This window comes from Sphingosinicella microcystinivorans (assembly GCF_027941835.1).
Lineage (GTDB): Bacteria > Pseudomonadota > Alphaproteobacteria > Sphingomonadales > Sphingomonadaceae > Sphingosinicella.
Window position 1 is genome coordinate 1,233,474 of the sequence record NZ_CP116005.1, and the last position, 53,173, is coordinate 1,286,646.

The following is a 53,173-nucleotide window of genomic DNA, read 5'->3' on the forward strand; positions in this document are numbered from 1 at the left end:
CCAGCGACACCATCGGCACGTCGCTCGCCGGGGTCGTCGTGCCGTCATCCGCCTTGTCGCCGAACCGCGTCACGCCGTCCCACATCACCGGCGGCAGGCCGCCGCCGAGCGCCGCGGCAAGCGCCGCGCCGCCGGGGAACTTCGGGTCCCAGCCGTTCCGGCCGAGGCTGTTGCCGAAGATGCGGACGTTGCGGGCGAGCGGGTTGTAGCTCGCATCCTCGAAGGGCCGCGTGTAGGAGACGACCATCACCGCCGCCGTGCGGTTGCCCTCGATGCGGTTGCCCGACACCTCGACGTTCTCGTTCGCCATCACCATGATGCCGAGGCCCTGCGGCACCTCCGCGACGATGTTCCCGGGCGGCGCGAAGTTGGGCGTGTCGTTGTCGACGACCGTGTTCGAGAAGATGCGCGTCGAGTGCCCGCCCATCTTCGGCAGGTTGGGCAGATCGAAGACGAGGATGCCGCCCGTGTTGTGATGCGCGAGGTTGCCGTAGACGTCGGCGTGCTTCGAGTTCTCGATCTCGATACCGGCGACGTTGAAGCTGACGCGGTTGTTCCGGACGACGATGGTCTCGGACTGGCCCACGTAGACGCCCGCGTCCGAGCAGGCGATCACCTCCGAGTTCTGCACCAGCACGTTCGTCGCCTCGACCGGGTAGAGGCCGTAGGCGCCGTTGTCCTTGTGCGGCCCGCGCGTCCAGACGACGCGCAGATTGTCCATCGTGATGCGGTCGACGCCCTTCGCCTTGATGCCGTCGCCTTTCGTGTCCTCGACGGCGAAGCCAGTAAGCAGCACGCGGTCCGACGTGACGAGCAGCCCCTCGCCCGCCCCCGTTTGCCCCTTGAAGCTGAGCACGGTCTTGTCCGGTCCCGCGCCGCGCACCGTCACGCCCGCGACGTCGAGCGACAGGCCGTTCGTCAGCCGGAACGTGCCCGCCGCGAGTTCGATCACGTCGCCCGGCTCAGCCTCGATGAGCGCGGTCTGCAGCGTTTCCTGGTCGTTGTCGCCGGGTGCGACCGCGATGGTCTTCGCCCCCGAGGGCGATGCCGAAACCAGCAGAAAAACCAGCAATGCCTTCGCGTGCATTCCGTCCCTCCTCCCCGTTTTCCGGCCATTATCGTCAGCTTGACGAAGGCGGACAACCCTGCGGAAACTGAGCGGGAACCTTGAGGGAGGTGGACATGCACGACATCGTGATCCGCGGCGGAACGATCGTGGACGGCAGCGGCGGCGCGCCGTTCATCGGCGACATCGCCATCGACGACGGCCGCATCAGCGCAGTCGGCAGCGTGAACGGCGCGGGCCGGGAGGAGATCGACGCGCGCGGGCAGATCGTGACGCCCGGCTTCGTCGACATCCACACGCACTACGACGGGCAGGCGACGTGGGATGACGTCATGGCCCCCTCCGCATGGCACGGCGTGACGACGGTGATCATGGGCAATTGCGGCGTCGGCTTCGCGCCCGCGCACCCGGACCGCCACCAGTGGCTGATCGGCCTGATGGAAGGCGTCGAGGACATTCCCGGCACCGCGCTCGCCGAGGGCATGACGTGGAACTGGGAGAGTTTCCCCGAATATCTCGACGCGCTGGAGGCGCTGCCGCGCACCATCGACGTCGCCTGCCACGTGCCCCACGGCGCCGTGCGCGCTTATGTGATGGGCGATCGCGGCGCGGCGAACGAAGCGCCGACCGCGGACGAGATCGAGGCCATGTCGGGAATCGTCGAGGAGGGCCTGCGCGCCGGCGCGCTCGGCTTCTCGACCTCGCGCACCGTCATCCACAAGTCGGTGGACGGCGAACTGGTGCCCGGCACCACCGCCACCGCCGAGGAGCTGATCGGCATCGGCCGCGCCATGGGCCGCGTCGGCCACGGCGTGTTCGAAATGGCCTCCGACCTGATGCCGGAATGGAACGAGTTCGACTGGATGACGCGCCTGTCGAAGGAAACCGCGATGCCGGTGACCTTCGCCATGCTGCAATCGCCGCTGAAGGCCATGCACTGGACCGACCAGATGGCCGCGACCAAGGCCGCGAACGACGACGGCGCCAACATCCGCGCGCAGATCTCGCTGCGCGGCACCGGCGTGCTGATGGCGTGGCGCGGCACCGTGCACCCCTTCGTGATGCGCCCGTCGTGGCAGGCGATCGCCGGAAAGCCCTGGGCCGAGCAACTCGCCATGCTGCGCGACCCGGCGTTCCGCGCGAAGCTGCTCGCCGAGGACAACCTGCCGCCGCCGCATCCCGATATGGCCGCGCTGTTCATGCTGGTGACGCAGGGCTGGACGATGCAGTTCCCGCTCGGCGAGGAACCGGACTACGAGCCCGCCCCCGAACACAGCCTCGCCGCGCTGGCGAAGGCGAGCGGCAGGAGCCCGGCCGAGATCGCCTATGACGTCATGATGGAGGGGGACGGCGCCAGCTTCATCTACCTGCCGATCCTCAACTACGTCGACGGCAACCTCGATTTCGTGAAGGGGCTGCTGGAGCGCGACGACACCGTCATCTCGCTGTCGGACGGCGGCGCGCATTGCGGCACGATCTGCGACGCCGCCTCGCCCACCTTCCTGCTCACGCACTGGGTGAAAGGCCGCGCGCGCGGGCGCATCCCGCTCGAACTCGCGATCAGGCGGCAATGCCGGGACACCGCCCTGCTTTACGGCCTCGCCGACCGCGGCCTGCTCGCACCCGGCTATCTCGCCGACGTCAACGTCATCGACCTCGACCGTTTGAGGCTCGGCAAGCCGTGGCTCGCCTTCGATCTTCCGGCGGGCGGCAAGCGGCTGCTGCAGACGGCGGAGGGCTACACCGCGACGATCAAGTCCGGCGCCGTCACCTTCCGGGACGGCGCGGTGCAGGCGGCGCGGCCGGGTCGGGTCGTGCGCGGTCCGCAGGCGGAGCCGTTGCTAATGGCCGCGGAATGAGCGAAAAGAGCCCTGTATTAGTTGACTGATACGGAAGGGGTTCGTCCGATGCGCAAGTTCCTGCTCCCGTTTTTCGCCCTGCTGACGCTCACGGCGTGCGGCATCAACACCGTGCCGACCCGCGAGGAGGCCGTGAAGGCGGCGTGGGCCGAGGTGGAAAGCCAGTACCAGCGGCGCGCGGACCTGATCCCGAACCTCGTCGCCACGGTGAAGGGCTTCGCCGCGCAGGAGCGCGAGGTGCTGGAAGCCGTGACGCAGGCGCGCGCCTCCGCGACGCAGACGACGATCAGCGCCGACCAGCTCACCGACCCCGCCGCCGTCGAGCGTTTCCAGGCCGCGCAGGACCAGCTTTCCGGCGCGCTTTCCCGCCTGCTCGTCACCGTCGAGCGCTACCCGGACCTGAAATCGAACGAGAATTTCCTCGCGCTGCAATCGCAGCTCGAAGGCACCGAGAACCGCATCACCGTCGCGCGGCGCGACTACAACCAGGCGGTGCAGGCCTACAACACCGAGATCCGCACCTTCCCGAGCCTGATCGCGGCGAAGTTCATCTACGGCGCCGAGCCCATCACGCCGTTCAAGGCCACGACGCAGGGAGCCGAAACCGCGCCGACCGTGTCGTTCGAATAAAGATGCACCGGCTGCTCGCGTGCCTCGCCGCGCTGCTGCTGGCGTTCCCGGCGGCAGCGCAGCAGTTCCCCAAGCTTTCGGGGCGCGTCGTCGATGCCGCGGACCTGCTGTCGCCGGAAACCGAGGCCGCGCTCGCCGAGAAGCTGCAAACGCTGGAGGATACGACGACGCGCCAGCTCGTCGTCGCCACCATCCCCGACCTTCAGGGCTATGACATCGCCGACTACGGCTACCGGCTCGGCCGCGCATGGGGAATCGGGCAGGGCGAGGCGGACAACGGCGCGCTGCTGATCGTCGCGCCCAACGAGCGCAAGGTGCGCATCGAGGTCGGCTACGGGCTCGAGGGCTATCTGACCGACGCCCTCTCCTCCGTCATCATCAACCGCCAGATCGTGCCGCGCTTCCGCGACGGCGACATGGAAGGCGGTGTCGTCGCGGGCGCCGACGCCATCGTCGCCCAGCTCTCGCTGCCGCCCGAGGAAGCCCGCGCCAACCTGATCGCCGCACGCGAGCGGCGGCAGGAGGAAACCCGGCACGGCCTCGGACTCATCCCGACCATCCTCGTCATCTGGTTCGTGTTCTGGATGCTGCGCGGCGTGCTCGGCGGCAAGCGGCGGCGCGGGCGCGGCGGTCCCATCATCATCTGGGGGCCGGGAAGCGGTGGCCGGAGCAGCGGCTGGGGCGGTAGCGGCTGGGGCGGCGGTTCCTCCGGAGGCTTCGGCGGTGGCGGATTTTCAGGGGGCGGCGGCAGCTTCGGCGGCGGCGGCGCGAGCGGGAGCTGGTGATGCGGCTGACGAACGACGAGCACGCGCGCGTCAGTGACGCCATTACGTCAGCGGAACGGACCACCTCCGGAGAGATATTCTGCGTCGTCACGCGGCGGACGGACGACTACCGCGCCGTCCCCTTCGCCTGGGCCGCGCTTGCCGCGATCGTGCTGCCGCCGATGCTGCTTTGGCTCGGCGTCCCCGACCCGCTGTGGTTCACCAGCGGCGGCTGGAGCGACGGCGGACACCCCGCGCCGCGTCTCGTCATCGCGCTCTACGCCTCGCTCTCGGTGCTGCTGTTCGTCGCGGCCTTCCTCATCGTGCGCTTGCCGCCCGTCCTGCGCCTGCTGACGCCGCGCTCGCTGAAACGCAGCGCCGTGCACCGTGCGGCAGTGGAAAGCTTCCTCTCGCACGGCATCCATGTGACCGAAGACCGCACGGGCGTGCTCATCTTTCTGTCGCTCGACGATCATGTCGCTGAAATCGTTGCCGACGAAGGCATCTATGATAGGGTCGAGCACGAGGTCTGGGGCGATGCGCTGGATGCGTTGCTCGCCGAGGTTCGGGACGGCAGGATTGCGGACGGTTTCGTCAAGGCGATCGGAATGTGCGGGGCCGTGCTGTCGGCCCACTTCCCGCCGTGCGCGCGCAATCCCAACGAACTTCCGGACAGGCTGATCGAGATCTAGCGTGCAAGGGGACTGAAAATGCTGAATGAATTCAAGGCTTTCATTGCAAAGGGCAACGTGCTCGACCTCGCCGTCGCCGTCATCATCGGCGGCGCCTTCGGCACCATCGTCAGTTCGCTGACCGAAGACGTCATCATGCCCGTCGTGGGCGCGATCTTCGGCGGTCTCGACTTTTCGGCGCTGTTCGTGCGTCTGGGTTCCGTGCCGGAAGGCTATGCCGGTTCGCTCACCGACTATGCCGCGCTCAAGGAAGCCGGCGTGCCGATGCTCGGCTACGGCGCGTTCATCACCGCCGCGATCAACTTCCTGATCCTCGCCTTCATCATCTTCCTGCTGGTGCGCACGGCGAACAAGCTGATCGCGAAGAAGGAAGAGGCGCCGGCCGGTCCGAGCGAGGAGGTGGTGCTGCTCCGCGAGATCCGCGATTCGCTGAAGAAGTAACTCACCGGCAATTGAAGGGGCCCGCACGACAGGTTTCGTGCGGCCCCTTCCGTATCCTGTTCGCCTAGAAGCGCTCGCCCGAAAGCCGCTGGCAGAGCATGTCGAGCTGGTCGAGATCGCTGTAGAACAGCGTCAGGCGGCCGCCTTCCCCATCGAATTCGAGACGCACCCGGAGGCCGAGCTGCTCGGCGAGCTGGCCTTCCAGCGATTCGAGATCGGCGCTGCGGGCCGTCTCCCGCGGCGCGGACTTGCGGGGCGCGCGCGGCTTTTTCGCCCGCGCCTCGACCTCGCGCACCGAAAGGCCCATCTGCACAACGTCGCGCGCCAACGCCGACGGATCGGGCGCCGTGAGCAGCGCGCGCGCATGGCCCATCGTCAGCCGCCCCTCGATCAGCAGCTCGCGGACATCGTCTGGAAGATCGAGCAGGCGGACCATGTTCGCGACATGGCTGCGCGACTTGCCGACGATGCGGGCGATGTCCTCCTGCGTGTGGCCGTAGTCGTCGATCAGCCGCTTGTAGCCTTCCGCCTCTTCGATCGCGTTCAGGTCCTGGCGCTGCACGTTCTCGACGAGCGCGACCTCGAACGCTTCCTCGTCGGTGAGGCGGCGGACGAGCACGGGCACGTCGTGAAGCTGCGCCGCCTGCGCCGCGCGCCAGCGGCGTTCGCCCGCCACGATCTCGAAGCGGCCGCCGTCCACGGGGCGCACGAGGATCGGCTGCAGAAGGCCCTGCCGCTTCACCGATGCGATGAGCTCGGCCTGCGCCGTCTCGTCGAAGCGGCGGCGCGGCTGCTTCGGGTTCGGCGAGATCATCGCCATCGGGAGCATCTGCGCGCCCATGCTGCTGCCCGCGTCGCCCGCGGGAACCGCCGGAGCGGTTCCCGGCTCGCTGCGCGGCGGCGCGACGGCGCTGCCCATCTCCTCAAGCAGGGCGGACAGGCCGCGGCCGAGGCCGGTGGGACGCTTAGGCTGGGACATGAACGAATGCTTTCAAAGGATTAGGCGGCGCGGGCGTGCGGTTCCGTCCGCCCCAGAAGCTCGCGGGACAGGTCGATATAGGCTTCGGATCCCGCGCAGCGGTGATCGTAGACGAGCGCCGGCAGCCCGTGGCTCGGCGCCTCGGACAGGCGGACGTTGCGCGGAATGATCGTCTCGAACACGATCTTGCCGAGCACGGCGCGCACGTCGGCGGCGACCTGTTCCGACAGGCGGTTGCGCTTGTCGTACATGGTGAGCACCACGCCGATGATGTTGAGCCGCTGGTTGTAGCCCGCGCGCACGCGCTCCACCGTGTTCAGAAGCTGGCTGAGGCCTTCGAGCGCGAAAAACTCGCACTGGAGCGGCACGAGCAGCGACTGCGCGGCGACCATGGCGTTCATGGTGAGGATACCGAGCGACGGCGGACAGTCGATGATGATGTAGTCGTAGACCTGCATCGCGGGCGCCTGCAGCGCGGTGTCGAGGCGGTGGATGCGCCCCTCCATTTCGACGAGCTCGACCTCGGCGCCCGACAGGTCGACCGTCGAGGGGATCAGCGACAGGCGCGGGATCGCGGTGGCGACCACCGCGTCGGCCGCGCTGCACGCGCCGATGAGCATGTCGTAGCTCGTGCGCTGGCGCGCATTCTGGTCGACGCCGACGCCGGTCGAGCTGTTGCCCTGCGGATCGAGATCGACGATCAGCACGCGCCGCCCGGTCGCGGCGATCGCCGTCGCGACGTTAATGGCGGTCGTGGTCTTGCCGACGCCGCCCTTCTGATTTGCCACCGCGATCCTGATCACCGACGCCTCCGCACACTTCGCGCCCGCACGATCCGCCCGCGCGGATCGGTAAGGCTGGGTATCAACTCATGTTCGAAAACGAAGCGGCGCCGGGCTTCGGCAAGCTCGTCCTCGACCGCCGCGCCTTTGAGCAGCAGCCATGTGCAGGACTTTGCCGCATAGGGTTCGCCCCAGTCAAACAGCTTCGCGAGCGGGGCGCAGGCGCGGGCGGTGATGTAGTCGAACTTGACGGCGGCGAGCGATTCCACGCGTTGATTCAATATCTTGACACCTGGGCCGAGTCCGAGCTCATCGCGCACGGTTTCGAGGAACAATGTCTTCTTGCGAATCGAATCGACGAGCGTGACCGAATCACCCGTGAGCAGCGCGATGACCATGCCGGGAAAGCCCGCGCCGCTCCCGATGTCGAGCCATGTCGGCCGATGCGCCGCGCCTTCGCGGTCGGCGAGGCGGAGGAGCTGCGCCGAATCGGCGAAATGGCGGACCCAGACGTGGGGCAGCGTCGCCGGGCCGACGAGGTTGAACTTCGCCTGCCATGCCGCGAGCAGCGCGGCATAGGTATCGAGCTTCGCCAATGTTTCACGTGAAACATCGAACGTCGCCGCGAACCAGTCGCGCCCGTCCTCCGGGCGCTCAGGCGGCGCGTTTGACATGGCGGAGAAGCGCGGTGAGGGCCGCGGGGGTGACACCGGCGACCCGCGCGGCCGCCCCGAGACTGTCGGGCCGGGCGCGGTTCAGCCGGTCGATCATCTCATTGGAAAGACCCCCGACACCGGAATAGTCGAGGTCGCGCGGCAAACGCAGCGCCTCGTCGCGGCGGAACGCGTCGATCTCGACCGACTGCCGTTCGAGATAGACCGCGTAGCGCGCGTCGGTATGAAGCTGCTCGGCGTATCCGGGCGCGATGTCGGCCAGCTCCGGCCAAACCGCCGCGGCGTCGGCCCATGCGACTTCGGGAAACCGCAGCCATTCGAACGCCGAGCGCGCGACGCCGTCTTGCCGGACGGCGAGGCCCTGACGCTGCAACCGGGCGGGCGAAGCGCGCGCCGTGTCGAGCAGCGCCTTTCCCTTCGCGAGCGCTTCCGCCCGTTCCCGATAGAGGCGCGCGCGCGCTCCCCCGAGGAGCCCGAGCGCGATCGCCTTCTCCGAAAGCCGCTGGTCGGCGTTGTCGGCGCGGAGGTGGAGACGATACTCGGCACGCGAGGTGAACATGCGATAGGGCTCGGTCACGCCCTGCGTGACGAGGTCGTCGATCATCACGCCGATATAGGATTCTGCGCGGTCGAACCCGGCCGGCTCCAGACCGAGCGCGGTCCGCGCGGCGTTCAGCCCCGCCACCAGCCCCTGCCCCGCGGCTTCCTCGTAGCCGGTCGTCCCGTTGATCTGCCCGGCGAAAAACAGGCGCGGGATCGCATGGAGTTCGAGCGTCCGCGACAGCGCGCGCGGGTCGATATAGTCGTACTCGATCGCATAGCCCGGCCGCGCGATCTCGACATGCTCCAGTCCGGCGAGCGTGCGAAGAAACGCCAGCTGCACATCGGCGGGAAGCGACGTGGAAAGGCCGTTGGGATAGACGAGCGGATCGTCGAGGCCTTCCGGCTCGAGGAAGACCTGGTGCCCGTCCCGGTCCCCGAAACGCATCACCTTGTCCTCGATCGACGGGCAGTAGCGCGGGCCGGTGCCCTCGATGCGGCCGCTGTACACCGCGCTGTCGTGGATGTTCTCGCGGATGATGTCGTGCGTCGCGACATTGGTGCGCGTGATGCCGCAACTCAGCTGCGGGTTCACCGCCCTGCGCGTCGTCGCGGCGAAGAAGGACGGCGTCTCGTCGCCCGCCTGCCAGCCCACCCGGGTCCAGTCGATGGTGCGGCCGTCGAGGCGCGCGGGCGTGCCCGTCTTCAGACGCGCCATCGGCAATCCGAGAGCGCGAAGGCGGCGGGCGAGCGCGACGGACGACGCCTCGCCGACCCTGCCGCCCGCGCGGACATCGCCGCCCACGTGAATGACGCCGCCGAGAAAAGTCCCGGTCGCCAGCACGACCGTGCGCGCCGCGATCGTCACGCCGTCGGACAGCACGACGCCGGAAACCCCGCCGGTGTCCACGAGCAGGTCGTCGACGCGCGCGTCCAGAACGGCGAGACCCGCCTGCGCGTCGATCGCCCGCTGCATCGCCCGGCGGTAGAGCTTGCGGTCGGCCTGCGCGCGCGGGCCCTGCACGGCGGGCCCCTTGCGGCGATTCAGCAGACGGTACTGGATGGCGGCCGCGTCGGCGACTTCCGACATCGCGCCGCCCAGCGCGTCGATTTCCCGAACGATATGGCCTTTGCCGAGACCGCCGATGGCCGGGTTACACGACATGACGCCGATGGTGTCGCGTCCGGGCGTCACGAGCAAAGTGTGCGCGCCGACCCGCGCGGCGGCAGTCGCCGCCTCGCAGCCGGCATGTCCGGCCCCGATCACGAGTACGTCGAATCGTTCCATGATGCGAGACGACCTATCCGAATCGGCGCTTCGTGTCGACGTGGTGTTTCACGTGAAACACTGAGAGCGAAAATTGCGCCCGATGTTTCACGTGAAACATCATTTGCCGATGCAGAAGCGCCCGAACACAATATCCAGTATGTCCTCGACCCCGACACGGCCTGTCAGGCGGCCCAGCGAACGCATCGCCGTCCGCAAGGATTCCGCCCGAAGCACCACGTCATTCTCTCCGGCGGCCGTGCCCAGCGCATCCCTGCATTCCGCCAGCGCGGCCCTCTGACGCTCGTGCGTCACCAGCGCGTCCTGCCCCGACCCCGCCAGCCTTCGGGCGTGATCGACGAGCAGTGCCTCGAGCGACGCAAGGCCCTCGCCGGTGATCGCCGACACGCGAAGCCGCTGCTCCTGCTCGTGCCCCTGTTCTGGCGGATCGGGCCGAAGGTCCGCCTTCGACTCCACGACCACCGCTCCCGTGGGCACATCCCCGTCACGCCCTTCGGGACCGACGAGAAAGAGAACGAGGTCCGCTTCCTCGGCGCGGGCACGGGCACGCCGGACGCCTTCCGCTTCGATGACGCCTTCCGTTTCGCGCAGGCCCGCCGTGTCGACAAGCGTCGCGGGAACGCCCCCGAGGTCGAGATGCACTTCTATGAGGTCGCGCGTCGTCCCCGCCTCCGGCGAAACGATCGCGACATCGCGCCTTGCCAGCGCGTTGATCAGGCTCGACTTCCCCGCGTTCGGCGCGCCGAGCAAAACAATCGTGAGTCCCCGCCGCAGCCGTTCGGCGAACCGGTAACGGGCCAGATGCCGGTCGATCTCCGCGCCGAGCGCCGCGATCCCCGGTCCCTGATCGTCAACGAGCCGCGCGCTGACATCCTCCTCGTCCTCCCCGAAATCGAGCGCCGCCTCGGTTTCGGCAAGGATCGAAAGCAGCCGGGCGTGCCAGGCTTCGGCAAGCGCCTTCAATCCGCCCGACGCCTGCCGCAGCGCCTGCCGCCGCTGCGCCTCCGTCTCCGCGTCGATCAGGTCCGCGAGCCCCTCCGCCTGCGTCAGATCGAGCTTGCCGTTGTCGAACGCGCGGCGCGCGAATTCGCCGGGCTCCGCGGGGCGCAGGCCGTCCATCCCGCCGAGCGCTCCCAGCAGCGCGGCGACCACCGCCGGACCCCCCGTGACGTGCAACTCGGCGACGTCCTCGCCCGTGAAGCTGGCGGGCGCCGGGAACCACAGCACGAGCGCATCGTCGATCGCGTCTCCGTCCGGCGCCCGCAAGCGCACGAGCGCCGCCCGCCGCGGCGACGGCAGTCGCCGCGCAAGCGCCCGAAGCGCCGCGCCCGCTGCCGGGCCGGAGACACGCACGACCGCGACACCGGCGGGCGGTCGCCCCGACGACAGCGAGAATATCGTTTTCTTTTCAATCATTTGAGTGTGACGTCATGGCGTCTTCGCGGCGTCTCTAGCCCTTCTTGCCGCCCGTGACGCCCCCGGTCATGGCGTTCCACATCGCCTTCTGCACCTCGCCGATGCCGCTCGCCGCGCTCGGCAGCCAGTTCGACATCAGGCGCTCGACGTCGCCCGCCGTGATGCCGTCCTTCATCAGGCCGGTCATGCGGTCGATATAGAGGTCGTGCAGCGGCCGGACATCCGGAAGCCCCATGAAGGCGCGCGCCTCCTCGGGCGTGCAGTCGATCTCGATATTCACCTTCATGGCGCCCCTCCTCTTGTGAAAGCCGCACGGCGGCGGATAGGGTTCGACGCTAGAGCCTGATCGCTCGAGATGGAAGCGAAGCGGCGACGAAAGATCACAAGCGGCAAGCGAAAGGTCAGAGACATGGGAGAAACGATCCGAATCGAAACGCTGGACGGCGACGGCAGCTTCAGCGCCTATCTCGCGAAGCCCGAGGGCGCCGGCCCCTTCCCCGGTATCGTCGTCATCCAGGAGATCTTCGGCGTCAACGCCGGAATCCGCGCGATGTGCGACGACTGGGCGAAGGCCGGCTTCATCGCGCTCGCGCCCGACATGTTCTGGCGGCTGCAGCCCGGCGTCGAACTCACCGACAAGACCAAGGCCGAGTGGGACGAAGCCATCGGCCTGATGACGCGCTTCGACATCGACCCCGGTATCCGCGACATCGAGGCGGCGCTTCGCGCGCTGAGGGCACGTCCCGATTCGAACGGCAAGGCCGGCACCGTCGGCTTCTGCCTCGGCGGGCGCATGGCCTATCTTTCGGGAACGCGCACCGACACCGACGCTTCGGTCGCCTACTACGGCGGCGGCATCGACCAGTATCTCGGCGAATCCCACGCCATCGCCCGGCCGATGCTGCTCCATTTCGCCGAGGAGGACGGCTTCATCGACAAGGTGGCGCAGGCGAAGATCCGCGAGGCGCTTTCCGGCCACCCGCGCGTGACGCTGCACTTCTACCCCGGCGTCGACCATGCCTTCGCGCGCGTCGACGGCACGCACCGGGACGAGGCCGCCGCCGGACTCGCCAACGGCCGCACGCTCGACTTCTTCCGGGCGCACCTTGGCTGACCCCATTGTCATCAGGGCCGTTCAAGCCGCCGACGCGCGCGGCATTCTCGACATCGTCAATGACGCCATCCTCAACACGACCGCGTGGTACGATCATGTGCCGTGGACCCCGGAACGCGTTACCGAATGGCAGACTGCAAAGGCAGCGGATGGGTGGCCGGTGATCGTCGCGGAAGCGCCGGGCGGGAGCGTCGCCGGTTTCGGCAGCTTCGGTCCCTTCCGTGCCCGGCAGGCCTACGCGAAAACGGCGGAGCATTCCGTCTACGTTGCCAAAGCATACCGTGGTCAGGGTTGTGGCCGCCGACTCCTCGAAGCGCTCGTCGAAGAGGCGCGCGCCCGCAGCCTGCATACGCTCATCGGCGGGGTCGATTCCGAAAATGGCGGCAGTCTTGCCTTTCACCGCGCACTCGGCTTCGAGGAAGCCGGGCGGCTACGCGAGGTCGGGCGCAAGTTTGATCGCTGGCTGACGCTCGTGTTCATGCAGAAGCTGCTGTGAAGGAGTCTCCGATGGCGTATCGAATGGCGTTTCAGAAAACCGGCGGGCCGGAGGTGATCACGCGGCAGGACTTTGCGCCCGCCCCGCCCGGCCCCGGCGAACTCGCGGTCCGCCATACCGCGATCGGGGTCAACTTCATCGACACCTATCACCGCAGCGGGCTCTATCCGGTGACGCTTCCCGCCGCGCCCGGCATCGAGGCCGCGGGCGTCGTCGAGGCGGTCGGCGAGGGCGTCGGCGGCTTCGCGCCCGGCGACCGTATCGGCTACTTCACCGGAAAGCCCGGTGCCTATGCCACGCACCGCAACATCCCGGCCGCGCAGGCGCTGAAGCTTCCGGACGGCCTTGCCGATGACGCGGCGGCGGCGGTGATGCTGAAGGCGGCGACCACCGAGTATCTCGTCGAGCGCTGCGCGCGCCTGAAGGCGGGGGACACCGCGCTCGTCCACGCCGCGGCAGGCGGTGTCGGGCTGCTGCTGGTGCAGTGGCTGAAGGCGATCGGCGTCCGCGTCGCCGCGACGGCCGGATCGGCCGACAAGCAGGCGCTTGCCAAGTCGGCGGGCGCGGACATCGCCTGCGGCTATGCCGAGGCGGCCGAGGCGGCGCGCGAGATAACGGGCGGCGCCGGCGTCGACGCGGTGTTCGACGGCGTCGGCAAGGCGACGTGGGACGTGTCGCTGGCGGCGCTCCGCACGCGCGGGCTCCTCGCCAGCTTCGGCAACGCCTCCGGGCCGGTGACGGGCGTCGACCTCGGCATCCTCGCCGCCAGGGGCTCGCTGTTCGTCACGCGGCCCACGGTCGTGCATTACTATGGAACGCCGGAGGAATTCCGCGCCGGTTCGGAGCGCTTCCTCGGGATGCTCGCATCGGGCAGGCTGAAAGCCGACATCCACCAGCGCCGTGCGCTCGCGGATGCCGCCCAGGTGCACCGCGACCTCGAGGCGCGCAGGACCACGGGCGCGACGATCATGCTTCCGGAGGCGTGACCTTCTCGATCCTGAGCACGCGTTCCGTGCCGCTCCGGTCCGGCCAGCGGATCGTCTGCCCTTCGCCGAGCCCGATGAGCCCGGCGCCGACCAGCGAGAGGATCGAGAGCCTGCCCGCGGCGACATCCGCATCCGGCGGATAGACGAGCTCCACCGTGCGGCGCGCGCCGCTGCCCTCGTCGACGAAATCGACGCGCGCGCCCATGCGCACGATTCCCTCCGGAAAGGCCTCGCGGCTGTGCACGGTGGCCCGCTCGATCTCGGTCAGGAGCAGCTCCGCGACCTCGGGAAGGCGCGCTTCGGCGGCGAGGGCGAGGTCTCCGAGCCTTTCGGCCTCGGAATCAATGAGATGAATCGGCGGACGCGCGGCGTCGGTCATGGAACGGATCTTTCTGACGGCATTGGGGGAAAACGGCTGAACCCGCCCCGAACCCGTCGGGGCACGCCGTCAGGGTCCGGGGCTAGATGCCCGCCAGAAGCTGGCCTCCGCGACAGAGGCGGCGTGAGAGGCTGCGCGTATCCATGATCCGGATGCTGTCCGCACTGCCGTGCCGTGTCAACCGCCGAACACGCCGAGCGTCATCACGCCCACCGCGGGATCGACGATGCCCTCGTAGATCATCTTGAACGCGACATAGATGATGACGAGAAGACCGATGTAGGCGATCCAGCGGAAACGCTCGATGTACTTGGCGATGATGTTCGCCGCGACGCCCATCAGCGCCACGGAGAGGATGAGGCCGACGATCAGGATGCCCGGGTGGTCGCGCGCCGCGCCGGCGACCGCGAGCACGTTGTCGAGGCTCATCGAAACATCGGCGACCGCGACGGCCCAGGCCGCGCCGACGAAGCTCTTCGCCGGGCGGATGCCGGAATCCTCGTCGCCGGCGATCTCGGGCGAGCCCGGGGACTGGCCCTCGGCGCTTGCCGGATGAAGCTCGCGGTACATCTTCCACGACACCCAGAGCAGGAGGAGCCCGCCCGCGAGGATGAGGCCGACGATCTGCATGAGCTGGGTGACGACGAGCGCGAAGGCGATGCGCAGCACGAGCGCGGCAAGCACGCCGATCGCGATCACCTTGCGGCGCTGGTCGGGCGGCAGGCCCGCCGCGAGCGCGCCGACGACGATGGCGTTGTCGCCGGCGAGAACGATGTCGATCAGCAGCACCTGCGTGAACGCGGCAAGCGCTGCGGGCGACCCGATGTTCGAGAAGTCGTTGACGATGGCGGCCCAGATGTCGGCGGGGCCTCCGAAGCTCGTCGCCGCGCTTGCGGCGCCTGCCGCGGAGAGGAGAAGGCTGATGTCCATCGGCCGCTAACGCTCCTTCGGCTTACTGGTTCATCGCCGCGAAGAAATCGTCGTTGGTCTTGGAATCCTTCATCTTGTCGAGCAGGAATTCCATCGCGTCGACGGTGCCCATCTGCATGAGGATGCGGCGCAGCACCCACATCTTCGAGAGCTTGTCCTTTTCGACGAGCAGCTCCTCCTTGCGAGTGCCCGACTTGCCGACGTCGATCGACGGGAAGATGCGCTTGTCGGCGACCTTGCGGTCGAGCACGATCTCGGAGTTGCCGGTGCCCTTGAACTCCTCGAAGATCACCTCGTCCATGCGGCTGCCGGTGTCGATGAGCGCGGTGGCGATGATCGAGAGCGAGCCGCCCTCCTCGATGTTGCGCGCGGCGCCGAAGAAGCGCTTCGGCCGCTGGAGCGCGTTCGCGTCGACGCCGCCCGTGAGCACCTTGCCCGACGACGGCACGACGGTGTTGTAGGCGCGCCCGAGACGCGTGATCGAGTCGAGCAGGATCACCACGTCCTTCTTGTGCTCGACGAGGCGTTTCGCCTTTTCGATAACCATTTCAGCGACTTGCACGTGACGCGTCGCGGGCTCGTCGAAGGTCGAGGAGACGACCTCGCCCTTCACGCTGCGCTGCATGTCGGTGACTTCCTCGGGCCGCTCGTCGATCAGCAGCACGATCAGGAACACCTCGGGATGATTGTCGGTGATCGCCTTGGCGATGTTCTGGAGCAGAACCGTCTTGCCGGTGCGGGGCGGCGCGACGATCAGCGCGCGCTGGCCCTTGCCCTGCGGCGCGATGATGTCGATGACGCGCGCCGACTTGTCCTTCAGCGTCGGGTCGAGCGTGTCGAGCCGCAGCTTCTCGTCGGGATAGAGCGGCGTCAGGTTGTCGAAATTGACCCGGTGGCGGACCTGCTCGGGATCGTCGAAGTTGATGAGCGAGAGCTTGGTGAGCGCGAAATAGCGCTCGCCGTCCTTCGGGCCGCGGATCTCGCCCTCGACGGTGTCGCCGGTGCGAAGCCCGAACTTGCGGACCTGGTTGGGCGACACGTAGATGTCGTCCGGCCCGGCGAGATAGTTCGCTTCCGGAGAGCGCAGGAAGCCGAAGCCGTCGGGCAGCACCTCGATGGTGCCGCCGCCCATGATCTGCTCGTCGTTGTCGGCGAGGGCTTTCAGGATCGAGAACAGCAGGTCCTGCTTGCGCATGGTGGACGCGCCTTCGACGCCGAGTTCTTCGGCCATGGCGACGAGGTCGGCGGGGGTTTTCTTCTTGAGGTCTTTGAGGTGCATGACCATCGGGCGGAGCCTTCGGTGAATCGTGTGAGTATCGGCGCGAGGGAGAGACGTGGGGAAATCGAAACAATGCCCTGCGCGGGCGCCTCAGGACGAGGACTTGACCCTCGACTTAGGAAGCGTCCTTCCGGAAGTCAAGCGGATCAGAACGGCCGCACGACCGCGAGCAGCACGACGACGATGACGACGAGGCTCGGGAGTTCGTTCAGCATACGCAGGCCGCGCTCGCTCACCGGGCGCTCGCCGCGCGCCATCTTCTTCGAAACGCCGACGAGCCAGCCGTGGAAGCCCGAGAACAGGAACACGACCGCGAGCTTCACCCACAGCCAGAGGTTGCCCGCAAAGCCGATGTTGAAGGCAAGCGCGAGGCCGAGCGCCCACACCATCACCATCGCCGGGCCGACGATGATCTTCCTGAGCCGCTCGATGCGCGTGTTCCACAGCGCTTCCTCGGATGAACCCGGCGTAGTCGGATGCTGATAGACGAGATAGCGCGGCAGCATGAACATGCCCGCCATCCAGAAGATCACGAAGACGACGTGGAAGGCCCGCACCCAGAGGTGGGCGCCGCCGAGCCAGCCGACCCAGCTTTCCATCTAGAGCGGGCTCCTAATCGCGGCGAGCGCGGCCTCGACGTGCGCGATCGGCGTTTCCTTGTCGATGCCGTGGCCGAGGTTGAAGACGTGCGGCCGCCGGCCGAGGGCGCGGCGGATGCGCCGGACGGCCCCGGCAAGCGCATCGCCGCCCGCGAGCAGCAGCAGCGGATCGAGATTGCCCTGCACCGGCAGGCCTTCCGGCAGCGCCTCGTCCGCCCACGCCGGATCGACGGTCTCATCGAGCCCGACCGCATCGACGCGGGTCTCGCGCGCGTAGCGGGCGAGGTTGCCGCCCGCGCCCTTCGGGAAGCCGATGACCGGCACGCCCGGGCAGCGCGCCTTCAGCCGCTCCACGATCGCGCGTGTCGGGGCGATCACCCAGCGGTCGAATTCGTCCGGCGCGAGGCTGCCCGCCCAGCTATCGAAAAGCTGCACGGCATGGACGCCCGCCGCGACCTGCCCGGCGAGGTAATCGACGGTCACGCCCGCGACCGCATCAATGAGCGCGGCGAAGCGCGCGGGCTCGCGATAGGCCATCAGCCGCGCCGCGGCCTGATCGCGGCTGCCCTCGCCCGCGACCATGTAGGTCGCGACCGTCCACGGCGCGCCCGCGAAGCCGAGGAAGGCGGTTTCGCCCGGCAGCGCCGCCGCGACCTTGCGGACGGTCCCGTAAACGGCAGCCAGATGCTGCGGCGCCGCGTGCAGGTCCTCGAGCCGGGCTTCCACGAGCGGCGGCGCAAGCTGCGGCCCCTCGCCCGGCGTGAAGGTCAGCGTCTGGCCCATCGCGTGCGGCACGATCAATATGTCCGAGAACAGGATCGCGCCGTCGAAGCCGAAGCGCCGGATCGGTTGCAGCGTGATCTCCGCCGCGGCGTCGTTGTCGTAAACGAGTTCGAGAAACCCGCCCTTCTCGGCACGCAGCGCGCGATACTCCGGGAGATAACGCCCCGCCTGCCGCATGAACCACACCGGCGGCACGGCTTGCCGTTCTCCGTTCAGCACTGCGAGCAAGGACCGGGCCCCCATATCTCTCCCTTAATATATAGATAAATGGATTTGGATGATTGTTGGGCTGGGGATAACGGGGTTTCCCGTGAAGTCCACAGGCAAGCATGACGCAGGCGTGGGGCGCGGCCTGCCGGTTTGCGGCGCGCGGCGCGACTTATCCACCGGATTCACAAGACGATGCGGGAACTGTCCACCTGGGGATGATCTGCTTATGGCGACCCGCGGAAGGATGCGCGACCGCCCGCTTGCCCGTTATCCCGCGAGTCCTTAAGCGAGTCGTCCGGGGGCTTATCCACAACCGCGCCGGGAAGGAGGCGACACATGCGGCTGCACTTGCATCTCGTCTCCGATTCGACCGGCGAAACGCTTGAATCGGTTGCGAAAGCCGGACTCGCGCAGTTCGAGGACGTCGAGACGATCAAGCATTTCTGGCCGCTCGTCCGATCGAAGGGCCACCTCGACCGCGTGCTGATGGACATCGCCAAGCGCCCCGGCCTCGTGCTGTTCACGCTGGTGAGCGGCGAGATGCGGACCCACCTCGAGGCGCGCTGCCGTGCGATGGGGCTGCCGGCGGTCGGCGTGCTCGATCCCGTGATCGAGGGCCTGCAAACCGTGCTCGGCCAGCGCGCCGCCGCCCGGCCAGGCCGCCAGCACCAGATGGACGAGGCCTATTTCCGCCGCGTTGCCGCCATCGACTACACGATGAACCACGACGACGGGCAGGGCGCCGACAACTGGGAGGAAGCCGACATCCTGCTGATCGGCGTCTCGCGCACCTCGAAGACGCCGACCTCGATCTACCTCGCCAACCGGGGCTTCAAAACCGCGAACCTGCCGCTGGTGCCGACGAGCCGCCCGCCCGAGCAGCTCTTCCGCCTGTCGAAGCCGATGGTCGTCGGGCTCACCACCAATCCCGACCGGCTCGTGCAGGTGCGCCGCAACCGCCTGCTCAGCCTCGCGCAGGCGCCGGAGACCGCCTATGTCGACATGGACGTGGTGACGAAGGAGGTCGCGGCGGCGCGGCGGCTCTGCGCCGACAACAACTGGCCGGTGATCGACGTGTCGCGCCGCTCGATCGAGGAGACGGCGGCGGCGATCATCAACCTCTACAACGAGCGCGCCGAGACGCACGCCAACGGTTCGGCGGCATGACGTCACTCGTTCTTGCGTCGACGAGCGCCTCGCGGCAGGCGATGCTGACCGCGGCGGCAGTGCCCTTCGAGGCCTTGCCGCCGATGGTCGACGAGGCCGAGCTGAAGCGCGGGCTCGCCGCCGAAGGCGCGGACGCGCGGCGGATCGCGGACGCGCTCGCCGAGGCGAAGGCGGTGAAGGTGTCGCGGAGGCTGCCGGGCGCGCTAGTGCTCGGCAGCGACTCCGTGGTGGCGCTCGACGACGGCACGCTGATCGACAAGGCGCCCGACCGGCAAACGCTCGCCGCCCAGCTCCGGATGCTGCGCGGCCGCGCGCACCGGCTGGTGTCGGCCGCGGTGATCGCGGAGAACGGAACGGCCGTCTGGCGTTTCGTCGGTGTCGCGAGGCTCACCATGCGCGACTTTTCGGATGCGTTCCTCGACGCCTATCTCGACGCCTGCGGCGATGTGCTGCTCGGCTCGGTCGGCGGCTATCATATCGAGGGGCGCGGCGCGCAGCTCTTCGCGCGCATCGACGGCGACCAGTTCACGATCCGCGGCCTGCCGCTTCTGGCCGTGCTCGATTACCTGAGGACCCGCAGCGTGATGCCGACATGAGCCTGCCCTACGCGGAGGTGATCGGGGATCCGATCAGCCATTCCAAGTCTCCCCTCATCCACAAATTCTGGCTGGACCGGCTCGGCATCGCCGCCGACTACCGCCGCGCCCACGTGAAGGCGGAAGGCCTTGCCGCCTATATCGAAAGCCGCCGCAGCGATCCCGACTGGCGCGGCTGCAACGTCACGATTCCGCACAAGATCGCAGTGATGGACCATGTCGCCGACCCAGGCGGCGTCCGCGCGAGCATCGGCGCGATGAACACGATCGCGCGCGGCGAGGACGGCGCGCTGTTCGGCACCAACACTGATGCGGGCGGCTTCTTCGCCCCGATTGCGGGGCTCGACCTCGAAGGCCGGCCGGTGGCCGTGGTGGGCGCGGGCGGCGCGGCACGCGCCGTTCTGTTCGCCCTGTCGAAGGCGAATGTCGGCCCGGTGACGGTGCTGAACCGCAGCCCGCTGAAGGCGATGGGCCTCCTCGCCGCGTTCGGCCTCGAGGGATCGGCGAAGCCGCTCGATGCGCCGCTTCCCGAGGCGGCGCTGCTGGTGAACGCGAGCGCGCTCGGCATGACCGGACAGCCGCCGCTCGACCTCGACCTCTCGCCGCTTGCCGAGGACGCCGTCGTCTACGACATCGTCTACAGCCCGCTCGAAACGGGCCTTTTGAAAGCGGCGGCGGCGCGCGGCCTCGAAACTGTCGATGGGCTCGAAATGCTGATCGGCCAGGCCGCGATCGCCTTCTCGCTGTTCTTCGGCACCGCCCCGCCCGAAGGCTGCGAGGACGAACTGAAGGCGCTGCTCGCGCGATGATCGTCCTCGGCCTCACCGGCTCGATCGGCATGGGCAAGTCGACCGTCGCGGCGATGCTGCGGCGCGCGGGCGTACCCGTGTTCGACGCCGATGCGGAGGTGCACCGGCTGCAAGGGCCCGGCGGCGCGGCGCTGGCGCCGATCGAGGCGGCGTTTCCGGGGACGACCGGGCCGAACGGCGTCGACCGCGCGAAGCTCGGCGCGGCGGTGTTCGGGAACGCCGAGGCGCGCCGCCGCCTCGAGGCGATCGTGCACCCGATGGTGCGGCAGGCGCAGCAGGCGTTCCTAGCGGCGGCGCGGCAAAACCGCGCGGCGATCGTCGCGCTCGACGTTCCGCTGCTCTTCGAGGGCGGCGGCCATGCCCATGTCGACGCCACCGTCGTCGTGTCCGCGCCCGCGCACGTGCAGCGCCGCCGCGTGCTCGCGCGGCCGGGGATGACGCACGAGAAGTTCCGCGCCATCCTCGCCACGCAGATGCGCGACCGGGAAAAGCGCCGCCGCGCCGATTTCGTGATCGACACGGGGCAGGGCCTGCGCGAGACGCGGGCCGAAATCCGTCATCTCGTCTCTTGTCTCCGGCGTCATGGAGTCCGATATTGCAAGACATGCGTGAGGTCATCTTCGACACCGAGACCACGGGTCTCGACCCGTCGGACGGGCATCGCATCTGCGAGATCGGCTGCGTCGAACTCGTCAACCGCATCGAGACGGGGCGCACGTTCCACGCGTACATAAACCCGTGCCGCCCGATGCCCGCCGAGGCCGAGACGGTGCACGGGCTTTCCGACGCGTTCCTTGCCGACAAGCCGACGTTCGCGGCGATCGCGGCCGAGTTCGTGGCCTTCGTGGGCGACGCGCGGCTCATCGCGCACAACGCCGAGTTCGACCGCCGCTTCGTGAACTGGGAGCTCCGCAACACGGGGCACGACCAGATCCCGATCGAGCGCGTGGGCGACACGCTCGTCATGGCGCGCAAGAAATTCCCCGGCGCCAAGCATTCGCTCGACGCGCTGTGCACCCGGTTCAGCATAGATCTCACCGCGCGCGACAAGCACGGCGCGCTGCTCGACGCGCAGCTTCTGGCGCGCGTTTACGTGGAGCTGATGGGCGGCCGGCAGATCGGCCTGTCGCTCGGCCAGGCGTCGGCGCGCGAGGAAACGGTTGCGGTCCGCGTCGAACGCCGCTACGTGGCGCCCCGCCCGCACGCCGCGACGCCTGAGGAGTTGGCGCGGCACGCTGCCTTCCTCAAGCTCTTGAAGACTCCGCTCTGGGAGCAGACGGGCACGGATTGAGTCCTGTTGGGGTCGGATGCGCGCCTGCGCGCGCGTCCGGTGACGAGTTTTACCGCCATCGCCCGGCATCCGGCGGGCGAGGCCAAGAAGAAAGGATGGGCCGAGATGGATATCCGCGTTTCCGGTCAACAGATTGATGTCGGCTCCTCGCTGACCGCGCATGTCGACAGCAGTCTCGATGCGATGGTGCAGAAGTACGGCGTGCGCGCCACCGGCGCGAACGTCACGCTGAAGCCGGGTCCGCACGATGCCGGCTTCGTCTGCGATATCCTGTTGCAGCTGACGCAGGGCCTGGTGCTGAAGGCCTCGGACCGGTCGATGAACGCCGCGCAGTTCGCCTTCGACGGCGCCGCCCAGAAGATCGACAAGCAGATCCGCCGCTACAAGCGCAGGCTGGAGGATCACCACCGGCTGAACGGCGTGAAGGACGTCGCGTTCGATGCCGAATACCGCGTGCTGCGCGCGGCGGGCGAGGACGCGGAACAGGCGGACGAGAGCGCCGACAACCCGCTCATCGTCGCCGAGACCCGCGTCGACATTCCCGAGGCGAGCGTGTCCGACGCCGTGATGATGCTCGACCTCCGGCACACGGGCGCGCTGATGTTCCGCAACAGCAGCACGGGCGCCTACAACATGGTGTACCGCCGCGAGGACGGGCACATCGGCTGGGTGGAACCGCCCGCCGCCTGAGCGGCGGCGCGTTAACGGCCCCTCCAGACGGCCCGGAGTAGAAGCGCAAGCATGTTCGACCTGGTCACACCGCGAACCGTCCACACGGGACTGCGCGCCGGCAGCAAGAAGGCGCTGCTCCAGCAGCTCGCCGCGCTTGCCGCGGCCGTGGTGAACGTGCCCGAGGCGCGGATCATGGAGGTGCTGCTCGAGCGCGAGCGACTCGGCTCCACCGGGCTCGGCGGCGGCGTCGCGGTGCCGCACGCGCGGCTTCCGGAGCTGAAGACCGTGCAGGGCCTGTTCGCGAAGCTCGACCCGCCGATCGACTTCGACGCGATCGACCGCCAGCCCGTCGATCTCGTGTTCATGCTGCTCGCGCCCGAGGACGCCGGCGCCGACCATCTGAAGGCGCTCGCGCAGATCAGCCGCATGTTCCGCGACCGCCGCCTCGTCGACAAGCTGCGCGGCACCAACAATAGTGATGCTCTTTACGCGCTTTTAAGCGGAGTCGGGCATAGCGAAGCAGCATGAGCATCGAAGACACCCAGGCTGAAGGCAAGACGGCGCGCCTCGCGGGCCGCCGTCAGGTCGTATTCAAGGGCGAGGTTCGCCTGATCGACCGGCAGTTCGGGTGCATCGTGCGCGACATATCGACGAGCGGCGCGCGCATCGCCTGCAAGCAGATGCTGCCGAAAGGCACCGCGCTCCACCTGTTCCTGCCGAAGTTCGGCACGTTTCCGTGCCTCGTCGCGTGGGCGGACCAGGGGCTGATGGGCCTCGTCTTCGTCGACGGCGACTCGGGCGGGCTGCAGCGGCTTGGCGACAAGGCGCGTATGCTCGGGCTGCTCGATGCCAAGCCGGATCAGCCGGGACACGCCGCCGCCGCCAGCGCCTGACCGGCGCGATGCGAATCAGGACCGACATCTGGCTCGGCGCGCTTCGCCGCCGCGTCGAGGCCGCGGGCGGATTCGCCACCGTCATCGCCAAGGGCGAGCCCGATTCGGGTGCCGTCCTGCTGCTGCTGCGCGATTCGTCCGGCACGCTGACGGCGCTTTCCCGCGTCAACATGGGCGACGGCAAGGTCTCGTGGCAGCCGATCTTCGAAAATCGCGAGGAGCGCGACCCGGCGGCGCAGGACGCGCTCGAAAAACGCAGGAAATTCGATCCCGATCTGTGGATTATCGAACTGGATGTCGATGATCCGCAACGTTTTGTCGATAAAGATTAACGGAATATGTTGACTCCCGACTGTTCGGGAGGCAATTCCCACCGCGAATTTGTTGGGCGCCATTCCCGGTGGGCAGGCGCTGATGTTGAACTCCCGGCGCTGGCGGCCTGACTTTCGGCCCCGCTCGCCCCTTCGGGCGGCCCCGGACAACGAGCGGACCCTTCCATGTCTAGATCCATACGGGGCATCGGCCTCGTCGCGTCGTGCGCGGCGATGATCGCGATGGTGTGGCCGAGCGCGGCCCCGGTGGCGGGCGACGTCATCGTCTCCAACCTGAAGCCGGCCTCGATCGCGCTCGACGTGCCGATGGCCGCGCCGCAGGGCCTGCCCTTCTCGCCGATCCGCATCCAAAACGAACTGGATGTCGACCAGACGCCGCGCGTCAGCCCGATCGCCGCCGCGCACGAGGCCGAAGCGGCATCCGCACCGTCATCCGCACCGGCGCTCGATCTCGCCGCGCTTGTCGGCGATGTTGCCGACATGCACCGCAGCGAACTCGACGGCGACATGCGCTGCCTCGCCAGCGCGATCTATTTCGAGGCGCGCGGCGAATCGCTCGAAGGCCAGCTTGCCGTCGCGCAGGTCATCCTCAACCGCGCGGCGCACGACCGCTGGCCCGACGACATCTGCGGCGTCGTCTACCAGAGCGGGCAGTTCTCCTTCACCTTCGACGGCAAGCCCGACGTTCCCGCCGTGAAGGGCCCGGCGTGGAGGCGCGCCGAGGCCATCGCGATCATCGCCGCGGCGCAGGGCTGGCAGGACGTGACCGACAAGGCGACCTTCTTCCACGCCACCTACGTGAAGCCGGGCTGGCGCCGCGTGAAGGAAGAGACCCGTCGCATCGGCGGGCACGTCTTCTACCGCTAGACGTCTTTCGTTCCCGCCTTGTTCTGCTAAAGTAGGGCGATGAGCTCCGCCGCGCTGCCTGCCGAAACCCCGATGATCGCGTGCGACGTGGTGCGCGGCGTTTGCCGCATGTTCCATCATCTGGGCCTCGCCGCGCTCGCCGAGGTGCCGCTGCGCAACGGCCGCCGCGCGGACGTCTATGCGGTGGACGCGAAGGGCGAAATCGTCATCTGCGAGGTGAAGGTGTCGCTCGCCGATCTGCGCGGCGACATGAAGTGGCCGGACTATCTCGATTTCTGCGACCGCTTCTTCTGGGCGGTGCCGCCGCACATTCCCGCCGCGATCCTCGATGAAGCGGCGTTCCGGCCGGAGATCAGCGGCGTCATCGTCGCCGACCGCTTCGACGCGGCGATCCTGCGGACGGCGCCGGCGAGCCCGCTCCCCGCAGCGCGGCGGCGCACGGAAATCCTGCGCTTCGGGCGGCTCGCCGCGAGCCGCTTGCAGCGGTCGGAGGACCCGTTCTTCGGAGAACTTTCCTAACGCGGCGAGCGCTTGGAGAGGATGCGTTGCAGCGTCCGCCGGTGCATCTTCAGACGCCGCGCGGTTTCGGAGACGTTGCGGTCGCAAAGTTCGTAGACGCGCTGGATGTGCTCCCATTTCACGCGGTCGGCGGACATCGGCTCGTCGGGCGGCGCGGGCTTCGCCTCGCCGGGGGCGAGCAGCGCGTTCAGTATGTCGTCGGGATCGGCGGGCTTCGGCAGGTAGTCGACCGCGCCGGCCTTCACCGCCGCGACGGCGGTGGCGAGGTTGCCGTAGCCGGTGAGCATCACGATGCGGATGCCCGGCCGCAGCGCGCGCAGCTCGCCGACGAGGTCGAGCCCGTTGCCGTCGGCGAGCCGCATGTCGAGCACGGCGTAGGCCGGTTTCAGCTCGGCGGCGATGCCGCGCGCCTCGGCGATGCCGGAGGCGGCCGCGACCGTGTAGCCGCGGCGTTCGAGCGTCAGGCCGAGCCGCTGGCGAAAGGCGTTGTCGTCGTCCACGAGCAGCAGCGTGCGGTCTGCGGCGGCGCGCGGCGCGCCGGTTTCGGTTTCGTCGGTCCGGGTTTCGCCGGTTGTGGTATCGGGGGTCATGCCTGTCCTTCCGTTCCTGCCGCGATATAGGCGATCGGCCAGACGATTTCGACCACCGCGCCGCCGCCTGCGGCATTTCGAAACGCAACCCGGCCGCCGGTGCGCTCGATGAGCGTGGTGGCGATGAAGATGCCGAGCCCCGTGCCGCCGCGCGCCGAGCGCGACGGGCCGAGGTACGGCTCGCCGAGCTGCGGCAGCAGCTCGGGCGGGAAACCGGCGCCGTCGTCGGCGATTTCGAGCGCCACGCTGTCGTCATCCGTGGTCGCCGTGATCCGCACGTCGTGCGCCGCGTGGCGCACGGCGTTGTCGACGAGGTTCAGCAGGCCGTGCAGCAGCTCGGGCGTGCGCGCCACCACGGTCGCGGGAGCCTCGACGTGCACGCGCTTGCCGCTCGCCTCGAAGGGCTGCGCGACCTCGTGCAGCAGCACGCGGAGCGGCACGTGGGGAAACGGCGCATCCACCTCCGCGCGCCGCGCGAGATCGGCCATGATCTCGCGACAGCGCCTCGCCTCCCGGTCGAGCAGGGCGACGTCCTCGCCGAAGTCGGGGTCGCCTTCCAATGTCTCGGCGAGGTCGCGCGCGACGAGGCTGATCGTGCCGAGCGGGCCGCCGAGTTCGTGCGCCGACGCCGCGGCGAGCGCGCCGAGCGCCGACATCTTCGTCTCGCGCTCCAGCACCGCCTGCGTGATGACGAGCGCCTGCTGCCAGCGCCGCGCGTCGAGCGACACGCGCAGCACGTAGATGGCGAGGAAGACCACGGTGAAGCCGAGCGCGACGAGGCTGGCGAGCACGTAGATCGGCGGCAGTGCCGGCGGCGGCCCCGCCCACGGCAGCGGCAGCGACCACTTCCAGAGCACGCCGAGGATCGCCGTCGCGATGAGGATCAGCGCCACCGTGGCGCGCGCGCTGAGCAGCGTCGCGGAGATCGTCACCGGCACGACGAGCAGCACGCTGAACGGGTTGGCGAGCCCGCCGGTGAGGTAGAGGAGGACGCCGAGCTGGAGCAGGTCGAAGGCGAGGTGCAGCAGCGCCTCCACGCCGACGAGGCGCGCGGTCGGCGCATAGAGCGTCGAAAGCCCGATGTTGAGCACCGCAGAGGCGAGGATCGCCGCGCCCGCCGCCGCAAGCGGCACCTGGAAGCCGAGCAGCAGGTGCACGACGAGGAACGCGATCGACTGGCCGGCGATCGCCATCCAGCGGATGGTGACGAGCGTGCGGACGCGGACGCCCGCCGTGCCGAGCGCCGTCGGCAGCGGGGCCTGCTGGAGCGGCGCCTGCGGAAGCGATTGCGGCTGCGGCACGCCGCGGCCCGTCAGTTTCCGGGGTTCGGAAGCGGCAGGACGGTGACCGGCTTCGCCTCGTCGGCCTTGCTCTCGTCCGCCTTCGCCTTGTCGTCGTTGTCCTTGAACATGCGCACGATCGCGGTGGCGCGGCGGTCGCGCTCGGCGTATTCGCGCGCTGACATGCCCGCGACATGGTCGGCGAGATCGGGGTTCGCGCCCGCATTCAGCAGCTCGCGCACCACCATGGCGTTCCTCTGCTGCACAGCGACGATCAGCGGGTTCTCGCCCCGGCTGTTCGCGGCGTTCACGTCGGCCTTGCGGCGCACGAGCGTCTGGATGCCGTCGATGAAGCCGAGCTGCGCGGCGACGTGCAGCGGCGTGTTGCCGTCCTTGTCGCGCACGTTCACGCTGGCGCCGTTGGCGATCAGGAAGTTCATCCACGGCACGTCGCGGCGCCGCGTCACGATGTGCAGCGCCATCTCGCCGGATTCGCTCTCGCGCATGTCGATCAGCGTCGATCCCGGCTGGTCGATCAGCGATTTCACCTTCAGCACGTCGCCGTCCTTCACCGCCTTGAAGAAGTTGTAGCGGTCCGAGAATTGCGCGGCGGCCGGCGCGGCGAGCGACAGCGCGGCGAACATCGTGAGGAAGGCGGCAAGGTTACGCAGGCTGGCCATAGTGGTGCGGATCCGATTTGTCCCCGGGAGCAAAGCTGGTCTATAGGCCGGACAGGCTGAATATGAAACAACCGCGTCGCCTTCCCTTCCTTCGCATCGCGCTGCTGCTCGCGGCCGCCGTCGCGCTCGTGGCGGCCTTCATCTGGCTCGCCGCGCCGAAGCCCGCGGCGCAGGGCGTGGAAGCGCCGCCGCTGGCGGGCGCGCCGATCGGCGGCGACTTCGCGCTCACCGACCAGGACGGGGGCCGCGTCACCAACGACAGCCTGAAGGGCCGCTACCGCCTCGTCTATTTCGGCTACAGCTTCTGCCCGGACGTGTGCCCGGTGGACGTGCAGCGCATGGCGCAGGGCCTGCAACGCTTCGAGGCCGCGAACCCCGCCGCCGCGGCGCGCGTGCAGCCGGTGTTCGTCACCGTCGATCCGGCGCGCGACACGCCCGCCGTGCTCAAGGACTTCGTGGCGGCGTTCCACCCGCGCCTCGTCGGCCTCACCGGGACCGAGGCCGAGGTCGACACGGCGAAGCGCGCCTACCGCGTCTATGCCGCGAAGGGCGAGGGCACGGACGCGGAGAACTACCTGATGGATCACAGCGCGTTCATCTACCTGATGGACCCGGACGGGAAACCGATGCTGTATTTCGAGCGCGGCGACGATGCGGCGGCGATCGCCGCGGGCCTTGCGAAATGGGTGCGCTGACGCCGCCCTTCTGGGAAACGAAGCGGCTCGAGGACATGTCGCGCACGGAGTGGGAAGCGCTCTGCGACGGCTGCGGCAAGTGCTGCCTGCACAAGCTGGAGGACGAGGAGACCGGCGAGCTCGTCGCCACCAACGTCGCCTGCCGCCTGCTCGACCGGCGCACCGGCCGCTGCTCCGACTATCGCAACCGCCGCGCGCACATCCCGGACTGCGTGCGGCTGACCCCCGCGAAGGTGCGCAGCATCGACTGGCTTCCCTCCACCTGCGCCTACCGCCTGCTGGACCTCGGCGAGCCGCTGCCCGACTGGCACCCGCTCATCACCGGAGACCCGGAAAGCGTGAAGCGCGCCGGCGAGTCGGTGAGCGGATGGACGGTTTCGGAGGACGAGGCGGGTCCCCTCGAACATCACATGCTGGACCGTGCGCTATGAGCCTCGCGTTCCTGCGGCGCACCCTGTCGCGGCAGCCGGCGCTGCCCGACGTGGTCGAGGTCGACGGCCGCACCGTGCCGCTTCGGGTCCGCGTCAGCCCGCGCGCCCGGCGCATGACGCTTCGCGCCGACGCCGCGCTCGGCTGCATCGGCCTCACCCTGCCGCACGGCGTCTCGCACCGCCGCGCCGCCGCGTTCCTCGAAAGCCAGAGGCCGTGGATCGCGGCGTGCACGCGGAAATGGCCGTCGCCGCAGCCGTTCGAACCCGGCGCCTGCATTCCTTACGGCGACACTGCGCTCAGGATCGAATGGCGGGCCGACCTACCGCGCACGGCGCGGCTGGAGGACGGCGTGCTCTACGTCGGCGGACCGGCGGAGATGATCCCGCGCCGGGTCGAGACCTGGCTGCGGCGCGAGGCGCTGCGCCTGCTCGCCGAGGATTGCGCCGCGCTTGCCGCCGCCATCGGGCGTCCGCCGCCGCCGATCCGGCTCGGCGACACCACCGGCCGCTGGGGCAGTTGCAGCAGCCGCGGCGCGCTCGCCTTCAGCTGGCGGCTGGTGATGGCGCCGGAGTTCGTGCGCCACGCCGTCGCCGCGCACGAGGTGGCGCACATCGTCCACCACAACCACGGGCCGGAGTTCCATGCGCTGTGCAGCCGCCTGTCGGGCGCCACCGCGCGCAAGGCGACGCGCTGGCTCGCCGCGCACGGCGCCGCGCTACATTGGATCGGGCGTCGCTGACGGTTCCACGGGCGGCGCGGCCTCTTCCAGCCACGCATTGTCGAGCGCCTGCCGGCGCACGCGCGGCAGCGGATTGCCGTCGCCGTCCACCGGCACCTCGATCGCGCCCTGATAGTCGGGCCCGCCGCGGTAATATTCGTCCGGATAGCCCGCGATCGTGCCGTCGAGGCCGTAGACCTCCGCGTCGGGCTCGCTCAGCGTGTCGTCGATCTGGATGTTGCTGTTCAGCTCGACGACCGGCATTCCCTTGGTCGCGACGCGCATGAACGCCGCGAAGGCGCGCGCCGGGGCCGTGCCGCCCTGGAGCCCGCCGACGCGCTTGTTGTCGTCGCGGCCCATCCACACGCCCGCGGTGAGATCGCCGGTGAAGCCGACGAAATAGCCGTCCTTGTTGGAGCTGGTCGTGCCGGTCTTGCCCGCCAGAGGTCGCCCGATCTGCGCCTGACGCCCGGTGCCGGTCTCGACCGCCGCCTGCAAGAGGTTGGTCATGTTGGCGGCGACCCACGGCGCCACGAGCACGCGCGGGTTCTCCGCCTCGCGCTCGTAGAGCTTGCGGCCGCGCGCGGTCTCGATCGACGTCACCGCATAGGGCCTCACCTCGATGCCGCCGCGCGCCACGGCCGCGTAGGCGGAGGTCATGTCGATGAGGCGGACCGTCGAGGCGCCGAGCGCCGTCGCGGGCTGGCGGCTGACCGGCGTCGTGATGCCGAAGCGCCGCGCCATGTCGGCGACGGCGTCGAAGCCGACGCGCGCGCCGAGCTGGACCGCGACCGTGTTGACGGAGAGCGCGAACGCCTGCCGCACCGTTATCTCGCCTGTAAAACGCCCGTTCGCGTTGCGCGGGCTCCAGCCGTCGATCCGCACGGGCTCGTCGACGACGATGTCGTCGGGAAGCACGCCGCTTTCGATGGCGGCGAGATAGACGAACAGCTTGAACGCCGATCCCGGCTGCCGCTCCGCGACCGTCGCGCGGTTGTAGAGCGATTCGACATAGTCCTTGCCGCCCACCATCGCACGCACCGCGCCGTCGTGTGACAGCGCGACGAGCGCGCCCTGCGTGTCTGCAGGCGTCTCGGTGCGGACGGCGTCCTCCGCCGCCTTCTGCATCGAGGACAGCAGCGTCGTGCGCACGACGAGCGGCTCGACCGTCTCGTCGGTGAGGATGTCGAGCTGCGACATCACCCAGTCCGTGAAATAGCGCACGTTGTTCTGCCGGGCCTGCGGCGCGAACGTGATCTCCTTCAGCTCCGCCTGCGCGGCGGCGAGGTCGGGCAGCGGCTTCGTTTCGTGGATCACCGACAGCACGACCGCGGCGCGCTGGCGCGCCCGCTCGGGATCGGACGAGGGCGCGTAGCGCGACGGCGCCTTGACGAGACCCGCGATGATCGCGGCTTCGGGCAGGCTCAGCGTTTTCGCGCTGTGGCCGTAGAAGCGGCGGCTCGCCGCGTCGATGCCGTAGGCGCCGCCGCCGAAATAGACGCGGTTCAGGTACAGCTCGAGGATCTGCTCCTTGCTGAACTTGCGCTCGATGGCGAGCGCGAGCAGGCCTTCCTTCGCCTTTCGCGTCCACGTGCGGTTGTTGTTGAGGAAGATGTTGCGCGCGAGCTGCTGCGTGATCGTGGAGGTCGCCTTCAGCCGCTCGCCGGTCTTCACGCTCACGAAGACGGCGCGCGCGATGCCGAGCGGGTCGATGCCCGGATGCCAGCGGAAGCGGCGGTCCTCCACCGCCATCATCGCATCCGCCATCACTTCGGGAATCTCGTCGTAGGTCAGCCACTGGCCGTAGGACGGGCCCACCGACACGAGCACCGCCCCGTCCGCCGAAAGCACGCGGATCGACTGGCCGTTCGGCGAGCGCATCATGTCGTCGAACGAAGGCAGCGACGACATCTGGATGCCGACCGCCACCACCAGGATGACGAGCAGGAGGGTTCCGAAGGCGAGCGAGATTTTCAGCGCTGATTTCAGAAATCGGCCCAAGGCGTGCGTATCCGTTACCGTCCCCGTGTGCGCCGTGTATGCGCCAATCGCGGCGGCAACAAGGCTCGTTCGACGAAGAGATTGCCCGCGCCGACCTTTCGCCAGCCTGAAGCACGCGCCCGCGCCGGGGCCGCGCGGCAATAGTTAATACATGGTTAATTACTTCATGTGCGGAACATGTTCATTTCGAACATGCAAGAACCATAAGTAAAAAATGAATTAATCTGTTCGACAATGAAATAATTCACCATGATGTCTCCATTATCGACTAGATTGCCGGTCGCTCATGAAACCGGAAGTCATCACCGTGCCATCCGTTCCGGGCGCCGCGACATTCGCGCGGCAGGAACGCTGGCTTCTGGCCGCGCTGCTCACGGCGGCGGCGGCGGTGTTCATGCTGACCTTCTTCGCGATGCAGCCGTTCGTCGCCGAGCGCGTGGCGGGCGAGCTTCGGGACGACGCGGCACGCTCGGCCGCGCCCGCCTTCGATATTGATGCCGAACTCTCCGATCTGATGGAAACCGATCCGGCGGACTTGTCGGCGGGCGCCAATCTGCCGCCCGCCGATGTCTTCGCCGACGCGAAGGGGCCGCCGCTCAACCTCCTCGCGCAGGTCGAACGGCCGCACGTCGAACTGGCCGCCGCAGCGCCCGCCCCTGTCTCCACCGCCGTCCCCGCTGGCCCCGTGCTCACCGAGGACGAAAAGATGATCGTCGAGGCGAACGCCGAACGCCGCGCGGTGAAGCTGGCGCTCGAACGGCTGTTCGCGCGCACCGAGCACGGCGAGACCAGCCTTGCCGCGGCGGTCATCGTGCAGCCGCTGCTGCGCCGCGCCGAGCAGGCGGCCGGACAGCTCGACGTCTACGGCGACGCGCTGCTGCTTTCGGAAGGCCCGCTGATGAAGCAGGTCGCGTTCGCGGGCTTCCACGCGAGCCGGGCCGCCGCGCTGATGGACATCGAACGCGCCGAGGCGATCCTGGGCTGAGGCCATTCCGGGCCGAGGCGAGCGCCTCCGCAAATCCGCTCACACTTTGGCGCGCGATCCTCTAAAGCGGTGCCATGAGGACGAACCGCCCGGTGCGCCGGGTTTGACCGAAAAGACGGAAGACGGGACGCGCGGCGCGGATACCGCGGCGCTCGCCAAGGGCGGGCGCACGAATTTCTTCGGCTTCGTGCTGCGGCTGCTGGCGCGTCTCCCCTTCCTGTTCATCGCCGGACAGCTCTACGGCGCCGAGGCGCTCGGCCGCTTCGCCTACGCGACGATGATCGTCGAGCTGATGGCGGCGCTCGCCACCATCGGCCTCAAGCGCGGCCTCGCCAGGGAGCTGAGCAAGGGCGACCGGCCGGAAAGCCACGTCATCGGCGACGGGCTGGTGCTGGCGTGGATGCTGTCGCTCTTGGGCGCGCTCATCATGGTCGCGGTGCCGCAGATCGTCTTCCCGAACAGCAAGATCTCGGGGCTCGACCGCATCTTCCCGCTCACGGCGATCTTCATCGTCGGCTCGGACGTCGCGCTTGCCGCGCTCGCCTACCGGCACCGCGTCGGCGCGACCGTGACCGCGCGCTCGATCGTCGAGCCGTGGGTGCTGACGATCTTCGCCGCGGCGCTCGCCTTCATCCCGGAATGGAAGCCGGACGCGATGATCATCGCCTACGCCGTGTCGCTCGGCGCGGCGTTCGTCGCGTCGATCGTGCCGTGCGTGCGCCTGTTCGGCCTGCCGCACGGCTGGCGTCCGCATCCCGTCCGTCTGTTCCGCATGATGCGGGAGAACCTGCCGATCGCGGGCGCCGACGCCATCGAATGGGCGTCGCGCCGCATCGACCTGCTGATCCTCGGCCAGTTCGCCACGCCCACGGTGCTCGGCATCTATTATGTCGCGCAGCAGGTGGTGACGCTGCCGCAGAAGCTGAAGGTGACGTTCGACCCGATCCTTGCGCCGGTCATCACGAACGGGCTGAAGCAGGCCAACAACGCCGTCATCGCCGGGCACCTCCGGCAGGTCGGCTTCTGGATCCTCGCCGCGCAGATCGGCATCGCGCTGTCGCTCGGCATGACCGGGGAGGCCGTGCTCGATCTCGTCGGCGAAGGCTTCGGCAGCGGCACCATGATCCTCAACCTGCTGCTGCTCGCCGAGATCGCCTACGTGACGGGCGCGGTCGCGGAGACCTGCCTCGTCTACACGGCGCGGCACCGCAACCTGATGCTGTCGGTCGCGACGCTCGGCGTGCAGGTCGGCCTCACGCTCGCCTTCATTCCGCTGTTCCGTGTGCTGTTCCCGGCGGAGTCCCCGAACGCGGCGGTGAACGGCGTCGCGCCCGCCGCCGCGCTGCTCGCCTCGGCGCTGTTCGCGACGGTCGTGAAATCGCGGCTGCTGCGCGCCACGCTCGGCGAGCCCGTCTCCGGCTGGCGCTGGCCGATGCTGCTCGCGGCGGGCGCGGCCTTCGCCGTGGGCATCCTCGTGCAGCGCTACCTGCCCGCGTACTGGGAACTCGTGCTCGGGCTTCCGGCCATCCTCGCCACCTACGGCATCGTGCTCTGGTATCGCGGCTTCCGGGAAGAGGACCGTTTGCTGTTCGCCGGGCGCGAGAAGCTGCTGAAGGAACGCTCCTAGAGTGATTTCGAGGCAGGTGGACTCACCTGCCGACTCGGAAATCACGAAAAATAAACAGGAAACTCATTCCGATTCAGATCGAACCGGAACGAGTCTAGAGCGTGTGGCGCGGCGTGCGCCGCGTGCCCCACGGGCCGCTGAGATCGTGCAGCTCGACGTCGATGCACTCGGCCTCGGCGCGCAGCGCGGCGCCGCCCGCGAAATCGAGCTCGATGCCGCCGTCCGCCCAGCGCAGCGCGAGCAGGTCGAGCACCGTGTCCGGCGACGGCCAGCCCCGCCGCCTGAGTCCGGTCAGCGAATCGAGGCGCAGCGCGCAGCGCGCGCGGGAAGGCTGCCGCGTCTCCCAGCGGTAGCGGTTGGCGATGAGAACGAGCCGCCGCGCCTTTACGTCGTAGGCGACGTCCCCGGCCTTCACGGCGGCGTCCTGCATCAGCGCGGAGAGCGTTTCGAGGTCCGCCTCGTCCGCGGCGAGGAGCCGCAGCCGCTCAGTCACTGGGAACCCGCGCGATGTCGGCGCCCGCGCCGGAGAGCTTCTCCTCGAGATGCTCGTAGCCGCGATCGAGGTGATAGACGCGGTTCACCACCGTCTCGCCCTCCGCGGCGAGGCCCGCGAGCACGAGGCTCATCGAGGCGCGAAGGTCGGTGGCCATCACCTGCGCGCCGGTCAGCTTCGCGACGCCGTGCACCTCGGCGGTGCGGCCGGAAACGCGGATGTCCGCGCCCATGCGCGCGAGTTCCGGCACGTGCATGTAGCGGTTCTCGAAGATCGTCTCGGTGAGATGGCTGGTGCCTTCAGCAAGCGCCAGCATCGCCATGAACTGCGCCTGCATGTCGGTGGGGAAGCCGGGAAACGGCTGCGTCTCGATGTCGATGGCGCGGATGCGGCCGGTGTGTTTCACGCGCACGCCCGCCTCGGTGGCCTCCACCTCCAGCCCCGCGTCGCGCAGCCGGTCCGCGACGACGCCGAGCGTGGCGAGATCGGCGCCAACGAGCTCCACCTCGCCGCCCGCCGTGCCGACCGCGCAGGCGTAGCTGCCCGCCTCGATCCGGTCCGGCATCACCGCGTAGGTGGCGCCGTGCAGGCTGGTGCGGCCCTGCACGCGGATCGTGGGCGTGCCGTGGCCCTCGATCTTCGCGCCCATCGCGTTCAGGCAGTTGGCGAGGTCGACGATCTCCGGCTCGCGCGCCGCGTTCTCGATCACCGTCTCGCCGTTCGCGAGCACGGCGGCCATCAGCGCGTTCTCGGTCGCGCCCACCGAGACGATCGGGAAGGCGATGCGTCCGCCGACGAGGCCCTTCGCCGTCGTCGCCTTCACGTAGCCCGACGTCACCTCGATCTCGGCGCCGAGCGCCTCCATCGCCTTCAGGTGCAGGTCGACCGGCCGGTTGCCGATCGCGCAGCCGCCGGGCAGCGACACGGTGGCCTCGCCCGCGCGCGCCAGCAGCGGCCCCAAGACGAGCACCGAGGCGCGCATCTTGCGCACGATGTCGTAGGGCGCGAGCGTCGAGGTGAGCCGCGCCGCCTTGATGGTCATCACGCGCCCGAACTCGCCGCGTCGGTGGCCCTCGATCAGCGTCGAGACGCCGTGCTGGTTCAGCAGGTGGCCGAAGGTGTCGACGTCGGCGAGGCGCGGCAGGTTGCGCAGCGTCAGCGGCTCTTCGGTGAGGATCGCCGCGGGCATCAGCGTCAGCGCCGCGTTCTTCGCGCCCGAGATGGCGATGCGCCCGGAAAGCGGCCTGCCGCCGCGAATGATGATCTTGTCCATGCGCTTATCGTCTAGCGGGAATTGCGGCGGCGCGTAAACCGCCGATGGAGAAGACGACGAGCCCGGCCCAGATGCAGGCGAAGGCGGCGAGCCGCCAGATGTCGAGCGGTTCGCCGAACACGAAGACGGCGACGAGGAACACCATCGACGGCCCGATGTACTGCAACATGCCGAGCGTCGAGAGCGACAGCCGCCGCGCGGCGAAACCGAACAGGCCGAGTGGAATGATGCTGACGAGGCCGGCGCCGACCAGCGCCGCGTCGGTGATGAGGTCATGCCGGAACAGCCCGCCCGGCGCCAGCGCCAGCCAGCCGGCCGCCAGCGGCGCGACGAAGCCCGTCTCCACGATGAGCGCGGTCACGGGATCGACGGCGGTGTATTTCCGGATGAAGCCGTAGAAGCCGAACGAAAGGGCGAGGCCGACCGAAACCCAGGGAAGCGCGCCGTGCGCGACGGTGACGATGGCGACGCCGATCACTGCGAGCGCGACCGCAATGCGCTTCGCCGGCGGAAACGCCTCCTTCAGCAGCAGCACGCCGAGCGCGACGTTGAGCAGCGGCTGCATGAAATAGCCGAGGCTGGTGTCGAGCGTGCGCCCGTTCAGCACCGCCCACGTGTAGATCAGCCAGTTGGTCGCGATCAGGAGCCCGCTCGCCGCGAGCATCGCCAGCAGGCGCGGCCTCCCGAGCGCCGCGCGCAGCCGCGGCCAGCCCCGGATCGCCGCGGCGGCGACCGCCAGCAGCACGAACGACCAGAGCACGCGGTGCGCCAGCACGTCGCCCGCCGAAATCCCGTCGAACAGGCGCAGATAGAGGGGCATTAGCCCCCAGATCAGGAAAGCGCCGACCCCCGCCGCGAGGCCGCGGCGCGCCTGTTCGTTGCTCACCGCCTCAAAGCCGCGGCAGCGTCACGCCGCGCTGGCCCATGTACTTGCCCGCGCGGTCGGCATAGCTCGTCTCGCACGGCTCGTTGCCCTGCAGGAACAGGAACTGGCAGGCGCCCTCGTTCGCATAGATGCGCGCGGGCAGCGGCGTCGTGTTCGAGAATTCCAGCGTCACGTGGCCTTCCCAGCCCGGCTCCAGCGGCGTCACGTTCACGATGATGCCGCAGCGCGCGTAGGTGGACTTGCCGAGGCAGATGACGAGCACGTCGCGCGGCACGCGGAAATACTCGACCGTGCGGGCGAGCGCGAAGGAATTGGGCGGGATGATGCACACGTCGGTCTTGCGGTCGACGAAGCTGTTCGACGCGAAGTTCTTCGGGTCGACGATCGCCGAATCGACGTTGGTGAAGATCTTGAACTCGTCGGCGACGCGCGCGTCGTAGCCGTAGGAGGAAAGCCCGTAGCTGATCGTGCCCTCGCGGCGCTGGCCGTCCACGAACGGCTCGATCATGCCGCTCGCCTGCGCCTGCGCGCGAATCCACTTGTCGGACATCACCGCCATGAAGGCCCGCCCTTCTTCGAAAATGCGTCAGCCGCGGATGTGCAGCACGCAGATCAGCGTGAATAGCCGCCGCGCCGTGTCGAAATCCACTTCGATCTTGCCGCCGAAGCGCTCGATCAGCGTTTCGGCGGCGGCGTTGTGGATGCCGCGCCGTGCCATGTCGACGGTTTCGATCTGGCCCGCCGTCGATTGCCGGATCGCCTGGTAATAGCTTTCGCAGATCGCGAAATACTCGCGGATCACGCGGCGGAACGGCGACAGCGCCAGCACGATCGTCTCGATATGCGCGCCGTCGCTGCCGGAGATGTCGATGGCGAGCCGCCCGTCCTCGACGCGCAGGCGGATCCGGTACGGCCCCTCGTGGTCGCCGCCGCGCGGCGTCACGAGCCGGAAGCTGTTGCCTTCGAGGAGATCGAAGATGGCGACCCGGCGCTCCTGCTCGATATCGGCGCTGCGCCACAGGATGGTGCGGTCGTCGAGCTGGACATCAATGATGCGGTAGTCGCCCATGCCGCTGCTTTATCGGCGCGTGCGCCGGGACGATAGCCCCGAAAGCGGCTGCGGCGAACGGCGGGGGAAGAAGAAATGGCGCGCCGCGCCGGGTGAAGATGACAACTACGTTTACTCCATAGCCCTATAACTCAGAGTTGGACAACTGATCTAAACCAATGATATTACAATGGGTTTCCGGTCGATACGTTTTCATTATGCATTTCTGCTGACCCGGCGCCAAAGCGCCGGGATATCGTTGCTGTCGGCTCATCGGGCATTCTCCCGCGCTTCACGCAGGGCACGGTTAAAGAAGTGGCGAGTCGCCTTCTCCCGAGCTTGGGCGTCCGTCAGCACGATATTGCGCATCTCGTTGTCGCGCTGAAACATGCGGATCGCCCCCTGAAAGAAAGCTTGGGCGAATGCCGTGTAAACGACATCCGGGGGGTTGTTTCGGAGCATCTCGGTCAGGTCTTCATCGAGAATTTCACGATTTACTTGCTCGAAGCGGATCATGTCCGCTTCTGAAAACTCCGTGCCGTGACGATCATTAAATGCCCGTACGATCTCGGACAGCTCTTTGCGCTCATCTTCCGTGTATTCCTTCGCGCCGAATTCGCTGATTGCTTTCAACGCTTGAGTATCACCGGGGGAAAGCGAGGCGCTGCCCTGCTCTTTCTGATCCACTTTGAACGCCTGAAGACGGAGCATGTCTTCGGTCAGTTCAATTTCCGGCGGCACCTCACGGTTTGGCAGCAGACGTGACAGCCAAGCGCCATAGCTCGCGAGCTTTTCGAGGCCAGTATCTTCAAGTCGGATCACCTGTGCGATGAAGCTATAGAAGCGATTGTAGCTTTTCAGGAGCTGGCGGAATTCTTCCTGCCGACCTTCATCGTCATCGGCCTCGAACCGGGCTACGGCGTGGCGAACTAGCCCCTCAAGACGGGCGCGGTCACCGCCGCCCAATGGCCCTTTGAAATAAACCTGCGCAAAACGTTCAATTTCGTCTCTGTCGAGGTAGCCGAATTTGTACAAGCGTCCTTCAAGATCATAGACCTGATTAGGGTCGGACATGGCCTCAACGGTCGTGTCCTCATAGTATGGTCGAAACGCATTCTGGATGTCTTCGATGGTGTTTTGAAAGTCGAGGATAAAAGTTCGTTCTTTACCGGGTCTTGTGCGATTCAAACGGGACAGCGTCTGGACGGCCTGAAGGCTCGCCAGCTTCCGATCAACATACATCGCGCAGAGCTTCGGCTGGTCGAAGCCAGTCTGATATTTCTCTGCGACAATGAGAATACGATACGTCTCAGAGTACGGCGAGCCATCAGGCTTGAATCCATCGAAACGGCCCGGCAACTCGGTTTCGGAAAAACCGTTCACGTCGGCTTCCGTATAGGTCTCACCGTCCAGCTCAAGATCGCCGGAGAAGGCGACAAGCGCTTTCAGGTCGGCATAGCCTTCGGTCTCCATATAATTGCGTACGCCGAAATAGTAACGCAGCGCGTGTTCGCGGCTTTGCGTGACGATCATCGCCTTGGCCTGTCCATTCAGCTCACCCATGATGTGCCGCCGAAAGTGTTCTACGATAATCTCGACCTTCTGACCGATGGCTGTCGCGTGGAGCGTCGCATAGCGTGCGACCTTGCGCTGTCCCCTCCGCCCGCTGAGCTGAGGATCGTCTTCGATGGTTTTTTCGAGTTGGTAATAGGCTTTGTAGGTCATGTAATTCTGGAGTACGTCCAGAATAAAGCCTTCTTCGATGGCTTGGCGCATCGAGTAGAGGTGAAACGGGTGCGGCAACCCGTCCGTCCCTTTAATGCCAAAACGCTCCAGCGTGACGTTGCGGGGCGTAGCCGTAAACGCAAAGAAGCTGATATTGGCCTGTGGACCGCGCGCCCGCTGATACTCGGCAATCAAATCCTCGATGTCCTCGCTTGAGGACGCCTCTCGGGTGAGCGCGTCCGTCATGGCCTGCGCCGATTTTCCAGACTGACTCGAATGGGCCTCATCAACGATGACGGCAAAGCTGCGATTGCCCTGTCCTGAGATTTCACGAAGGTGGTCTGTCGAGAATTTCTGGATGGTCGTAACGATGATCCGCGCACCCTTGGCAATAGCATCCTTCAGCTGTCGGGACGTACCGTCGATCTTTTTCACAACGCCGCTGGTCTGCTCGAATTGTGATACGGTGCCTTGTAGCTGCCGATCGAGAACGACGCGGTCAGTCACAATGATCGCGGTATTGAAAACCTGCTTATCGGCGGCATCGTGCAGGTTGATAGCATGATGAGCGAGCCAGCCGATTGTGTTGGACTTTCCCGATCCGGCCGAATGCTGGATCAGATAGTTGCTGCCGGGGCCGTTCGCCTTGGCATGCCCTATCAGCCTGCGCACAGCATCAAGCTGCTGGAACCGGGGGAAGATCATGGCTTCCGATTTGCCGGCCGCCTCAAGATGCATGAACTGCCCGATCACATCGAGCAGGACGGAGCGGGAGAAAATAGCATCACCCCACTCTCCCGAACGATAGAGGTAAGCCACCCGGAATTCGTCATCAACATCCGGGTTTCCGGCTCCGCCATCGCGTCCCCGGTTGAACGGAAGGAAACGGGTTTTTCCGTTCTGGAGGTGCGTCGTCATGGAGACATTGTCTTCATCGACGGCAAAGTGAACCAGTGCACCCCGCTTAAACGTCAGCAGCGGTTCACCGGCTGGCGAACGATCCTGCCGATACTGCCTCTCGGCGTGCCGGAAAGTCGATCCCGTCAAGAGGTTCTTGGTTTCCAGAGTGGCAACGGGCAGGCCGTTCAGAAACAGCACCACGTCCAGCCGACCGCCGTGCTTCTGGCTGTATTCGACTTCGTCCATCACGCTAAAGATATTGGCGTGGTATTCCTCCAGCCGCTTCGGTTCGAGGCCGCTGGCGGGCCTGAAATAGCAAATGCTGAAATGAATGCCGGGAACGATCTTAATCCCCTTGCGCAGCACGTCCAGCAAGCCGCGATCCTTCAGCGCCTTAGCCAGCTGTGTGAAAAGAGTATCCTCTGCCGAGGCTGCATAGTGCTGGACGAGCTTATCCCATGCCTCCGGCTGGCTGTGCTGGATAAAGCGCACGACAAGGGCGCGATCCATTGCAAGCGATCGATCAAAATCAGTGGTAGCGAAGCGCTGTTCATAGCCTTCGCCCGCAACCAGTCGTTCGATCAGGTGATTTTGGAGTACTCGCTCCCGGTGCACGGTTTGTGATGAATATGCCGTCATGCCGGTCTCTTGGAATTCGTAATGTAACGCTGACCGGTCAGTGGCGCTTCATAGAGTCCGTCATCGAGGAACCGCAGCAACTTCTTAATGTCGGCACGATCATCTGGCATGACCAGCCTGCCGTTGTTGACCGTCACGGCCACGCCGACCGCACCGCAGGCGGTTTCGATCTGCGGAACGGTGTAGGTGCCGAGGGTGCCGCTGCGACCAATGGCGTGGACAAGTTTTCGAATAGTCTGATCGGCGGCGGCCAGAAAGCTGGCAGCATTCGTGACCTCGAAATGTGCATGCGCAGCAAAATCTTGCACCTCCTGATCCGTGGCGGCGCGATAGACATCGATCAGGTTTATGATTGCGCGCAGCTTATGAAAGCTGCGGAATTTGACCTTGCCGCCTTCGATGACGCAGGTAAGTCCCGTGTCCAGAGAGAATGCCGGGTCCGAGAGACGGCGGAAAGCGTTGCCATCCTGCAAGAGGGAGAAGCGGCGACTTAGAAGCTGCTGGGGAGAGAACCGCTGGACTAGGACTTTTGTGGCACCATTTGCGGAAACGCCCGTGAATATCGCCTTGATGCCCTCAGATGCGATGTTCGCCGTATTGATATCGGGAATGCTGACTGGATTTGCGTTGATGGCGCTCACGAAAATCGCGGCTTCCTGCGGAGTGTCGATGGTGAGGAATTCGTCCTCGTCAGGCGTCCAACTGCCGTCGAACGCTACCTCCGATGTGATACCGTCGCGGAAATCGGCTTCCTGCTGATTGAAGATACCCTCGACCTGCTGCTGCACCGCTTGGTCGAGCCGGACGCGTTTGGCAACAAGCCCCGCTGCAGTCCTGCAGGCAACAAAAAGGTTTTGCGGCATTCTATTCCTCCCCCAAGTCCAATACGATATATTCCGTTAATTGGCCGATCTCGACCGTGTCCGTCGCGTTTCGAAGCTGCTTCTTGGTGATAAGGACGTATGTAACGCCCTCGGCTGTGCCGACCTTATAAAAATGCCAGCCCATCAAACCGAGCAGCGGATTGAAATGATAGCTGTATCCCGTAGCAACGACGCCCGCGAATATCAGGATGGCTGGAATCCAGACATTCCAATTCAGCGCGTCAAACTGCGCCGTGAACAGCGGCAGCAGGTAGAGCAGGAGAAAGCCCATGTTCTCCCGGTCGGCGGCTTCTATTGAGACCGGCTTGAACGACATGCGTTCAAGATTGTTCTTCGCGTAGCGCAACAGGAGCCAGCAAACAAAGACAAGGGCAACACACGCGGCGGCGAGAACGAGCGCCACGCAGGAATCACCAGACTGGAACGCGACCCATGCATAGGTCAGCAGCACCGGCGCAATGGCGGTGCTGGTCAACATCAGCTTGGCGACCCTGCTCAGCATGGGGTTAACCCGTTGCCCGAGCGGCGGCAGGTGGCGGCATTTCGTCCTCCAACCGGTCGAGGCGACTTCCGGTAATGTCCCCGCTTTGCCAAGTGGCAATGTCGATCTGGCCGGTAACAGCGGCTGTGATGAGCGCGACACGGAATTCAGCCAACTTGGCAATAGAAATTTCGATGTCGGCGCGCAGCCTATCGATCTTCTTAAATTCAGATTCTAGATAAACATTAATACACTTCTGATGATCAAGTGGCGGCAATGGCAACCAAATGTTGGCCATACGGCTCAATCCGAGATCGTTGTTGGTTGCTCCGCGCGTGAAAAGTTGAGACTGTTCATAACATCCCCGGCTATTCAGCGCGTTTGCGATATATTCTGGATTTGCAACTTTGCGTCTTATTTTTAATAGCGCAACGTGAACCCAGATTTGAAAATCAAAATTCAAATCCACATAGCGCGCTACTCCTGTAGTTCCGCCTTTGGTATAGAGAACGTCGCCCACCCGTGGCCGTAATTTTTTGGATAGCTCCAGAAATAGGTCATCAGATATATATTTCGCATCGTCCAGCGCCCACCGGTCGACTTTGATATTGCGCGCAGAAATGAAAGGGACCCCAGCGTCAACATACTCTGGCGAAATGTGAGGACCGTCAGAAATTTGACTGACAACGTTCTTAAGGCGCGCGAGCTGCCAACCATTTGGTATTGTGGGGAACCAGAGGTTTCCAGTATCTCTAGTGGCGGGGTTGCCAAGCAAGTTCCCGCAAATCGCATGATTGATCCGACTAGCCCTCAGCTCGTCGGCGATCCTCAGCAACCGCTGTTTCTTCTCGATCAGTTGATCGATGCGCGCTGTCTCGCGGTCGAGGAAATCCCCAATCAACTTTTGTGCATTGGCATCCGGAGCGGCTACCCAGTCATTCGGAAAGTCAGCAAACTTAATAGATTGGCGAACCCCGCCACCGAGAGAGTAGTAGTATTTAGCGAGATCAAGTGCCAGCAAAGCGTATGCCCAGAAGCGCGGATCGTGCCCTTCTGCAATGTCTAGTGCATCGTAGGCGGACGTGATAATGCCGCGCTCTTTGACTAAGCCTTGGCGGAGGCTGCGCTTATCATTTTGCAGATCGGTAAGCCGCATCACAATATTGTCCGGCTCCACGATCTGATAGGTTTCAAAGCTCTCGGGGAGGAGTCCTTCGGTGGTGTCGATGTCTTTCCGTACAATCCGCCCATAGCTTAGAGACAGCAGGTTTTCTTCCTGCATGCCGACATTCTTGTAGCCCTTTCGCACACGGAGGACTCTGTGAAGCTTGTTCAAGCTCCAACCATCGGGGCGCGGCGCGGAATGAACCCTTTCCTGCAAAGTGATCACGCCGCCACCTCTTTCAGGAGTCCGGCGATCTCAGCCTCAAGTATCCTCAACTCAGCGTCGATTTCCTCCAGCGGGCGGGGCGGGACATAGCGATAGAAGTACCGGTTGAAGTTGATCTCGTATCCCACGCGGCCGACTTCGCCGTCGCGCGCGTCACAATAGCTTTCATCCACCCAAGCATCAGGAACGAACGGCTTGACCTCCCGCTCGACATAGTCGCGCCAGTCGTCTTTCAACGGCACCAGCTCATGGTTGCGCAGTTCTGTATCCGGCTCCGGATTGCCGTTCTTATCCGTGCAGATGTCGGCATCCTCGTCCCGTTCCGATAGGGCAGAGAGGATAGCCTTCCTCACCGGCGTGCCGATCTTCACGCCTTCGGCCTTCAGCGTCTCGCTTAATGCCTTCTCGAACGCATCGCGGCTGGTGAATATTTGATCCGGCAGCGCCATCAGCACGTCGAGAATTTCTTCCTTCTCTTGATCTTCCAGCTTCTCGAACGGCTTTTCCGATCCGAGCCGGGCAATGCGTTCCTGACTCACCAGAAAATTCAGGCGCAAGGGCCGCTCGACGCGAATCTCGCGATAGCCGAAATCGGCGACATCAAAGATTTTTGCCACATCGGATTCGCCGCTCTCCCCATTCAGGAACCCGGCATATATGCGCACGATATCGGCTCGGGCCTCGTCCGGAATTTCCCGCCGTTTCGAGCCGAGAGATTTGCGCATGGATTTCCAGAAGCGCTCCCCGGAGGCATCAATCAGCTGGACTCTGCCCTGCCGGTTGACGGGCTTACGGTTGGTCAGGAGCCAGACATAGGTCTGGATACCGGTGTTGTAGAACAGATCGGTTGGCAGGGCGACGATTGCCTCAACCCAGTCTTTCTCCAGCATCCAGCGGCGGATTTCGCTTTCGCCGGAAGCCGCACCGCCGGTGAACAGGGGCGATCCGTTCATAACGATACCAATGCGCGATCCGGCCTCGTCATCGCGCATCTTGGAAATCATATGTTGCAGGAACAGGAGCTGGCCGTCCGATATGCGGGGCGTGCCCGCCCCGAAACGACCGTCAAAGCCCATCGTGTCCGCTTCGGCCTTGATCTTGTCTTGATATTTCTTCCAGTCCACCCCGTAGGGCGGATTGGACAGCATGTAGTGGAATTTCTTGTCCTTGTGAGCATCGTGGCTAAGCGTGTTGCCGAAGGCGATCTGCTCCGGGTCATGCCCCGTCACCAGCATGTCGGATTTGCAGATGCCGAAGGATTCGCCGTTCAGCTCCTGCCCGAACAACTCAACGCGGATAGAGGAATTGAAGTCCTTGAGCGCGCCTTCCGTCAGGGCTAACATGCCGCCCGTGCCGCAGGCTGGATCGTATACTTGGCGTATTATCCCGCGCCCGGTGAGTTTGGTATCGTCATTGGCGATCAGAAGATCAACGATCAGTCGGATGACCTCTCGCGGCGTGAAATGTTCACCGGCGGTTTCGTTCGAGATTTCCGAGAAGCGGCGGATCAGTTCCTCAAACAAATAACCCATCTCCAGATTACTGATGGAATCGGGATGAAGGTCGATTTCGCAGAACCGCTCAAACACGTTCCAGAGAATGCCGCCATCCTTCAGGCGCTTCAGCTGGTCGGTGAACAGGAACTTGTCGAGGAAAATGTCGCGGACATTGCCTGAGAACTTTGTGATGTAGTCGACTAGATTGTCGTGCAGTTGGCGCGCGTCCTGACCACGCAGGCGGTCGAAGGTGAAACGCGAAAGATTATAGACCTTCACGTTGCCGCCAATCGCGCCAAACAGGATCATGTCGCGCGTTGCGTCGTCCACGCCATCCGGCAGGGTTTCGGCAGCGGCGAGGACGGCATCTTTCGATGCTTCGAGAATACAGTCCAAACGCCGCATGACAACGAAGGGCAGAATGACCTTGCCATATTCGGATTGCTTGAAATCACCGCGCAGGATTTCCGCGATTGACCACACAAAGCCGCCAAGGCCCTGAATTCTGCTGCTTGCCCCCTTCACGTCCATTGCTCCTTCATTCGCTAGTCGAACCGGATTCCGGTCCTTCGATATTCCGTAGTTCCTGTTTCACCAGCGTCGCATGGCTACGCGCGGCCCGCACCAAGGCAACCGATGGCTCAGACGGCGAGCGCAGCGCCTCGACAAGACGGCGCTGGCCGTCAGGAGACAAAACAATGACATGCTCGGCAGATGGCAGATTCATTCTGGGTCCCTATCGTGGCTGGTGTTCGGCCATCGTGGGCACACCTGAACGAACCGGCAGCCGCGCGATCGCCTGTCCCGCCTTTTCCTCCGCAACACGGATTTCGTAGGCGCTTTGCAGGTTCAGCCAGAACTGCGGTTCGGTGCCGAACCAGTGCCCGAAGCGCAGTGCGGTATCGCCGGTCACAGCGCGCTTACCAGCGATGATCTGGCTGATCCGGTTTGGCGGCACGTCGATCTGCCGCGCGAACTCGGTCGGCGAAACATCCAGTCCGTCCAGCTCATCCTTGAGGATTTCGCCGGGATGAACAGCTCTCATAAACATGGCCTGATCTCCTTTCCTCAGTGATAGTCCACGATTTCAACATTGCCCGGCCCAATTTGGCCGGGGAGCCACTCGAAACAGATGCGCCATTGCTGGTTAATGCGAATGGAGTACTGTCCTGCACGATCCCCTTTGAGCGCTTCAAGCCGGTTGCCCGGCAGGGCGCGGAGCGTATCGAGCGACAGCGCCGCATTCAGGATGGACAGCCGCCGCGCGGCCTGTTCTTCAAACCCTTGAAAGGCTTTAACGAACTCGCCCCTTGCAAAACGCTCTGTGTTTTTATCCCGATAGCTCAGAATCATGATCTTCCAACTATAGCGATATTGACGATGTACGTCAAACGTCAATTGAGGGGCGATGGTGCGGGACTCAGATATGAGCGGCAACTTGTTCACCATTGAGACGGCGCACGGCGAGGTGCATGTGTTTTCTAGCAGATGAGAACATGACTGCCTGTCCGTGCTCACACGGGCAGACCTCGCAGAATCTCTGGCTGTCGCCAAGCCAAAAACACCAAAAACGAACGGGTTAGCCGCTTAATGTATCTGCTTTGAGCGGCTTCTATATTTCCAGTGAATCCTCAAAACCACGCTCGCGCTTTGGCCGCACATTCTTGTGACCTCTGCACAGCGAACAGGAACACGGACGGCAACGACCGTCTACCGCCGCGTGATCCTCAACAGGTTTGCTAAGGGCCTTGCCCTCGCGCCAGCAAGGTAAGTGGAACCGTCCGGAGTGGTATCCCCAACCTTCCGCGCCCCCAAGGGGCTTGTGCAGGCCGGGTGATCCCTCCACCCCGGTCGCCCTTGCTCGTTGCTACCCCAGTCTCGGCGACGGCCAGAAGGTCAGGCGCGGCGTTCCGCTTCGCTGACCTTCAGACCCGAGGATCAGAGACATGACCAACCTTTCCGACAGCAATCCCCGCATCTATGTCGCCTGCCTTGCTGCCTACAATAACGGCTATCTGCATGGGGCTTGGATCGACGCGGATCAGGATGCGGACGAAATCAGGGACGAGATTGCGGCTATGCTCGCACGATCCCCCATCGAGCACGCGGAGGAATATGCCATCCATGATTATGAGGGCTTCGAGGGCATCACGATCAGCGAATATGCCGGCATCGAAACCGTGGCACGCATGGGCGCTTTCATCGCCGAGTATGGCGCGCTAGGCGCTGGCCTGCTGGATCAGTGCGACGATGACATGGACCAAGCCGAAACCGCCTTGCGGGACTGCTATCACGGCCAGTTCGCCAGCCTTGCCGACTTCATGGAGGATTTGACCGCTGAAAGCGGCACTACAATCCCCGAGGCGCTGCGCTACTACATTGATTGGAAAGCAATGGCCCGTGACGCTGAAATGAACGGCGAGTTTTTCACAGTCGAAACCGCACATGACGAGGTGCATGTGTTTTCCAGCCAATGAAAGCCGGAGCGCCTTGCCCGCGCTTTTGCGGGCGGGCGTCTCGCGGAATCATCAAAATAGTGTTAATCAGAAGACAACCGAGAATGATCGGGTTGGCCGCTCAACGTATCTGCTTTGCGCGGCTTCCATATTTCCAGCGATCTTTGAACCTCTGGGGGCTGGGCGCTGCCTTGCGCGCCCCGGCTTTGGGAGGTGACGCCATGCTTAGCATCGACTGGCGTTTGCCGGCGGCATACAGACACGCGAAGCATATTCCGGCCGCCGGTTTCGCTTGGGAATATCTGCGCCGGAATGACGATTATCGTCAGGCGTTCCAGACCATCGCACTGACCGGGGGACCGTCCGGCCGCGACCTTGAAGCGTTCGCGGATCGCTGGGGGTTGCGATTTCCCGTGCGATCCCGACGCGCCGTATGACCGGCCGCCACCAATCTGGAGTCCTAGCCTTCATCCGCAAGCGGTGATGCTCTCGCCGGTCGAGCATAAGAACGGTGACACCGAACCAATATTGACGCTGGCTCATCTCGCCGCCCTCGACCTGCGCCGCGCTGCCGATGGCTGGCATGGTATCTGGCAGGTGGATGGCGTGGCACATCAATTCTGGCTGCCCGAGGCGGTGCCCGACGCAGCCGCTTTCTATGCCGTCACCCTGCCGATGGATTCCTTTCTGGAGCTGCGCGCCCACGCTGCGCGCCGTCTTTGGCGGTCCCTCAATGGCCGCGCGCCCGGTCCCGACTTCCGGGCCGTTCCTGCCCAACTCCGGCAATGGCATATCCTGTCCCTGCGCGCGCTCGACGCCCGACTACGCGGAGAAAGCTATCGCACCATCGCCGAAGTCCTGCTCGGCTTTCGCGGCTCCAAGGAGGATTTCGAGAACGACCCGCGCAAGAACAAGGCTCGCCGTCTGGTTGCGCACGGCATAAAGATGATGTGCGGCGGCTATCGCCTGTTGCTCCACTACCCTATCAAGCCCGGCAAGCGTTGATCGTTAGCGAGCACCGTCTTGTTGCAAGTCGCAAACTTACTGCCAGTTGCAACAAAGAGGTGCGATACGAAAAGAGCCGGAAAGCCAGCCCTCGGGGAAATGTTGCGGACTTTAGAATTCCTACGAGAATTTCAGCAAGAATGGAGTGGAGCTAACAGACTGCTTCATGTGTCAAGAACGGCAAGGCGGCTGCTCAACTGAATAACTCGTTGCGCAATCCATGGTTTCGCACGACCATGCCGTAAATTTATTTTGAGGAATTTTCCATGACCTTACTAAAGACGCTGCGTTTGATTCTCAGTCCTTGCGCCCCGGTGGATCGTGTTAACTTCATCCAGCTAGAGCTTGACCCAGAAGTGATGCGGTTTCTTAACAATGGTGCGGTTGATCATGACAGGATCGATTCGACGACCGCGCCATTTCTCATGCCACGAGGAACCGAGCCGAACGTCTGGACAGCGCGACGCAATGCGGATGACGAGTTCGTCGGCTGGTTCTGCTTGTTGCCGAAAGGGAGGGCGTTAGCTGAGATCGGATATCGACTGCGCCGGGAAGCTTGGGGGCAGGGGCTGGCAACTGAAGGAGCTTTGGCTCTTATCGGTTGGGGCTTCGAGGTCGCGGGATATGACAAGATTGTGGCCAATACAATGGCGGTCAACCAAGGGTCGCGCCGTGTAATGGAGAAGGTTGGTATGAAACACACGCGGACGGATTTCTTGGATTTTCCCGACCCCATACCCGGCACGGAGCACGGCGAGGTAACGTATGAGTTGACCTGTTCAGAATGGGCCAACAATTGAGGGGCATATCAGCTTTTAGGACGCGACAAAGCCACTCGAAACGTCAGCGATTAGGTCGATTCCTGTCGGTCAGATATCGTAAAATTCCTAAGCCTGCGAGGTGAAGTAAGCTGAAAACCGCCGATGCTCACGCCTTGTTAGCTGCCGCCTGTTCCAGAATCTTCCTATAGCCCTCATGCGAAAGCCATTGCGCGCGTTCGAGATGGCTTTGCCAGCAACGATAGGTCCGAAGTTCCTCGGCAGCCGGATCGCGGTGAAGCACGATCCGCGCGACTTCTTTCCAGTCCGCGCCCTCGGCCTTGGCATCCAGCAAGCGTAGATAGGTCACGAAATGCCGTTCGTCATAGACGGTTATGGTGTCGCCGGTCGGCGCTTCGTCGTCCACATCGGGATCGAGTTCGACAGGAACCCGCATAGTCATTCCCCGTATCTGAGAGAGCTTGTCTGCGGTGCGCCCCCGCAAACGATTCTCTCTGACTCTTGGTGATCGGGGAGTTAGTAACCGTCACGAAACGGCCCCATGGCCTTTAGCTCGGAAAGCCTGTTGTATACGCCACAGGCTCCCCGACCATAGGTCAAGGAGTTGGTGCCGTTCTGGCTGGCACCGGCCATTCGTGAGGGGTTACTACGCCCCAGAGCAGCGCGTCTGCTCCACTCACAATCTTAGCCGAGCCGCGCGCGAATGTCTTTGCCTTTTCGGCGCGACACCGCGACGGGCGGCTGAAATCCCTCGACCGCGCAGCGCCCCGAAGGGGGGTGCCGTCAACGCATAGGCGCAAATGCGGCACGCTACGCGCCGCCGATCCCCCGCCATGGTTCGCCACAGTCCGCTGCCGCCCCCCGGCAGCCCATTCCCGACTGGAGGTGATCCATGCCCAACCCGCTTGCGGGCCTGCCGCCGCGCCTGTTGCGCACCAAGGAAGCCGCGCGCTTCCTCGGCATATCCATCCGCACCCTTGAGAAACATCGCACCTACGGCACCGGCCCGACCTATCGCAAGGTCGGCGGGCGCGTCCTCTACACCGTCCGCGATCTGGAGGACTGGAGCGCGGCGGGCGAGCGCAAATCCACCCGCGACAAGACCGCCGGCACTGTCTTTCCCGCGCGTCCGCTCACGCCCGAAGAACGGGACGAGTGCTAGATGCTGCGCGAGGACGATCACGCCCCCGCGCAGCCGACCGAGGACAGCGAGCGCAGCCGCCTAGACCCCTTCGTGGTTGCAACGGGCGATGCTCCGCCGCGCGACCAGCGCGATTTGATGGAACGGCCGTTCTTCTCGCTGGCGAAGACCCCGCGCACCAAGCCGATTCTCTACAAGGCCGCCGACATAGAGGTGCAGGTGTTCGGGATGCCCGAGCATGGCATGGCGACCATATGGGACGCCGATGTACTGATATGGGCGGCCTCGCAGATCGTTGCGGCCGAGAACAACGGCCTCACCACGTCGCGCTTTGTCCGCTTTACCCCCTACCATCTGTTGCGCGCCATCGGGCGGCCGACCGGCAATCACCAATACCGGCTTCTGAAAGCCGCGCTGGCGCGGCTGCAATCGACGGTCATCGCCACCACCATCCGCAACGGCCCGCATTGGCGACGCCGGCAATTCTCATGGATCAACGAGTGGGAGGAAATGACGACGCGCGCCGGCCGCGTCGAGGGCATGGAGTTCGTCCTGCCCGAATGGTTCTACAACAGCGTCATCGACCGCTCGCTGGTCCTGACCATCGACCCGGCCTATTTCCGGCTGACTGGCGGCATCGAGCGATGGCTTTACCGCGTCGCCAGAAAGCACGCCGGGCACCAGCGCCACGGCTGGATTTTCGAGGTCGCGCACCTTCACCAGAAATCCGGCAGCCTCGCCCGGCCGTCCGACTTCGCGCTGGATCTGCGCCGGATCGCGGCCCGCCAGCAACTTCCCGGCTACCTGCTCCAGATCGAGCGGGAAGACGGCCGCGAACTGCTGCGCATCCGCCCCGAAAGCTCATCAACAGGCACTGTTGATAAGCCTGTTAATGCCATCGGCAGATCAGGCGCACGGGGTATCGGCACATCAGGCGCAGCACTATCGGCAGATCAGGCGCACGAACCGCAGCTAACGCTTTGGCCTGAAACGCGGAATCCGACCGCTAACTTATCTAACAGAGAATCTAACTCTTTTTCTTTGACGCGCGCGCAGGCGAAGCGTGGTGCCGGTTCTGCCCGAAGGGGCGAGCCATGAGGGCCGCGCTCGACGCGCTGTGCCCGCGCAGCCCCCAGCACATCCCCGGAGACGAACAATGACCCGTCGCGCCCACCGCAGCGCGCACGGCCGTCCGCTGCCGGACGGGCCTGCGCCCTTCACCACATTGGTCGAGCTGACCTTCGAGAAACGCAAGGTCGAGCACTGGATACGCTTCGGCCGCAAGAGCTACGAGCAGATCATCGACCGCCGCCGCAGCGTCGTCGGCTTCGCGCCGGGCAGCGTCTTCGCCTTCGTCCGTTGGGCATCTGGCGAGCACGGCACTGTCGTTTCGCGCATCGACATTGTGCGCGCCATCGGGCGCGGCGAGCCGTTCCAGACATTGCCCTTCGTGCGCCCCGGTGGCGAAATCCTGTTGCGCCTCGACGGCTGGCCCAAGGTGCAGCGTGCGCTTGTAGCTATCGACGCCGTGGATGCGCTCGGCCTCGATCCGGCCGACGCCTCGCCGGATCACTGGCGGCACGTCCACAACCGTTTGACTGCCAATCTGGAGCCGCACGCCTACACGCCCGAGCGACATGCCGCGTGGCTTCACCGCCGAAGGATCGAGCCATGACACGCCGCCGCACCCTTACGGTGACGGCGCTCGCCGCCATCGGCATCGCCGCCGCCAGCGCCGTCGATTGGCCCGTGAAACTCATCTGGAACGCCACGGCCAGCGCGCCCATCGGCTTCTACACCGTCGAGCCGGCCGACGCGCTCGACGTGCCCGAGTTGGTCGCCATCATGCCGCCCGAACCGCTCGCCAGCTTCATGGTCGAGCGCGGCTATATCGCACGAGGCGTCCCGCTCTTGAAGCGCGTCTTGGGCCTGCCCGGACAGCGGGTTTGCCGAGCCGGCCGCACGATCACGGTTGACGGGATCGAGATGGGCGAGGCGCTGGAGCGCGACAGCCTCGGCCGCGATCTGCCCGTCTGGCAGGGCTGCCGCGTCATCGGCGGCGACCAGCTTTTCCTCATGAATTGGGAAGTCCGCGACAGCCTCGACGGCCGTTATTTCGGACCCATCCCCGCAGATTCCGTCATCGGCCGAGCGGTTCCGCTCTGGACCGATGAGGAAGGCGTCGGCCGCTACGAGTGGCGCGCGCCGACGCACTGAAACCACCCCCCGAGAACCAACCGCAGGAGATTTCCCATGGCAGAAATAGGCACCTTCACCCGCACCGAAACCGGCTATGCGGGAGAGCTTCATTCGTTCGGCCTCCACGAAAAGCTGTTCATCGTCCCGGCCAAGCCCAGCGACGTGAAAAACGCGCCCGATTATCGCCTGCGCCTCGACAGCGAGGACGGGCCGGACGCAGGCCCCGCATGGAAAGACTCCAGTGAGAACGCTGGCGAGTTCGTGTCGATGCGATTGGAGGGACCGATCTTTCCGTTCCCGATCCGCGCCAAACTGTT

62 protein-coding genes and 1 pseudogene (2 of these 63 only partly in view) are annotated in these 53,173 nt (G+C 65.8%); 33 read left to right on the plus strand and 30 right to left on the minus strand.

The genetic code is table 11. The features are described 5' to 3' along the window. On the minus strand, positions 1-1,087 hold the 5' portion of the coding sequence (locus PE061_RS05910; RefSeq protein ID WP_271258230.1) for a parallel beta-helix domain-containing protein. It extends 116 nt beyond the left edge of the window; 1,087 of the gene's 1,203 nt are visible here — the first part of the coding sequence; it begins with the start codon at positions 1,085-1,087; the stop codon falls past the left edge of the window. Between the two features lie 95 nt (positions 1,088-1,182). Here PE061_RS05910 and PE061_RS05915 point away from each other — a divergent pair, with 95 nt between their 5' ends. The 5 genes from PE061_RS05915 to mscL are packed head-to-tail and all read left to right on the plus strand — an operon-like array spanning position 1,183 to position 5,452. After that, positions 1,183-2,925: an N-acyl-D-amino-acid deacylase family protein gene (locus tag PE061_RS05915; RefSeq protein ID WP_271258231.1), complete on the plus strand. Its 1,743-nt coding sequence runs from the start codon at positions 1,183-1,185 to the stop codon at positions 2,923-2,925. 48 nt (positions 2,926-2,973) lie between these two features. Then, positions 2,974-3,555, plus strand: a complete 582-nt coding sequence (locus PE061_RS05920) for a LemA family protein (protein ID WP_271258232.1) — start codon at positions 2,974-2,976, stop codon at positions 3,553-3,555. A 2-nt stretch (positions 3,556-3,557) separates the two neighbouring features. Then, positions 3,558-4,340, plus strand: coding sequence for a TPM domain-containing protein (locus tag PE061_RS05925; RefSeq protein ID WP_271258233.1), 783 nt, complete (start codon positions 3,558-3,560; stop codon positions 4,338-4,340). Beyond that, on the plus strand, positions 4,340-5,011 hold the full coding sequence (locus PE061_RS05930; protein WP_271258234.1) for a TPM domain-containing protein: 672 nt from the start codon (positions 4,340-4,342) through the stop codon (positions 5,009-5,011). The genes PE061_RS05925 and PE061_RS05930 overlap by 1 nt, the downstream gene beginning before the upstream one ends. An 18-nt stretch (positions 5,012-5,029) precedes the next feature. Beyond that, complete coding sequence (gene mscL, locus PE061_RS05935) at positions 5,030-5,452, plus strand: large conductance mechanosensitive channel protein MscL (RefSeq protein ID WP_271258235.1); 423 nt, start codon at positions 5,030-5,032, stop codon at positions 5,450-5,452. Between the two features lie 64 nt (positions 5,453-5,516). On the opposite strand, the gene PE061_RS05940 is transcribed toward mscL, so the two are convergent. The 6 genes from PE061_RS05940 to PE061_RS05965 form a co-directional block, all read right to left on the minus strand. After that, positions 5,517-6,431: a ParB/RepB/Spo0J family partition protein gene (locus PE061_RS05940; protein WP_271258236.1), complete on the minus strand. Its 915-nt coding sequence runs from the start codon at positions 6,429-6,431 to the stop codon at positions 5,517-5,519. 20 nt (positions 6,432-6,451) lie between these two features. Continuing rightward, complete coding sequence (locus PE061_RS05945; protein WP_271258237.1) at positions 6,452-7,234, minus strand: ParA family protein; 783 nt, start codon at positions 7,232-7,234, stop codon at positions 6,452-6,454. After that, positions 7,231-7,887: a 16S rRNA (guanine(527)-N(7))-methyltransferase RsmG gene (rsmG, locus tag PE061_RS05950; RefSeq protein WP_271258238.1), complete on the minus strand. Its 657-nt coding sequence runs from the start codon at positions 7,885-7,887 to the stop codon at positions 7,231-7,233. Before rsmG ends, PE061_RS05945 begins: the two co-directional genes overlap by 4 nt. Further along, entirely contained in the window at positions 7,868-9,718 is a 1,851-nt protein-coding gene (mnmG, locus tag PE061_RS05955) for a tRNA uridine-5-carboxymethylaminomethyl(34) synthesis enzyme MnmG (protein ID WP_271259132.1), read from the minus strand. The genes rsmG and mnmG overlap by 20 nt, the downstream gene beginning before the upstream one ends. Positions 9,719-9,814: 96 nt before the next feature. Beyond that, positions 9,815-11,131 (minus strand): tRNA uridine-5-carboxymethylaminomethyl(34) synthesis GTPase MnmE, encoded by a 1,317-nt coding sequence (gene mnmE / locus PE061_RS05960; protein WP_271258239.1) that lies wholly within the window; start codon positions 11,129-11,131, stop codon positions 9,815-9,817. 34 nt (positions 11,132-11,165) lie between these two features. Then, positions 11,166-11,417: a DUF6489 family protein gene (locus PE061_RS05965; RefSeq protein WP_271258240.1), complete on the minus strand. Its 252-nt coding sequence runs from the start codon at positions 11,415-11,417 to the stop codon at positions 11,166-11,168. Between the two features lie 123 nt (positions 11,418-11,540). Between PE061_RS05965 and PE061_RS05970 the strand changes: the two genes are divergently transcribed. From PE061_RS05970 to PE061_RS05980, 3 genes are read left to right on the plus strand one after another with little or no spacing between them, the layout of a single operon-like run. Next, positions 11,541-12,245: a dienelactone hydrolase family protein gene (locus PE061_RS05970; protein ID WP_271258241.1), complete on the plus strand. Its 705-nt coding sequence runs from the start codon at positions 11,541-11,543 to the stop codon at positions 12,243-12,245. Further along, positions 12,238-12,741, plus strand: a complete 504-nt coding sequence (locus PE061_RS05975; protein WP_271258242.1) for a GNAT family N-acetyltransferase — start codon at positions 12,238-12,240, stop codon at positions 12,739-12,741. The genes PE061_RS05970 and PE061_RS05975 overlap by 8 nt, the downstream gene beginning before the upstream one ends. 11 nt (positions 12,742-12,752) lie before the next feature. Next, positions 12,753-13,727: a quinone oxidoreductase family protein gene (locus PE061_RS05980; RefSeq protein ID WP_271258243.1), complete on the plus strand. Its 975-nt coding sequence runs from the start codon at positions 12,753-12,755 to the stop codon at positions 13,725-13,727. On the opposite strand, the gene rnk is transcribed toward PE061_RS05980, so the two are convergent. From rnk to hemE, 5 genes are all read right to left on the minus strand, one after another. Continuing rightward, complete coding sequence (gene rnk / locus PE061_RS05985) at positions 13,708-14,106, minus strand: nucleoside diphosphate kinase regulator (RefSeq protein ID WP_271258244.1); 399 nt, start codon at positions 14,104-14,106, stop codon at positions 13,708-13,710. The genes PE061_RS05980 and rnk overlap by 20 nt on opposite strands. Before the next feature lie 177 nt (positions 14,107-14,283). Further along, a complete protein-coding gene (locus tag PE061_RS05990) occupies positions 14,284-15,036 on the minus strand; it encodes a YjbE family putative metal transport protein (RefSeq protein ID WP_271258245.1) in 753 nt (250 codons plus the stop codon). Positions 15,037-15,058: 22 nt separating this feature from the next. Then, positions 15,059-16,315 carry a transcription termination factor Rho gene (gene rho / locus PE061_RS05995; protein ID WP_271259133.1) on the minus strand — a complete coding sequence of 419 codons (1,257 nt, stop codon included), beginning with the start codon at positions 16,313-16,315 and terminating at the stop codon, positions 15,059-15,061. A 146-nt stretch (positions 16,316-16,461) separates the two neighbouring features. After that, the gene (locus PE061_RS06000) at positions 16,462-16,914 is read right to left on the minus strand and encodes a CopD family protein (RefSeq protein WP_271258246.1); all 453 of its coding nucleotides are present in this window, start codon (positions 16,912-16,914) and stop codon (positions 16,462-16,464) included. Next, positions 16,915-17,940: a uroporphyrinogen decarboxylase gene (hemE, locus tag PE061_RS06005; RefSeq protein ID WP_271258247.1), complete on the minus strand. Its 1,026-nt coding sequence runs from the start codon at positions 17,938-17,940 to the stop codon at positions 16,915-16,917. Positions 17,941-18,243: 303 nt separating this feature from the next. Here hemE and PE061_RS06010 point away from each other — a divergent pair, with 303 nt between their 5' ends. From PE061_RS06010 to PE061_RS06060, 11 genes and pseudogenes are all read left to right on the plus strand, one after another. Next, positions 18,244-19,074, plus strand: coding sequence for a pyruvate, water dikinase regulatory protein (locus tag PE061_RS06010; RefSeq protein ID WP_271258248.1), 831 nt, complete (start codon positions 18,244-18,246; stop codon positions 19,072-19,074). Then, complete coding sequence (locus tag PE061_RS06015; RefSeq protein ID WP_271258249.1) at positions 19,071-19,670, plus strand: Maf family protein; 600 nt, start codon at positions 19,071-19,073, stop codon at positions 19,668-19,670. The genes PE061_RS06010 and PE061_RS06015 overlap by 4 nt, the downstream gene beginning before the upstream one ends. Next, complete coding sequence (locus PE061_RS06020) at positions 19,667-20,479, plus strand: shikimate dehydrogenase family protein (protein WP_271258250.1); 813 nt, start codon at positions 19,667-19,669, stop codon at positions 20,477-20,479. The genes PE061_RS06015 and PE061_RS06020 overlap by 4 nt, the downstream gene beginning before the upstream one ends. After that, positions 20,476-21,054 (plus strand): annotated as a pseudogene (gene coaE, locus PE061_RS06025) (dephospho-CoA kinase); the annotation flags it as partial. The gene PE061_RS06020 and the pseudogene coaE, both read left to right, overlap by 4 nt. Positions 21,055-21,083: 29 nt before the next feature. Beyond that, the gene (gene dnaQ, locus PE061_RS06030) at positions 21,084-21,770 is read left to right on the plus strand and encodes a DNA polymerase III subunit epsilon (RefSeq protein ID WP_271258251.1); all 687 of its coding nucleotides are present in this window, start codon (positions 21,084-21,086) and stop codon (positions 21,768-21,770) included. A 105-nt stretch (positions 21,771-21,875) separates the two neighbouring features. Further along, on the plus strand, positions 21,876-22,460 hold the full coding sequence (gene hpf, locus PE061_RS06035) for a ribosome hibernation-promoting factor, HPF/YfiA family (RefSeq protein ID WP_271259134.1): 585 nt from the start codon (positions 21,876-21,878) through the stop codon (positions 22,458-22,460). Between the two features lie 51 nt (positions 22,461-22,511). Next, positions 22,512-22,970 (plus strand): PTS IIA-like nitrogen regulatory protein PtsN, encoded by a 459-nt coding sequence (gene ptsN, locus PE061_RS06040; protein ID WP_271258252.1) that lies wholly within the window; start codon positions 22,512-22,514, stop codon positions 22,968-22,970. After that, positions 22,967-23,335 (plus strand): PilZ domain-containing protein, encoded by a 369-nt coding sequence (locus tag PE061_RS06045; protein ID WP_271258253.1) that lies wholly within the window; start codon positions 22,967-22,969, stop codon positions 23,333-23,335. Before ptsN ends, PE061_RS06045 begins: the two co-directional genes overlap by 4 nt. 8 nt (positions 23,336-23,343) lie before the next feature. Then, positions 23,344-23,667, plus strand: a complete 324-nt coding sequence (locus tag PE061_RS06050; protein ID WP_271258254.1) for a DUF1491 family protein — start codon at positions 23,344-23,346, stop codon at positions 23,665-23,667. Between the two features lie 165 nt (positions 23,668-23,832). Next, positions 23,833-24,534, plus strand: a complete 702-nt coding sequence (locus PE061_RS06055; protein ID WP_271258255.1) for a cell wall hydrolase — start codon at positions 23,833-23,835, stop codon at positions 24,532-24,534. Positions 24,535-24,573: 39 nt separating this feature from the next. Next, positions 24,574-25,053, plus strand: coding sequence for an MmcB family DNA repair protein (locus PE061_RS06060; protein ID WP_271258256.1), 480 nt, complete (start codon positions 24,574-24,576; stop codon positions 25,051-25,053). Here PE061_RS06060 and PE061_RS06065 read toward each other — a convergent pair. The 3 genes from PE061_RS06065 to PE061_RS06075 are packed head-to-tail and all read right to left on the minus strand — an operon-like array spanning position 25,050 to position 27,603. Then, on the minus strand, positions 25,050-25,643 hold the full coding sequence (locus PE061_RS06065; RefSeq protein WP_271258257.1) for an ActR/PrrA/RegA family redox response regulator transcription factor: 594 nt from the start codon (positions 25,641-25,643) through the stop codon (positions 25,050-25,052). The genes PE061_RS06060 and PE061_RS06065 overlap by 4 nt on opposite strands. Continuing rightward, on the minus strand, positions 25,640-26,944 hold the full coding sequence (locus tag PE061_RS06070; protein WP_271258258.1) for an ActS/PrrB/RegB family redox-sensitive histidine kinase: 1,305 nt from the start codon (positions 26,942-26,944) through the stop codon (positions 25,640-25,642). The genes PE061_RS06065 and PE061_RS06070 overlap by 4 nt, the downstream gene beginning before the upstream one ends. Positions 26,945-26,955: 11 nt before the next feature. Next, positions 26,956-27,603, minus strand: a complete 648-nt coding sequence (locus PE061_RS06075; protein WP_271258259.1) for an ankyrin repeat domain-containing protein — start codon at positions 27,601-27,603, stop codon at positions 26,956-26,958. Positions 27,604-27,665: 62 nt separating this feature from the next. Here PE061_RS06075 and PE061_RS06080 point away from each other — a divergent pair, with 62 nt between their 5' ends. Genes PE061_RS06080 through PE061_RS06090 form a run of 3 tightly spaced genes read left to right on the plus strand, consistent with a single transcriptional unit; the run spans position 27,666 to position 29,469 of the window. Continuing rightward, a complete protein-coding gene (locus PE061_RS06080; RefSeq protein ID WP_271258260.1) occupies positions 27,666-28,298 on the plus strand; it encodes an SCO family protein in 633 nt (210 codons plus the stop codon). Continuing rightward, a complete protein-coding gene (locus PE061_RS06085; RefSeq protein ID WP_271258261.1) occupies positions 28,286-28,729 on the plus strand; it encodes a YcgN family cysteine cluster protein in 444 nt (147 codons plus the stop codon). The genes PE061_RS06080 and PE061_RS06085 overlap by 13 nt, the downstream gene beginning before the upstream one ends. Continuing rightward, the gene (locus tag PE061_RS06090; RefSeq protein WP_271258262.1) at positions 28,726-29,469 is read left to right on the plus strand and encodes a M48 family metallopeptidase; all 744 of its coding nucleotides are present in this window, start codon (positions 28,726-28,728) and stop codon (positions 29,467-29,469) included. The genes PE061_RS06085 and PE061_RS06090 overlap by 4 nt, the downstream gene beginning before the upstream one ends. On the opposite strand, the gene PE061_RS06095 is transcribed toward PE061_RS06090, so the two are convergent. After that, positions 29,446-31,359 (minus strand): transglycosylase domain-containing protein, encoded by a 1,914-nt coding sequence (locus tag PE061_RS06095; RefSeq protein WP_271259135.1) that lies wholly within the window; start codon positions 31,357-31,359, stop codon positions 29,446-29,448. The genes PE061_RS06090 and PE061_RS06095 overlap by 24 nt on opposite strands. A gap of 376 nt (positions 31,360-31,735) precedes the next feature. On the opposite strand from PE061_RS06095, the gene PE061_RS06100 reads away from it, so the two are divergent. After that, on the plus strand, positions 31,736-32,434 hold the full coding sequence (locus tag PE061_RS06100) for a hypothetical protein (RefSeq protein WP_271258263.1): 699 nt from the start codon (positions 31,736-31,738) through the stop codon (positions 32,432-32,434). A gap of 103 nt (positions 32,435-32,537) precedes the next feature. Beyond that, the gene (locus tag PE061_RS06105; protein WP_271258264.1) at positions 32,538-34,061 is read left to right on the plus strand and encodes a lipopolysaccharide biosynthesis protein; all 1,524 of its coding nucleotides are present in this window, start codon (positions 32,538-32,540) and stop codon (positions 34,059-34,061) included. Between the two features lie 94 nt (positions 34,062-34,155). On the opposite strand, the gene PE061_RS06110 is transcribed toward PE061_RS06105, so the two are convergent. The 13 genes from PE061_RS06110 to PE061_RS06170 form a co-directional block, all read right to left on the minus strand. Then, positions 34,156-34,554 (minus strand): DUF2948 family protein, encoded by a 399-nt coding sequence (locus PE061_RS06110; protein WP_271258265.1) that lies wholly within the window; start codon positions 34,552-34,554, stop codon positions 34,156-34,158. Next, on the minus strand, positions 34,547-35,827 hold the full coding sequence (gene murA, locus PE061_RS06115) for a UDP-N-acetylglucosamine 1-carboxyvinyltransferase (RefSeq protein WP_271258266.1): 1,281 nt from the start codon (positions 35,825-35,827) through the stop codon (positions 34,547-34,549). Before murA ends, PE061_RS06110 begins: the two co-directional genes overlap by 8 nt. 4 nt (positions 35,828-35,831) lie before the next feature. Further along, on the minus strand, positions 35,832-36,713 hold the full coding sequence (gene rarD / locus PE061_RS06120) for an EamA family transporter RarD (RefSeq protein ID WP_271258267.1): 882 nt from the start codon (positions 36,711-36,713) through the stop codon (positions 35,832-35,834). A gap of 4 nt (positions 36,714-36,717) precedes the next feature. After that, positions 36,718-37,272 carry a dCTP deaminase gene (dcd, locus tag PE061_RS06125; protein WP_271258268.1) on the minus strand — a complete coding sequence of 185 codons (555 nt, stop codon included), beginning with the start codon at positions 37,270-37,272 and terminating at the stop codon, positions 36,718-36,720. A 27-nt stretch (positions 37,273-37,299) separates the two neighbouring features. Further along, positions 37,300-37,782, minus strand: coding sequence for a UPF0262 family protein (locus PE061_RS06130; RefSeq protein WP_271258269.1), 483 nt, complete (start codon positions 37,780-37,782; stop codon positions 37,300-37,302). Between the two features lie 249 nt (positions 37,783-38,031). Further along, positions 38,032-41,025 carry a type I restriction endonuclease subunit R gene (locus PE061_RS06135; protein WP_183795816.1) on the minus strand — a complete coding sequence of 998 codons (2,994 nt, stop codon included), beginning with the start codon at positions 41,023-41,025 and terminating at the stop codon, positions 38,032-38,034. Next, entirely contained in the window at positions 41,022-41,888 is an 867-nt protein-coding gene (locus PE061_RS06140) for a DUF4868 domain-containing protein (protein ID WP_183795813.1), read from the minus strand. Before PE061_RS06140 ends, PE061_RS06135 begins: the two co-directional genes overlap by 4 nt. Before the next feature lies 1 nt (position 41,889). After that, complete coding sequence (locus PE061_RS06145) at positions 41,890-42,411, minus strand: hypothetical protein (RefSeq protein ID WP_183795811.1); 522 nt, start codon at positions 42,409-42,411, stop codon at positions 41,890-41,892. A 4-nt stretch (positions 42,412-42,415) separates the two neighbouring features. Next, complete coding sequence (locus PE061_RS06150) at positions 42,416-43,672, minus strand: restriction endonuclease subunit S (RefSeq protein ID WP_183795809.1); 1,257 nt, start codon at positions 43,670-43,672, stop codon at positions 42,416-42,418. 104 nt (positions 43,673-43,776) lie between these two features. Then, positions 43,777-45,807, minus strand: coding sequence for a type I restriction-modification system subunit M (locus tag PE061_RS06155; protein WP_183795807.1), 2,031 nt, complete (start codon positions 45,805-45,807; stop codon positions 43,777-43,779). Between the two features lie 7 nt (positions 45,808-45,814). Continuing rightward, entirely contained in the window at positions 45,815-46,003 is a 189-nt protein-coding gene (locus PE061_RS06160; protein WP_183795805.1) for a hypothetical protein, read from the minus strand. Between the two features lie 9 nt (positions 46,004-46,012). Beyond that, positions 46,013-46,327: a HigA family addiction module antitoxin gene (locus tag PE061_RS06165; RefSeq protein WP_183795803.1), complete on the minus strand. Its 315-nt coding sequence runs from the start codon at positions 46,325-46,327 to the stop codon at positions 46,013-46,015. Between the two features lie 17 nt (positions 46,328-46,344). Further along, positions 46,345-46,725, minus strand: a complete 381-nt coding sequence (locus PE061_RS06170; RefSeq protein WP_271258270.1) for a type II toxin-antitoxin system RelE/ParE family toxin — start codon at positions 46,723-46,725, stop codon at positions 46,345-46,347. Between the two features lie 497 nt (positions 46,726-47,222). Here PE061_RS06170 and PE061_RS06175 point away from each other — a divergent pair, with 497 nt between their 5' ends. From PE061_RS06175 to PE061_RS06190, 4 genes are all read left to right on the plus strand, one after another. After that, the gene (locus tag PE061_RS06175) at positions 47,223-47,753 is read left to right on the plus strand and encodes an antirestriction protein ArdA (RefSeq protein WP_183795799.1); all 531 of its coding nucleotides are present in this window, start codon (positions 47,223-47,225) and stop codon (positions 47,751-47,753) included. Between the two features lie 200 nt (positions 47,754-47,953). Further along, positions 47,954-48,169 (plus strand): transcriptional regulator domain-containing protein, encoded by a 216-nt coding sequence (locus tag PE061_RS06180; RefSeq protein WP_183795797.1) that lies wholly within the window; start codon positions 47,954-47,956, stop codon positions 48,167-48,169. 46 nt (positions 48,170-48,215) lie between these two features. Then, on the plus strand, positions 48,216-48,737 hold the full coding sequence (locus tag PE061_RS06185) for a DUF2285 domain-containing protein (protein WP_183795795.1): 522 nt from the start codon (positions 48,216-48,218) through the stop codon (positions 48,735-48,737). Between the two features lie 266 nt (positions 48,738-49,003). Continuing rightward, positions 49,004-49,537, plus strand: a complete 534-nt coding sequence (locus PE061_RS06190; protein WP_247996909.1) for a GNAT family N-acetyltransferase — start codon at positions 49,004-49,006, stop codon at positions 49,535-49,537. 127 nt (positions 49,538-49,664) lie between these two features. Here PE061_RS06190 and PE061_RS06195 read toward each other — a convergent pair whose 3' ends face one another. After that, entirely contained in the window at positions 49,665-49,952 is a 288-nt protein-coding gene (locus PE061_RS06195) for a DNA -binding domain-containing protein (RefSeq protein WP_183795818.1), read from the minus strand. A gap of 456 nt (positions 49,953-50,408) precedes the next feature. Here PE061_RS06195 and PE061_RS06200 point away from each other — a divergent pair, with 456 nt between their 5' ends. The 5 genes in view from PE061_RS06200 to PE061_RS06220 are tightly spaced (at most 58 nt apart) and all read left to right on the plus strand, a layout consistent with a single transcriptional unit that may run on beyond the window. Further along, positions 50,409-50,678: a helix-turn-helix transcriptional regulator gene (locus tag PE061_RS06200; protein ID WP_036284017.1), complete on the plus strand. Its 270-nt coding sequence runs from the start codon at positions 50,409-50,411 to the stop codon at positions 50,676-50,678. Next, on the plus strand, positions 50,679-51,755 hold the full coding sequence (locus PE061_RS06205; RefSeq protein WP_183795791.1) for a replication initiator protein A: 1,077 nt from the start codon (positions 50,679-50,681) through the stop codon (positions 51,753-51,755). Between the two features lie 58 nt (positions 51,756-51,813). After that, positions 51,814-52,332, plus strand: a complete 519-nt coding sequence (locus PE061_RS06210; protein ID WP_021696263.1) for a DUF2840 domain-containing protein — start codon at positions 51,814-51,816, stop codon at positions 52,330-52,332. After that, positions 52,329-52,874 carry a S26 family signal peptidase gene (locus tag PE061_RS06215; RefSeq protein ID WP_271258271.1) on the plus strand — a complete coding sequence of 182 codons (546 nt, stop codon included), beginning with the start codon at positions 52,329-52,331 and terminating at the stop codon, positions 52,872-52,874. Before PE061_RS06210 ends, PE061_RS06215 begins: the two co-directional genes overlap by 4 nt. 36 nt (positions 52,875-52,910) lie before the next feature. Further along, positions 52,911-53,173: the 5' portion of a DUF736 domain-containing protein gene (locus PE061_RS06220; protein ID WP_145396306.1), read on the plus strand. 73 nt of this gene lie beyond the right edge of the window; the window shows 263 of its 336 coding nt (coding positions 1-263); the start codon lies at positions 52,911-52,913; its stop codon lies beyond the right edge, outside the window.

What these genes read in the sequence shown, in the direction of transcription:
- PE061_RS06170 (WP_271258270.1), bottom strand. Translation starts at nt 46,725, where the DNA reads ATGGTGAACAAGTTGCCGCTCATATCTGAGTCCCGCACCATCGCCCCT.
- PE061_RS06190 (WP_247996909.1), top strand. Translation starts at nt 49,004, where the DNA reads ATGACCTTACTAAAGACGCTGCGTTTGATTCTCAGTCCTTGCGCCCCG.
- PE061_RS06150 (WP_183795809.1), bottom strand. Translation starts at nt 43,672, where the DNA reads ATGCAGGAAGAAAACCTGCTGTCTCTAAGCTATGGGCGGATTGTACGG.
- PE061_RS06090 (WP_271258262.1), top strand. Translation starts at nt 28,726, where the DNA reads ATGAGCCTCGCGTTCCTGCGGCGCACCCTGTCGCGGCAGCCGGCGCTG.
- rnk (WP_271258244.1), bottom strand. Translation starts at nt 14,106, where the DNA reads ATGACCGACGCCGCGCGTCCGCCGATTCATCTCATTGATTCCGAGGCC.
- PE061_RS06145 (WP_183795811.1), bottom strand. Translation starts at nt 42,411, where the DNA reads ATGCTGAGCAGGGTCGCCAAGCTGATGTTGACCAGCACCGCCATTGCG.
- PE061_RS05940 (WP_271258236.1), bottom strand. Translation starts at nt 6,431, where the DNA reads ATGTCCCAGCCTAAGCGTCCCACCGGCCTCGGCCGCGGCCTGTCCGCC.
- PE061_RS06065 (WP_271258257.1), bottom strand. Translation starts at nt 25,643, where the DNA reads ATGACCCCCGATACCACAACCGGCGAAACCCGGACCGACGAAACCGAA.
- PE061_RS05980 (WP_271258243.1), top strand. Translation starts at nt 12,753, where the DNA reads ATGGCGTATCGAATGGCGTTTCAGAAAACCGGCGGGCCGGAGGTGATC.
- PE061_RS06100 (WP_271258263.1), top strand. Translation starts at nt 31,736, where the DNA reads ATGAAACCGGAAGTCATCACCGTGCCATCCGTTCCGGGCGCCGCGACA.
- PE061_RS06200 (WP_036284017.1), top strand. Translation starts at nt 50,409, where the DNA reads ATGCCCAACCCGCTTGCGGGCCTGCCGCCGCGCCTGTTGCGCACCAAG.
- PE061_RS06180 (WP_183795797.1), top strand. Translation starts at nt 47,954, where the DNA reads ATGCTTAGCATCGACTGGCGTTTGCCGGCGGCATACAGACACGCGAAG.
- PE061_RS06020 (WP_271258250.1), top strand. Translation starts at nt 19,667, where the DNA reads ATGAGCCTGCCCTACGCGGAGGTGATCGGGGATCCGATCAGCCATTCC.
- mscL (WP_271258235.1), top strand. Translation starts at nt 5,030, where the DNA reads ATGCTGAATGAATTCAAGGCTTTCATTGCAAAGGGCAACGTGCTCGAC.
- PE061_RS06130 (WP_271258269.1), bottom strand. Translation starts at nt 37,782, where the DNA reads ATGGGCGACTACCGCATCATTGATGTCCAGCTCGACGACCGCACCATC.
- rho (WP_271259133.1), bottom strand. Translation starts at nt 16,315, where the DNA reads ATGCACCTCAAAGACCTCAAGAAGAAAACCCCCGCCGACCTCGTCGCC.
- mnmE (WP_271258239.1), bottom strand. Translation starts at nt 11,131, where the DNA reads ATGATTGAAAAGAAAACGATATTCTCGCTGTCGTCGGGGCGACCGCCC.
- PE061_RS06080 (WP_271258260.1), top strand. Translation starts at nt 27,666, where the DNA reads ATGAAACAACCGCGTCGCCTTCCCTTCCTTCGCATCGCGCTGCTGCTC.
- PE061_RS06215 (WP_271258271.1), top strand. Translation starts at nt 52,329, where the DNA reads ATGACACGCCGCCGCACCCTTACGGTGACGGCGCTCGCCGCCATCGGC.
- PE061_RS06165 (WP_183795803.1), bottom strand. Translation starts at nt 46,327, where the DNA reads ATGTTTATGAGAGCTGTTCATCCCGGCGAAATCCTCAAGGATGAGCTG.
- PE061_RS06075 (WP_271258259.1), bottom strand. Translation starts at nt 27,603, where the DNA reads ATGGCCAGCCTGCGTAACCTTGCCGCCTTCCTCACGATGTTCGCCGCG.
- rsmG (WP_271258238.1), bottom strand. Translation starts at nt 7,887, where the DNA reads ATGTCAAACGCGCCGCCTGAGCGCCCGGAGGACGGGCGCGACTGGTTC.
- PE061_RS06010 (WP_271258248.1), top strand. Translation starts at nt 18,244, where the DNA reads ATGCGGCTGCACTTGCATCTCGTCTCCGATTCGACCGGCGAAACGCTT.
- PE061_RS05965 (WP_271258240.1), bottom strand. Translation starts at nt 11,417, where the DNA reads ATGAAGGTGAATATCGAGATCGACTGCACGCCCGAGGAGGCGCGCGCC.
- PE061_RS06155 (WP_183795807.1), bottom strand. Translation starts at nt 45,807, where the DNA reads ATGGACGTGAAGGGGGCAAGCAGCAGAATTCAGGGCCTTGGCGGCTTT.
- murA (WP_271258266.1), bottom strand. Translation starts at nt 35,827, where the DNA reads ATGGACAAGATCATCATTCGCGGCGGCAGGCCGCTTTCCGGGCGCATC.
- PE061_RS06185 (WP_183795795.1), top strand. Translation starts at nt 48,216, where the DNA reads ATGCTCTCGCCGGTCGAGCATAAGAACGGTGACACCGAACCAATATTG.
- PE061_RS06135 (WP_183795816.1), bottom strand. Translation starts at nt 41,025, where the DNA reads ATGACGGCATATTCATCACAAACCGTGCACCGGGAGCGAGTACTCCAA.
- PE061_RS06175 (WP_183795799.1), top strand. Translation starts at nt 47,223, where the DNA reads ATGACCAACCTTTCCGACAGCAATCCCCGCATCTATGTCGCCTGCCTT.
- PE061_RS05925 (WP_271258233.1), top strand. Translation starts at nt 3,558, where the DNA reads ATGCACCGGCTGCTCGCGTGCCTCGCCGCGCTGCTGCTGGCGTTCCCG.
- PE061_RS06015 (WP_271258249.1), top strand. Translation starts at nt 19,071, where the DNA reads ATGACGTCACTCGTTCTTGCGTCGACGAGCGCCTCGCGGCAGGCGATG.
- PE061_RS06205 (WP_183795791.1), top strand. Translation starts at nt 50,679, where the DNA reads ATGCTGCGCGAGGACGATCACGCCCCCGCGCAGCCGACCGAGGACAGC.
- PE061_RS06045 (WP_271258253.1), top strand. Translation starts at nt 22,967, where the DNA reads ATGAGCATCGAAGACACCCAGGCTGAAGGCAAGACGGCGCGCCTCGCG.
- ptsN (WP_271258252.1), top strand. Translation starts at nt 22,512, where the DNA reads ATGTTCGACCTGGTCACACCGCGAACCGTCCACACGGGACTGCGCGCC.
- PE061_RS06210 (WP_021696263.1), top strand. Translation starts at nt 51,814, where the DNA reads ATGACCCGTCGCGCCCACCGCAGCGCGCACGGCCGTCCGCTGCCGGAC.
- PE061_RS06055 (WP_271258255.1), top strand. Translation starts at nt 23,833, where the DNA reads ATGTCTAGATCCATACGGGGCATCGGCCTCGTCGCGTCGTGCGCGGCG.
- PE061_RS06060 (WP_271258256.1), top strand. Translation starts at nt 24,574, where the DNA reads ATGAGCTCCGCCGCGCTGCCTGCCGAAACCCCGATGATCGCGTGCGAC.
- PE061_RS06050 (WP_271258254.1), top strand. Translation starts at nt 23,344, where the DNA reads ATGCGAATCAGGACCGACATCTGGCTCGGCGCGCTTCGCCGCCGCGTC.
- PE061_RS06000 (WP_271258246.1), bottom strand. Translation starts at nt 16,914, where the DNA reads ATGGAAAGCTGGGTCGGCTGGCTCGGCGGCGCCCACCTCTGGGTGCGG.
- dnaQ (WP_271258251.1), top strand. Translation starts at nt 21,084, where the DNA reads ATGCGTGAGGTCATCTTCGACACCGAGACCACGGGTCTCGACCCGTCG.
- PE061_RS06140 (WP_183795813.1), bottom strand. Translation starts at nt 41,888, where the DNA reads ATGCCGCAAAACCTTTTTGTTGCCTGCAGGACTGCAGCGGGGCTTGTT.
- hpf (WP_271259134.1), top strand. Translation starts at nt 21,876, where the DNA reads ATGGATATCCGCGTTTCCGGTCAACAGATTGATGTCGGCTCCTCGCTG.
- PE061_RS05930 (WP_271258234.1), top strand. Translation starts at nt 4,340, where the DNA reads ATGCGGCTGACGAACGACGAGCACGCGCGCGTCAGTGACGCCATTACG.
- PE061_RS06095 (WP_271259135.1), bottom strand. Translation starts at nt 31,359, where the DNA reads ATGTCGTCGCTGCCTTCGTTCGACGACATGATGCGCTCGCCGAACGGC.
- hemE (WP_271258247.1), bottom strand. Translation starts at nt 17,940, where the DNA reads ATGGGGGCCCGGTCCTTGCTCGCAGTGCTGAACGGAGAACGGCAAGCC.
- PE061_RS06085 (WP_271258261.1), top strand. Translation starts at nt 28,286, where the DNA reads ATGGGTGCGCTGACGCCGCCCTTCTGGGAAACGAAGCGGCTCGAGGAC.
- PE061_RS05920 (WP_271258232.1), top strand. Translation starts at nt 2,974, where the DNA reads ATGCGCAAGTTCCTGCTCCCGTTTTTCGCCCTGCTGACGCTCACGGCG.
- PE061_RS06195 (WP_183795818.1), bottom strand. Translation starts at nt 49,952, where the DNA reads ATGCGGGTTCCTGTCGAACTCGATCCCGATGTGGACGACGAAGCGCCG.
- PE061_RS05915 (WP_271258231.1), top strand. Translation starts at nt 1,183, where the DNA reads ATGCACGACATCGTGATCCGCGGCGGAACGATCGTGGACGGCAGCGGC.
- PE061_RS05990 (WP_271258245.1), bottom strand. Translation starts at nt 15,036, where the DNA reads ATGGACATCAGCCTTCTCCTCTCCGCGGCAGGCGCCGCAAGCGCGGCG.
- dcd (WP_271258268.1), bottom strand. Translation starts at nt 37,272, where the DNA reads ATGGCGGTGATGTCCGACAAGTGGATTCGCGCGCAGGCGCAGGCGAGC.
- PE061_RS06160 (WP_183795805.1), bottom strand. Translation starts at nt 46,003, where the DNA reads ATGAATCTGCCATCTGCCGAGCATGTCATTGTTTTGTCTCCTGACGGC.
- PE061_RS05970 (WP_271258241.1), top strand. Translation starts at nt 11,541, where the DNA reads ATGGGAGAAACGATCCGAATCGAAACGCTGGACGGCGACGGCAGCTTC.